The organism is Streptomyces sp. NPDC003635 (genome assembly GCF_053587635.1).
The window spans coordinates 1-56,511 of sequence record NZ_JBSFOK010000030.1; the positions used below are offsets into that span (position 1 = coordinate 1).

The following is a 56,511-nucleotide window of genomic DNA, read 5'->3' on the forward strand; positions in this document are numbered from 1 at the left end:
TGGCGGCGAACCGGCTTTCCCTGCCCTGCTCCGCAGGAGCTTCGTTTCCTCCCCCGGCTGAAGCCGGGGGTATCCACGAAGGAGAGACTCGATGAAGAAGTGTGATGCGAGAGTCCGGCCCCGGGCTGGCGTATCTGCCCCACCGGGAGGGCTTCACGCAACAGTCCGTCCGGCTGGAGTCGACAGTACGCCGGTCCTGTTCAGGGGCGGCAGGCTGGATGCCCCGACCGGATGTCGGCGCGCGACTGAAGGAGCTGGCCGGGAGACCGACGCTCCGGACGGGACTTCTCCTCGTGGCCCAGCTGAGAACACGTGACTACTCGAAGAACTTGAGGCTCCAGCCGGTGTTCGTGTTCGCGCCGGGGACGTTGGCGCGGCTGTAGGTGACGTTGCCCCACCAGGTGAACGTGCCGGTGTACCAGTACCGGTTCTCCCACGTGTACGGCGTCCCCTTGGGGACCGCGTGGAACAGGAGAGGCAAGCGCGGACCGGCGGGCGGGCTCGTGTTGATGTCGCCGTCGAGGAGCACGAAGCTGTGGTGACCGGGTCCGTCGACGTACAGGGTGGGGTCCCAGCCGGACATCATCGTGGCGCGATGCGAACCGAAGAGGCAGCCGTTGGACTTGTACCAGTCCCATACGTACGTCGGGTCCCCACCAGCCCGCAGCCGCAGGTCGGCCAGGCAGTACTGGTCGCTCCAGCTGCCGTTGGCCGAGTAGGCGATGTGCAGTTGGCCGTTCGGGTCCTTGATGGGTTCGGGCGCTTCGTTGATGAACGGGTTGCCGACCACCCGTTCCCAGGGCTCGCGCGGCTGCGAGATGACGTACCGCCCGCCGGTGGGCCTCGTGGGGCTGCTCATCCGGGCGATGTAGAGATTCTGCTCGACGTTGGTGTCACCGGCCCAGCCGGACCAGACGAACCAGCGCTGCCCGTTGAAGGTGAACAGGGTGCCGTCGATCGCCCACTTGTCGTCCGGCAGAGCGAGTTTCGTCGCGCCGGTGTACCCACTGTCCGGGCTGGCGGAGCTGATGACGTACATCCGGTGGGCCGGTCCGCGACCGGCCGTGAAGTAGATGTAGTACCGGCCGCCGTCGCGCACGATCTCCGGAGCCCAGACCTCACCGAGGCCGAGCGTGTCCGACCACACCCGGCGGGCGGGCGCGGAGGCGAGTGCGTCCGTGGAGGGGGCCTGCCGTACGGCGATGCCGTCACCGACGGACTGGACCGAGACGTAGGTTCCGCCGACCCGCAGCACGCTCGGGTCAGCGGCCCGCAGAGCCGTCTGGCCGGCCCCGGCGGGTTCGGCGGCCGTCAGAGACAGGGCGGCGGCGAGCACGCCGGTCAGCAGGAGAGCAGCAGCGCTCCTCAGAGTGCGAGTTGAGGTCATGGCCCCGTTCCATGGTCGGCCTCCGCTTCGACGCCGCGCCGACGCGAGGCAGCGGCGTGGGGGCTGCGTCCGGTCGGGACCGCGTCGGAGGAGTGGGGAGCGATCCTGGCCGTCGGAACTCGGCTGCAACTGTGATTTACATCGATGCAAATCCGCTGTCCCCAGCATCGCGACCAGAGGTGAACCTGTCAACGTCTCGTGCAGGGTGCGCCATCGGGCCGGCGGGAGCACCGGCTACCGCCTCTGCCCGGTTCGGCCAGGGCGTCGAAGGATTCTCGACCACACGCAGGTGTGCCCGCCCTCGACGAACTCGGCCTTACGGAGGAGCGGGCCCCCGAGGAGGGTGATGTGAGCCCATTCGCCTGCCTCACCCCTGATTGGGAGCGCTCTCACGATTTCGTGGGCTGTCGATATCCTGACTGAATCGCATCGCCGCCGGTTTGAACGTGCCCAGACGAGGGAGTGCCCGCCTTGCCCGAGCCGATCACGGGGTCCCGCCCCACTCTGGAAGCCGTCGCGGCGCGTGCCGGTGTCTCCCGGGCTACCGCGTCGCGGGTGGTCAACGGTGGTGCGGGGGTGCGCGCTCCCCTGGTCGAGAAGGTGCGCCAGGCGGTCGAGGAGCTGGGCTACGTGCCCAATCACGCGGCCCGGACCCTGGTCACCCGGCGCAACGGTGCGGTGGCTGTGATCATCGCCGAGCCGGAGTTCCGGGTCTTCTCCGACCCGTTCTTCGAGCAGCAGGTGCGCGGGATCAGCCGCGAGCTGACGGCGCACGACTTGCAGCTCGTACTGCTGTGGGTCGAGGGCCGTGGTGATCATGACCGGATCGTCCGCTATCTCGGCGGCGGCCATGTCGACGGGGCGCTCGCCTTCTCCGTGCACAACGACGACGAGCTGCCGGCCCTCATCGAGAAGTCCCGGATCCCCACCGTGTTCGGCGGACGGTCGGCCGTGGACCGCAGTCTGGTGTCGCCGTACGTCGACTGCGACAACCGCGGCGGGGCCCGTCAGGCGGTCCAGCACCTCCTCTCCCTGGGCCGGCGCAAGATCGCGCACATCGCGGGACCGCTCGACCTGACAGCGGCCCTGGACCGGGTCGACGGTTACCACGACGTCCTCATCGACGCGGACCCCACCTTGCTGTGCCAGGGCGACTTCACCGCGAAGGGCGGCGCCCGGGCGATGGCCGAACTGCTGGAGCGGCACCCGGATCTCGACGGGGTGTTCGCCGCCAACGACCTGACGGCGCTGGGAGCGCTGCGCACGCTGCGGGAGCGGGGGGCGCGCGTCCCTGACGACGTGGCGGTGGTGGGGTTCGACGACATGGCGTCGGTGGTGGAGCTGACCGACCCGGCGCTCACCACCGTCCACCAGGACATCGAGGGCATGGGCCGGCTGATGGTGAAGCTGTTGATGCGGCTGCTCGACGGGGCGGGGAGCCCTGCGCCCGCCTCCGTCATCACGCCGACGTCGCTGGTTCGGCGCGCATCGGCCTGACCCGCGCTCGGAGAGCCACGCGCACGAGCGCGGCGGGCGCCGGCTCGATCGCCGGTGCCCGCCGCGCCTCCGTGAAGGGCTGCTGCCCGATCAGCTGAAGGGGATCACGAGCACGGAGTTCTCCGTGCCTGTCTGGATCTTGGACGTGCCGTTGCCGATGGCGCTCCACACCTCCAGTCGGACTGTGCCGTTGGCCAGGTTGCCGAGGCTGCCGGTGGCTGACTTCAGGCCGCGTGTCTGGGCGTACTGCTCCCATCCGGCGACGGGGTCGGTGGCGAAGTAGTGATACGTCTCGGTGCGGTCGAAGGTGCCGTCGCCGGTGAGGTCGTAGCTGATCCTCACCTGCTGGCCCAGGCCGACCGTGGGGCCGGCGTCGACCTGGAACCGGAATGCGGTGGCCGCGCCCGGGGTGAGGGTGCCGTTGACGCCGCGGGCCTCGTAGACGAGCGGCTGGTACGGGGTGCCGTCGTGGTTGGTGCCGCCGGCGGAGGCGATGGTGTCGCTGCCTGCCGTGCCGCTGGTGGACGTGGTGAGCGTGCCGCCGGAACGCAGCTGGAAGGTGTTGCCGGTCGGCGGATCCGGATCCGGGTCGGGGTCGGGATCGCTGCCGGTTCCGGTGCCGGTCGCGGTCGAACGGGCGGGCACGGACAGGGTCTTGCCGTCCGAGAACGTCACCGTGCGCGCGCTGGAGCCGTAGTTGTGGGCGGCGTAGGTGCGGGTCGTGCCCTTGACGAAGACGGCGGCGGAGGGGATGTCGCCGGTCACGGTGGGGTCGGGCGCACCGAGGGCGGCGAGGGTCTCGATCCAGTGGTAGGTGTGCGCCTTGGACTCGCCCTCCTCCGGGGTGTAGGAGGCGTTGCCCGCGTCCCACTTGGACTTCGCCGCCGCCGGGTCCGCGAGCGACTGGAACTCCCACAGGATGTCGCGCCATTCGGCGGCGGGGCCGCCGTTCTCGCGCTCCATCTCCGCCAGGTTCCGCCGGATGGCGGCCTTCTCGCCACCGAGGTGCAGGGAACCGCCGGTCACCGGGAGGACGTTGATGCCGTGTATCTCCTCGGGGTTGGCCGTCCACCAGGTGGCGTAGGCCGCGCCGCTGCCCCAGACCATGCCGGCGGTGTCGTGGCCGAAGGAGGAGGGGAAGACCTGCTCGTCGGCGTCGAACCAGTACTGGGCGATGGCCTCGGCCTCGGTGGTGAGGAGGTAGCTGCCGAGGTCGCGCAGCGCCGCGTCACCGGTGGCCGAGCCCCACAATACGAGTGCCGCGCTGAGGTTGATCGACTCGGACGAGGACTCCTGGTTGTTGCCGGCGGCGAAGCCCTGGTGGCCCGAGGCCCAGCTGTGGCCGGCATACACGTCGAAGCCGCGCAGGAACGGGAAGGCGCTGTCGGTGCGGCTGGGGTTGGCGGTGTCGCGGATCAGGGTCTTGACCATGCCGCCCCAGGCGGAGTCGGCGGCCCAGGACGGGTCGTACTGGGCGACGATCGCGGCCGCGTAGACGTAGTAGCTGTAGTGGAAGTGGTGGTCGTTGAGCTCGCTGTCGCTGCCGTAGGAGGCGGGATAGCCGGTGAGGGTCTTCCACGCCTGGTCGTAGGAGAACTCGTTGGCGCCGCCCGCGGTGAACCACTGCTGGAGGCGTCCCTTGATGAGCCCGAGGAGCTTGTCGCGGATCGCGCCCTCGCCGATCTGGTCGGCCAGCGGGACCAGTTGGGCGAGTTTGCCGAGGGCCTTGCCGGTCCAGTAGGTGTCGGTGGCGCCGGAGAAGGGGTCCGCGGAGTTCGCGACGTCGTTGAGGTAGTTGCGCAGCCGGGCCGCGTCGACACCGCTCGTCTTGGGCAGGCCGGGCAGGACCGGGGAGGCCTTCTGCGTGGTGGTGAAGGAGGCGGACTCGCGCACCTTCATGGTGCCGCGCGGGGAGACGTAGGTGTACGGGGTGAGCGCGTCCGTGGTGTTGAGCCACTGGTGCCGGTAGAGGGCCTGGAGCGTGCCGCGTTCCGTGCCCTCCTTCGCCTCGGTGGTCAGGGTGTAGGTGGCGCGCACGGTCCCGCCGCTGTAGTTCCAGTCGACCTTGGAGCCGGTGACGAAGCTGAAGGCGTACTTGCGGAAGGTGGCGAGCGCGTCGGTGGAGGGCAGGACGGCGACAGAGAAGTAGTCCTTGCCGCCCAGGCCCGCGGTGACGGTGGAGCCGGAGACGTTCCAGTCGCTGCCGGTGGGTGCGAACAGGGCGTAGTGGTGTCCGGCGACCGTGATGCCGAGGACGTTGCCCTGGTCGGCGAAGACGGCGGGTGCGGAGGCCGTGGTGATCTGGGCGTTGCCGCCGGAGCCCTTGGCGTAGACGAAGGGCATGCCGTGGCCGATGGTCGTGCGCAGGGTGCGGGTGCCGTCGGACCAGTAGGGGGTGACGGTCCAGTCGGACCAGCTGTCGGCCTTGGTGTCGGGCGAGTTGAGGCCGGTGAGGCCGAGGGTGAGGTCGGCTTTGTGGGCGTACTCGTACTGGCGCCCATCGCCGACGATCGCGGCGGATGTCGGGTAGCCGATCTGCAGGCCGCCCGAGACGGCCTGGTAGGTGAGGGGGTGGCCGTACATCGGCGTCGAGTGGGGGTTGTCGCCGTACCGCTGGAAGGCCAGGGAGGACCACCAGTCGTTGGTGGGCACGGGCTTGCCCTGGGCGGCGGAGGTCACTTTGGGAGTGACCGGGGTGCCGGTGTTGGTGGTCGGGCCGGTCGTTCCGGCGGGGCGGGTGTCGGAGTAGCTGCCGGCGCCGACGGGGATCGTGGCGGCGGCGGCCGGGGTCGCGGCCGGACCGAGTCCGGCGGCGGCGAGGGCGGCGGCCAGGACCAGCACGGTGGCCGGTCTGTTGCGGGTGGATGGCATGAAGGGGTACCTCGAGTCATCACGACGGGTAGTGGGGTCTCACCGTGTGTGTCCGGAACGCTTCGAGAGCGCTCTCAGATGGCCGGAAACGTAAGGTCCAGGTAACGTCGGCGTCAATAGATTTGACACAGACGGCAGTTGGGCTCCGAGTTGCGCCCGTTATGCCTTCGAGTCTTGACTGATCACCCGATGAGCGGGCACGCTCCCCTCAGGATTTGAGAGCGCTCTCAGGTACCTTCACCTCTTCGCGGCCACGGAGGCTTCCCCCGCACAGCGCCCGAGCAGCCCGGAGAGCCACGGTCAGCCTCGGACGATCGCCCTGGGCCTGCAGCCGGCTCACCCGCCTGCGGAGATCCTCCTGGCGAGTCCGCCGACGGCGCGGACGTGAAGCCACTGTCACCGCGGACCTCTTGAAGACCGTCGGACAGGAGCAGGCCGAGCTCTTCGGGGAGTACGACAAGCCCCACCACGGACTCATCATCAAGCAGACCGACACCGAGGACGAGGCCGACTGCTGGAGTCGCTCCGGACCCGGCTCGCCGTCGGTGGTCTCACCGACGTCCAAGGCATCGGGGCCAGCCGGATCACTTCGTCACCCAGCAACAGGCCGCCATGTTCGAAGACTTGAACAGTCTGGCGATGGAGAGCTCAAGAGCCGGCTCGCCGACGCCCGGCGCCCGCCGCAAGGCAAGGATGGCGAGGTGCTCGGTGCCTCAGCCAGCATCGCCCCCGCACCCCTCCTCCGGCACCGCGGTGGATGAGGCGGTGCCGGTGCCGGGCGCCGGTTGCGGGTTCGGGCCGCTTCGGTAAAGAGATGGATCCCTTCTGGATCCCGTACAGGAAAGACGCTGGATGCCGACTGAGACCGGGCCCTACGGTCTCCGTCATGAGCAATCGATCCGATGCAACTGTCGCGCCTGTCAGGGCATTTGAACCGCCGTACTACGTCGCCGTCTTCTCCACGGTCCGCAGCCAGGACCAGAGCGGCTACAGCGAGACCAACGCCCGCTTGGAGGGACTGGTAAAGGACATCCCCGGTTATCTGGGAATGGACAGCGCGCAGACTCCCGGCGGGCTGGGCATCAGCGTCGCCTACTTCCGAGACGCCGACGCTCTCACCCAGTGGCGGACCCACAGCGAGCACCGGGCCGCACAACAGCGCGGTCGAGCCGAGTGGTACGAGAGCTACACGCTCCATGTGGCGAAGGTCGAACGGAGTCATGGTTTCCGGCGAGCGGCGGCGCCACAAGAAACCTCGACCGCCGGCTGACCCGTCTCGCGCCCGGGCGCTCTGGGGATGGGTGACTCGATCGTGCCGGCCCGGGTGGCCGGCCGCCGCGACCGGTCGCCCGACTGCGGCGGAGGGAGCCGCCTTCTCCCTCCGCTGACGCCTCCTCAGCTCGGCGTGAAAGCGTTGAAGCAGACAACTCGGCTGGCGTTGCAGATCTCCGCGTCCGTCGGTATGTCCACGGCTTCAGGGAATTCGTACGTCAGAAACGTCATGGTCCTGCCCGAGGCGAACTTCACCGTGGCTTCCTGGACCGGGGTCGCGTGCTTCGGCGTACCGCCCACGAAGGCGAACGGGCCCCTGCTGTTCTCGACGACGCTGACCGTAAGCCACATCTGGCGCGGCCCTCCCTGGTGCGAGAGCCCGTGCGGCATGCTTCTGCCCACGTGCACGTAACCCTGCGCCACGCGTTGCTCCGCGAGCCCGAAGCACTGCCGGTCCGCCGCCCGCTCGCGGATCGCCGTCAGGCAGTAGGTGTTGGCGTCCGGCAGCCACGCCACATCGCCGCTGCCTACAGGCTCGCGGCGCCGCAGGATGATGGCCTCGGATGGGGCGGGCACGGTCTTGTCCTCGGAGAAGGCATCCATACTCAGCACCGCCTCGATGAGTTTGGCATCACCCGGGGCGACCCTCGCCGCCCCCAACGGCGTGGCAGGGCCGGGTTCGGGTGGTTCCGGAGAGCGGGAAGCAGCGCGTGAGGACGCGGCCGGGGAGGGGGAACCCGGTGCGGAGCCGGCCGACGTGCACGCTGTCACGGCCAACAGCACGACGCCGACACCTGCAAGAAGCCCGCGTTTCATCGCCCACCCTTCTCGTGGCGCGATCATAGCCACCGCTCGGGTTGCGGTGACACAGGCCGCGTTCAACCTGGGCGCGACCTGGCAGGCAGGTGGGCTGTGTGGCCTGGTGAGCCGGGCCGGGTGGGTCGGCGCCCTGCTCCAGCCCGTGGCCTGTTCCAGCCGGTGGCCGACCGCGCGTGGTTCAGGCGGTGGCGTCCGGTCCGGAGGAGCGGGCCGTCTGCGCCTGCGCCGCCATCGTGACGGGTGGCGCCGTGTTCTGGTGCGAGGTCGAGACACCGGTGGGGGTCGCGGCCGTGAAGTAGTCCAGCGTCCCGGTGATGTTGAGGAGCCGGGTCAGTTTCGCGGGCCGGTCGTCCAGGTGCAGACGCGCTCCGGCCGCTGCCGCGCGGCGGCCGATCATCAAGAGGGCTGACAGTCCCATCGAATCGACGACGCCGACCGCGGCGCAGTGCAGGTGCAGGTCTTTCAGGCCCGGCCGCTCCGTGAGCTGGGCGGTGACCTCGTCCAGGAGGAGGTCGGCGGTGTCGTGGTCGAGATCGCCGGTGATCTCTATGCGGACCGTGTCCTGGGTGTCGATCGTGGTGAGCTCGAGTGCGGGGGGCAGGGTGGTCATGCGGGTGATCCAGTGGTGGGTTGGTCAGCGGTGAGGGCTTCGACTCCGCGCTGAAGCGTGCGGACCGCCCGGGGAAAGTCCTGGAGTTCGCGGGCGAAGAGTTTGAGGGCTGGAGGCAAGGACAGTACGGGCACCCCGCGTGCTCGGAGGATCTGGGCGGTCCAGGCGATGAACGACACAAAGAGGTCTTCGTCGCCGAGGTAGAGGGAGGTGAGGAGGAAGTCCACGATGTGTGCGAGGTCTTCCGCCGTGCGGTCGCGCTGCGTGTCGTCGTAGGCGCGCATGGCGGGGAAGGCGTCCTGCAGGGCGAGGAAGACGGTCCGCACCAGGGAGCCGCTGCTGCGGGCGACCAGTGTGTACTCCTGGTCGGCCAGGTGGGGCAGGTCATCGATCTGCTGGTGATCGGACTGCGGTTGCGGCAGCGGCCCCTCGGCGAGCCGGTCTGCCGCGCTCCGGGCGTCCGGAGCCCAGGCTTGTGCACCGAGCAGCTTCGCGTAGCGGCCGTCGGGTCCGAACGCGGCGCCGCCGACGAGGACAGGAACGCCGATGGCCTGGCACGCGGTGATCGCCGCGTGGGCGGTGGGCAGCCTGGTGGCGATCGAGCTGGACAGCGCGACCGCGTCGGCCTTGGTGATGTGCAGGTGGGCGATCAGATGGGGTGAGGGGACCTGCGCGCCGAGGTAGTCCACCTGCCAGCCACGCAGTTTCAGCACCTCGGCCACCAGCCGCGCGGGCAGCGCGTGCCATTCACCGTCCACGCAGGCCACCGTGATCCGGCCCCGGTAGGCGGTGGTGCGGGAGGCCGGGTGCCGGGCGAGCGCGGCGACGACGCGTTCATTGATGGCCGTGGCGGTGTGCTCCTGCGCGACGCTGATCCTGTTCGCGGCCCACTCCTCACCGACCCTGCCCTGGACCGCCGCGATCACGTCCAACAGGACGGACTCCGGGTCGGTGCCCTCATCCAGGGCGCGCAGGACGACGTCGGTGGCGGCGGTCTCGTCTCCGGCGGCCACGGCGGTCCAGAGCTGCTCGGACAGCTCTGGCAGGCTGGTGTGGCCTGGGAGGCGGGGTGGGCTGCTGGTGCTCATGCGGTGCGGTTACCCCGAGAAGGGGCGTTCACCGCGCTCAGGTGACGGGTGCGGGGTGCGGAGATGGCGACCACGGCCATGTCGTCGTGCCGTCGGTCGCCGAGCCACTGGGAGGCGAGCATCTGGACGTGCTCCACGATGCCCTCGGCGGGCATGCCGACGCAGCCGGCGAGGGCGCTCTGGAGGCGTTTCTCACCGAAGAAGGCGTCTCCCATCGGGCCGCCCTTGGCCTCGGTGATCCCGTCCGTGTACAGGATGCAGGACTCCCCAGGGGCGAGCGTGACAGTGGTGCTGTGGGCGCGGACCTCCGGCAGGGCTCCGACCAGGGTGCCGCTGGTGTCGGCTTCCTCGACGGTGCCGTTCGCCCGGACGATCAGCGGGATCGGGTGACCGGCGCTGGTCAGCCGTACGTGGACCTCGTCGCCCCGGCGGACGGCGGAGGCCAGGACCAACGTCGCGAAGCGGGTGTGGTGGGAGGTGAGCAGGGCGGTGTTGAGCAGCGTGAGCATGCGCTGGTGGTCGTCGGCCAGGGGCAGCAGGGCGTGCAGGGTGTTGCGGATCTTGCCCGTGAGGACGGCGGCCTCCAGGCCCTTGCCGCACACGTCGCCGAGCGTCACCAGGGAGGGCTCACCCTCCACCGTGGCGGGGTGCACGTCGTAGAAGTCCCCGCCGACGCGCTCGTGGTCGGCCGAGGGGCGGTAGCTGCCGGCGAAGTCCACTCCGGAGATCCGGTGCAGGGCCGGGGGCAGCAGCTCCCGCATGAGCACCTCGGTGATGGCCGTCTGCTCCGCGTACAGGCGGGCCGCCGACATCGCCGCTCCCGAACGCGCGGCGAACAGACGAGCGAAGACTTCTTCCTCTTCGGTGAAGGCGGCGCTGCCCTCCTTGCGCAGCAGGACCAGCGCACCGGCCGAGACACCATGCCCGGGCAGCGGCGTGATCACCATCGCTCCGACGGGACCGAAGCCTTCAGGGACCATCCAGGCCGGGGCGGCAGCGGGGTCGATCCACCGGGAAGGCACCGGCGGAAACCCGCGCAGGGCTTCAGCCAGACCAGGAACGGCATCGGGGTCCACCGCTTGCTGCGAGGAGCTGGGGGTGCCGCCGCGCAGGCAGGTCACCACAGGCAGCCGGTGACCGCGGGCCGGCGCGATGGCCAGCGCCGCATCAGCGAGGTTCTCGGCGGCCAACTGCGCGGTCACGTCCATGCAGCGCCCCAGGTTGAGGGAGGAGAGCAGGGTGCTCGACGCCTTCGCGAGGAACGCGGTCCGCTCCCGCTCCACGTGCAGCGCTTCACGGGCGAGTTGGTGATCGGTGTCGTCCACCAGCCACCACGCCACCGTGCCGTCGTCTCGCACGCTGGGGTGCGCCTCGAAACGACGTCCCTCGATCACACCGGACAACGGCGCGTTCGGCTCCTCCCCGGACCTGGGCCTGGGCAAGCGCATCGCCTGGTGAGCCGCGGTCAGCCAGGCCGGGACCACCCCGGCCAGAGGTATCCCGGGACGGGCTGCGGGGAGAAGCACCCGTGCTGCGTCGTTGCGCTGCACGAGGAGGCCCGCCGCATCAGTGACCAGGACCGGGTACGGGGCACGGCCCCATGGGAAGTCCGGCTCCGTGTCTGCGGCGCTCTGCGCTCGGGTGAAAACCAAGTATCGAGGACCCGCTGGGCGAATCCCTCACCTCACCACTTCAAAAGAGATCATTGCCTTCAGGCAACGATCGCGCACATGGACTCCTCTACGCAACCCCGCCCTACCTCAATCGTGCCATCTGCACACATGTGAAGACGATGTGCGCACCATCGGACAGTTAGCCGGATATGTACAAAGACGCACCGCCCGCGAGGCGGGCCCGCAGACGGCGAAGCCCGAGCCGACCGCTCGGATGGCCTCCAGGCTCGACGCAGCTTCACAAGGCCGATTCGCCCCTGCCCACTGATCGGCCTGCCGGGCGATCATGGCCCGGCTCGGCGGATCACCAACAGTACCTACTGCGGCGCGCGAGGCGTTCGCGCAAAGTCCTGGGGACGATTGCTGGTGCCGATGGCGTCAGCAGTGTGGTGCAGGACCTCGCGCCTCTCGCCCGCATCGCGATGCTCACGGCGTGGGGAGGCGACGCTGACCGTCACGAAAGCTGCGTACGCCGCCGCTGCAGCTGCTCGTAGGCCCCCGCACACGCTCGTACCGGCTGGAGAACCACCCGCCCCGCCGCGCGCACCATCACCGCGGCGATGACCCGCTGACGGCCGGACGGCCGCAGGACCACGCGCCTCACGTACAGCGCTGGCGTCTCACCCCGAGGGGCGAAGTGAGGACGCGCCGCTGGTGGCGCCGCCTGCGACCCGGCCCTGAAGTGCCGCGCGCATCGTGTGCAGTCGGCGGTTCTGGAGGTTGCTGTAGTAGATCATCCACCCGATGAACGTCACGCTGATCAAGGTCATGCCGATGGTCTGCCGCAGTCCCTGGGTGAGCGCGGTCAGCACGGTGATCGTGGTGAAAAGCGCGGCGAGGAAGATCAGCGCGGCCACGCGGTGCCGGGTGCGGTGCAACCGCTGGGCGACCAGATCGCGCATCGCGCTCTGCTCTTGCGGGTCCTGCGGTACATCACCCGTGCGCAGCTTCCGGTCCAGCGAGACGAGGTCGTTCGTCTTCCCGCCCGCGGCTCGCTTTTCCTTGCGGCGGGCGATCACAATGACGCAGATCCCACCGACCGACATGACCGCCGTGCGCAGCAGCACGGTCCCGAACGAGCGCCCTGGAAAGAGCAGCGCGACCAGCACGCTGGCGGCCAGGATGGACAGGGCGAGCTGCGCCCACAGGTGCCGCGCCAGGAAATCCCGGATCTGTTGCATGCTCCGCCTCCTTCAGCCGTCAGAGCCGCTTCCTGCGCCGGTGGCCGGCGAGCACCATGGCGCACGCGAAGGCCAGAAGAATCCAGGCGACCGCACAGTAAGCCCAACCCGTCGTCCCGCGTGCCGCTCCGAGCGAGCTCACGGCCGCCCACAGGGCGAGCACGGCACACAGACAGGTCCATGCGATGTCGGCGAGCCGGACTCGCAACTGGGCGCGTTGACGGGTCCCTCGCTGCAAGGTGCCGAGCCTGGGTTTCGCGGTCTTCTCCCGGGAGTCCACGAGCCGTCACTCCTTTCGTTCGCACGTGAAGTGTCGACTACCCGGGCTCTGCTGCCACACGCACACAAGTAGCCGCCCGCATACGGAAGTTCACCGTCCAGTTGACGGTTCCCGACGTGCCTCATCGGCACGGCTGCGGTGAGCAGCGGCACTTCGACTTCGACGCGGACAGCTCTTTCAGCTTTGCGCGGCAAACCTTCGACGCGGACACCTCTCGCAGCTCCGTAGGGCGGACCGTGGACCTCCGCCCTTGCCCGGCGCACACCTACACACCCGCCCCGTGAGCGCCCCACGTGCAGACGGCCACCGCGTGCCCGGACATCTTCGCCGCAGCCCCCGGATCTCGTCGCAAGAACATCGCCGAGCCGCCTCCGGGCACCTCGCCGACGTCCCCGACGAGCACCGGCAAACGGGCCGTGGGGCGGCGCACTGGGCAGGAGCCGACTCGGCAGCCCGTCCCGCCCCCCTGGCGCGGCTGCTGGCCCAGCCCTGCCCGTGCGCTGCCTACCGCCTCACGTCCGGGCCAGGTAGACGCAGGCCATGACGAGCGAGGCGAGCATGATGAGCGTCAGCCAGAAGTCCGGATGCCGCCATACGCCGTCGTCCGCGTGCTCGGAAGGAGCCTCGGCGATCGGGCCCTCCCTTGGCGGGGTCTCGTCGGGTGAGGCAATGGGACGCTTCATGGTTTCGCCCTTCGCAGGAATCCGCCGACAACGAAATCCGTCTGAATCCGGATATTCAGCACTTCGCCGTCGGCGCTCCGATCGGATGCGGGTCCTGACCCGGGCGATCACAAGGACAACATGCTCACCTTGATCTCCGATCACTGTGTTGACCGGCTCCGCGATGGCCCGGCCTGCTTGCCGGCACCGCTTCCGCGACTGGAGCGCGCATCAGTGGACCCACGCGGCTGTGGCCGCCCACGTGGCCGGTCCAGAATGAGGTCGTGTCCCAAGACGACGTAGACGACCAGAGCGGCATCGAATCGCGTTCATTCCGGATGCGCGTGACGGAGGTGGCTCGGCTGCTGGATGTGGACGTCGCCGTGAAGCCGAACGGCCGACGTCCCCGGCAGCTCGCTCACGCGGTGCGTAGGCCACTACTCGAACGTGCGTGTCTGCCCGAGGAGTTGTTCACTCCGTTGATGGCGGCAGCCGTCTACGACCCGGATCCCAGCTTCTGCCGTTGGTTCGCCGAGCCGGCGGTCTACGCGTTCGGGCGCCGCCGTGTGATGGCGGCGTCGGTCGACTGTCTGCGGACCGGCACGGATGCCGAGCGAGCCGGCGCCGTGCGGGCCTGGTACTGCGCCCATGTGCCTCTGCGCGCAGGTCGGTCTCCAGCGTACGGACCCGGTGGGGTACGTGATCCCGCTCTGGACGACTCACAAGACATCAAGGACGCATGGCTGGAGGCATCCATGCGGGTCTTCGCCGAGGCGACTGACCCGGGGATACGCAAGCGTGTCCTGCTGAGCCTGCCCGCCTCCCGAACGGCGTACCCGCAACGTCTGCACACACTTCTCGACAGCACACTCGCATCCGCGCGAACCCATCCCGACCCGCACATCCGCCGCTGGGCCGCCGCGTCAGACCACGACGCGGTCTGACGTCGCACCATCAGCACCAGTCAGCGCACCCGAACCAGCGTCCCGTTCGATCCCCTCCGCCCACATGAGCGGGCAGAGGTCCGAGAAGCCGGGTCACGGTTGCCCCGTACAGGTCGGCCTCAGCCTCCGCTGCTCTCCCGGACGACGATCCGATGGCCGACGACCTCGTCGCGGTACGGGGCGGATGAGTCCGGGGCGTCCACGCGGTCCAGGAGCAGGGTGACCGCGAGGCGGGCGATCTCCTGTTTGTCGGGGGCGACGGTGCTCAGGCTGGGCACGCTGAACCGGGAGGCCTCGATGTCGTCGAACCCGATCACATCGAGGTCGCCGGGCACACGCAGGCCGGCTTCGTGCAGGGCGCGCAGGGCGCCGAGTGCGAGGTTGTCGTTCAGGCACAGCAGCGCGTCCGGTGGGGACGTTTCCCGGGCCAGGCGGGCGGCCGCTTCGGCGCCGTCCCGCCAGTGGTAGGCCTCGACCGGCACCACCAGGTCGGCTTCGAAGGGCAGGCCGGCCGCGGCCAGGGCCTCACGGTAGCCGTCGGTGCGCAGCCGGTCGGTGCCCTGCCTGCCGCGCAGGGTGCCGCCGATGACCGCGATGCGGCGTCGGCCCCGGGCCAGCAGGTGTTCGGTGGCTTCGCGTGCGGCGCGCACGTTGTCTATGCCGACGTGGTCGGTGTGTCCTTCGGCGGGGTGCTCGCCGAGCAGGACGAGGGGGAGCCGGCGGTCGCGGGTGGCGAGGTCGCGGGGCAGCAGGGACAGGGGGCTGAGGATCACTCCGTCGCAGAACTGGGTGTCGAATCCGTGCAGTGCGGCCAGTTCGCGCTCGCGCTCTCCGCCCGTGTGGTCGATCAGGACGGTGCGGCCGTGGCGTCCGGCGGCCTCCATGACGTGGCGGGCCAGTTCGGAGAAGTAGGCGACGTCGAGTTCGGGCACGGCGAGGGTGATCATGCCGGTGCGGCCCTGGCGGAGCTGGCGGCCGGCGATGTTCACGCGGTAGCCCAGGGCGTCGATGGCCTCCTGGACGGCGGTGCGGGTCCGTTCCGAGACGTGTTCGTAGTTGTTGATCACGTTGGAGACGGTTTTGGGCGAGACGCCGGCGTACTGCGCCACGTCTTTGATCCTCGGTCTGGCCGCCACGCTGCCCTTCCTTCCGAACTCCGGCGATCATACCGATCACGGAGAGCGCTTTCCGGCCAACGGATCCCACGGAATCTGCGCCGAAGCTATTTACATCGATGTAATCGGCATGGTGCCATGTGGCCGCACGATCCGCACACCCTGCACCGACCTGCACTCTCGCTACGAGGAGCACCATGCCCGACTCGTACCTCCCGGACGAGCCACCCCGCCCCGAGTACCCCAGGCCCCAGTTCACCAGGGACGCCTGGCTGAATCTCAACGGCGAATGGCAGTTCGAGATCGACCGGTCCGACACCGGTCTGGAACGCGGCCTCACCGACCGCGACCTGGCCGACCGCATCCTCGTCCCCTTCTGCCCGGAGTCGGAGCTGTCCGGCATCGGCGAGACGGACTTCCTGGAGGCGGTCTGGTACCGGCGCACCGTGACCGTGCCCGCCGAGTGGAACGACGCCCGCGTCCTGCTGCACTTCGGCGCCGTCGACCACGACACCACCGTGTGGGCCAACGGCCAGGAAGTCGCCCGCCACCGCGGGGGCTTCACCCCCTTCACCGCCGACCTCGGCGACGCGGTCGCGGCCGGCCAGGAACTCACCGTCGTCGTGCGCGCGCGGGACAGCCGCCACAGCGTGCAGGCCCGCGGCAAGCAGGCCACCTGGTACGCCAACACCCACTGCCACTACACCCGCACCACGGGCATCTGGCAGACCGTGTGGCTCGAGCCCGTCCCCCGCACCGTCGCCCTCCGCCGCCCCCGCATCACCCCCGAACTGGCCACCGGCTCCTTCCTGGTCGAGCTGCCGCTGTCCGCGAACGTCGCCGGACACCGAGTGCGCGCCACGCTCAGCGACGGCGACGGAGCCGTCGTCACCGCCGAGGGACGCGCCGACCTCGATCTGTGTCCGCGGCTGACGCTCGCCGTCCCCGAAGAACGGCGGCGCACCTGGTCCCCGGACGACCCGCACCTGTACGACCTCGTTCTCGAAGTCCTCGGCCCGGACGGAGCGGTCGTCGACGCCGTCCGTTCCTACGCCGGATTGCGCTCGGTGTCCGTGCGCGGCAAGGAGCTGCTCCTCAACGGAGAGCGGGTCTTCCAGCGCCTCGTCCTGGACCAGGGCTACTACCCCGACGGCCTGATGACCGCCCCCAGCGACGCCGCGCTGGTGCGGGACATCGAGCTGGGGATCGCGGCCGGGTTCAACGGGGCCCGCCTGCACCAGAAGGTCTTCGAGGAGCGCTTCCTCTACCACGCCGACCGGCTCGGCTACCTGGTGTGGGGCGAGTTCGGCGACTGGGGCTGCGAGACCGGCGTCCGCGACGACAACCAGCGGCCCGACGCCTCGTACGTCACCCAGTGGCTGGAGGCGCTGGAGCGCGACCACTCCCACCCCTCGATCGTCGGCTGGTGCCCGCTGAACGAGACGTACCAGAACCTGCACGACCGCATCACCGTGCTGGACGACGTCACCCGCGGCATGTTCCTGGCCACCAAGCAGGCCGACCCGACCCGACCCGTCATCGACGCCTCCGGCTACGCGCACCGGGTGCCGGAGACGGACGTGTACGACTCGCACTGCTACGAGCAGGACCCGGCGGCGTTCGCCAAGATCATGGACGGGCTCGCCGAGAACCGACCGTACGTCAACACCGGCCCCGAGGGCCGTACCTGGTCCGTGCCCTATCGCGGACAGCCCTACTTCTGCAGCGAGTTCGGCGGGATCTGGTGGGACCCGGAGGCCGCCGCCGCGGCCGGTGACGACGCGGCGAGCTCCTGGGGTTACGGCGAACGGCCGCGCACCGAGGAGGAGTTCGTGGAACGCTTCCGCGGCCTGACTGGGGTACTGCTCGACGACCCCGGCATGTTCGGCTACTGCTACACCCAGCTCACCGACGTCTTCCAGGAGCGCAACGGCGTCTACCGCTTCGACCGCTCCGAGAAGGCCGACACGGCGGCTCTGCGCGAGGCCCAGCTGCGCACGGCGGCTTACGAGACCACTCCTTAGCCCCTGACCACCGCTCCCTGTGAGCGGGCACACCCTCCCCTGCCCAAGATTTACATCGATGTAAGTCAGTAAGTGTGGTGGGTGGCGGGCGCGCGGACTCCCCTCCCGCACCGCCACCCACCGGAAAGGACCCCCATTGACCGGCACACCCGCCCAGGTCGGTCGCCACGGACCGACCAGACGCCGCGTCCTGACGACAGCACTCGCCGCCGGCGCGGCCGTCCTCGGCGCCGGCACGCTCACCGGCTGCGGCTCCGCCCTCGCGGCCGACGACGGATCCACCGTCCGACTGTGGGACCTGTTCAGCGGCGCCGACGGCGGCCTGCTCAACGACATGGTGGCCAAGGCCCAGCCCGACATGCCCGGCACACACGTCGAGCGCACCGTCCTGGAGTGGGGCACGCCCTACTACACCAAACTCGCCATGGCCTCCGCCGGCGGCCGCGGACCCGACGTCGCCGTCTCCCACATGTCCCGTCTCGCCGGGTACGCGCCCACCGGGCTGCTGGACCCGTGGGACCTCGACGTCCTGGCGGAATACGGCATCGCCCCGGACGACTTCGCCGACGCCGTGTGGTCCCGCACCCAGTACGACGGCAAGACCTACGCCATCCCCCTGGACACCCACCCCTTCATCGTCTTCTACCACCCCGGACCGGCGAAGAAGGCAGGCCTGCTCACCGCCGACGGCACCCTCGACACCGACGCCTTCTCCTCCCCCGACCGCTTCCTCGCCGCCGGCAAGGAACTCGCCAAGGCCTCCGGCAAGCAGGGCATCGCGTTCGGCTACGTCACCGACACCGCCCAGTGCTGGCGGCTCTTCTACGGCCTGTACCACCAGACCGGCGGCCGCTTCGCACTGCCCGAAGGCGGCCCGGCCGAGGTCGACATCGACCGGATGGCCGAGGTCATCGCCTTCATGGCCAAGATCGTCGACGGTGCCGTCAACCCCCGCAGCCTCGACTACGCCTCCGCCATCGCCTCCTTCGTCAACAACCAGACGGCGATGATCCTCTCCGGCGAGTGGGAACTGGGCACCTTCCGCACCACCGACAAGAACGTCGGCGCCGCCCCCTTCCCCACCGTCTTCGGCACCCCGGCCGTCTACGCCGACTCGCACTCCTTCGTCCTGCCGCGCCGCGACCACCCCGACGAGGACCACCGACACCGCACCCACCGCGCCGTCGCCGCGCTGCTCAAGGCCGGACAGATCTGGGCCACCGCCGGCCACATCCCCGCCTACACACCGGTCACCGAGACCAGCGAATACGCCGCGCTCACCCCGCAGTCCCACTACGCGGGGGCCGCCGACCACGTCGTCCTCGACCCGGCCGCCTGGTTCGCCGGAGCGGGCTCGGACTTCCAGAACGCCATGTCCCAGGTCCTCCAGCAGGCCCTCCTGGGCGACATGAGCCCGGACCGCGCGGCCCGCGCGATGGTACGGCGCCTCAACACCTTCCTTTCCAAGCCCAGCCCGGCCTGATCCGGCCGCGAACCATCCGCGCAGGAGGCACAACGATGTCCTCTCCCCTCGCCCCGTCCCGCAGCGGGACGCTCCCGGCGCGCCGGATCCTCTCCCCCGGCCTGCTCTTTGCCCTGCCCTTCCTCGTGCTCTTCGCCCTCTTCATGCTCTGGCCCCTGGTCCAGGGCCTGTGGATGAGTTTCACCGACACCTCACTGTCGGCCCACGCACCGAGCTTTATCGGCCTCGACAACTTCTCCGAGGCCCTCCAGGACGCCGAGATGTGGCGGGCGCTCGGCCACACCGTGTGGTTCACCGTCCTGTCGACCGTCCCACTCGTCGTCGTCGCCCTCGCCATGGCGCTGCTGGTCCACACCGGACTGCCCGGCCAGTGGATGTGGCGCCTGGCCTTCTTCACGCCCTACCTGCTGCCCGTCGGCGTGGTCACGCTGGTGTGGGCCTGGCTCTTCCAGGGCGACCTCGGCCTGTACAACCAGCTCCTCAACGCGGTCGGACTCGACTCGGTGGCCTGGCTGAGCGACAAGTCGGTCGCCATGTGGGCGATCGTGCTCACCACCCTGTGGTGGACCGTCGGCTTCAACTTCCTGCTCTACCTGGCGGCCCTGCAGTCCGTGCCCGACCACCTCTACGAGGCCGCGGCACTCGACGGGGCGGGCGCCTGGCGACGCCTGTTCGCCATCACGCTGCCCCAGCTCAGCCGCATCACCGCCGTCGTCACCGTGCTGCAGATCCTCGCCTCCCTGAAGGTCTTCGACCAGATCTACCTGCTCACCAAGGGCGGCCCCGACAACTCCACCCGCCCGGTCATCGAGTACATGTACGACGTCGGCTTCACCGGCTACCGGCTCGGCTACGCCTCCGCGATCAGCTACGTCTTCTTCGCTCTCGTCATCCTCGCCTCCGCGGCCCAGTACGCCGCCCTCCGCCGCCGGGAGAAGTGACATGACCTCCACCACCGAGCTGCCCGTGCGCAGCCCCAAAACCGCACCCCGCTCACCGGTCATCCGGGAGGTGGCCGCCCGCAGACACCGCGCCGAAGCCCGCCGCACCCATCTCACCCTCGGCGACAGCCGCACCGCACGCACCCTCACCTTCGCGGTACTGGCCCTGCTGTCCCTGCTCTGGCTGCTGCCGGTCGGCTGGGGACTGCTCACCGCGTTCAAGTCCGAGCAGGACGCCAGCGACCCCGTCCACTGGCTGTGGCCGCAGCACGGCTTCACCTTCGACGGGTTCCGCAGTGTGTGGGAGCGCGGAGACCTGCCCCTGTGGATGTTCAACAGCTTCCTCATCGCGGCCGTCGTCACCGTGATCACGGTGGCCGTGTCCGCGATGGCCGGCTACGCCTTCTCCCGCACCCGCTTCGCCGGCCGCAAGGCACTGTTCACCCTCACCGTCGCGGCCGTCCTGGTGCCGCCGCAGATGCTGATCGTGCCGTGGTTCCAGCAGATGCTGACCCTGAACCTCGTCGACACCTACGCGGCGGTGATCCTGCCGCAGACCGTGGCACCGGTCATGGTGTTCATCCTGAAGAAGCACTTCGACTCCCTGCCAAGGGAGTTGGAGGAAGCGGCCCGCATCGACGGCGCCGGACACCTGCGCATCTTCTGGTCCGTGCTCCTGCCGCTGTCCCGCCCGATGCTGTCGGCTGTCGCGATCTTCGTGTTCATCGGGGCCTGGAACAACTTCCTGTGGCCCTTCGTCTCCACCTCGGACCCCGACCTGATGACCCTGCCCGTGGGCATCACGTCGGTCAAGGACGCCTACGGCGTCCAGTACGCCCAGTCGATGGCCTCGGCCGTCCTGGCCGCGCTGCCCCTGGTGGTCGTCTTCCTGTTCTTCCAGCGACACATCGTCAAGTCCGTCGCCACCACGGGACTCGGCGGCCAGTGAGACCGCGCACCGGCTGAAAGCACTCAGGCACCACCCCCACCCCACGGAGTCGCCGATGAGTACATCCCCCCGCACGGCCCGCACCGCAGCCCTGCTCGCCCTGCTGCTGGCCGTGATGTTCTCCCTCGTCTCCACGCCCGCGTCGACCGCGGCGCCCCAGGCCGCGGCCGCCACCAGCACCACCTTCCGCAACCCGCTCAACACCGGGCCCGACCCGTACCTGACGTACTTCAACGGCTCGTACTACATGACCACGACCCAGGGCGGCAGCATCCGCATGTGGCGCTCGCCGTCCCTGGCGACCCTCCTCGCCTCCGACCCGGTCACCGTCTGGACCGACACCGACAACTCCCGCAACAAGAACATCTGGGCGGCGGAGTTCTACCGCTTCAACAACCGCTGGTACCTCTACTACACGGCCGACGACGGCGTGGACGACCACCACCGCCTCTACGTCCTTGAATCCGACGGCGACTCCCCCACCGGCCCCTACCACTTCAAGTCCGCGCTCATCCCGCCCAACCACGCCAACGACTTCGCGATCGACCCCAGCGTCTTCACCCACAGCGGCAAGCTGTACCTCGCCTACAGCGGCATCAACGCCTACCAGCACAACGGGCTCAACATCGCCCCGATGTCGAACCCCTACACCGTCTCCGGCAACGCGGTCGCGATCGACGCGGCCGGCGGCTGCCCGGAGGTACGCGAGGGACCGGAGTTCCTCAACCGCAACGGCCGTACCTGGATGACCTATTCGGCGTGCGACACCGGTAAGCCCGACTACCAGCTGTGGATGCTGTCGCTGGCCGACGGCGCCGACCCGCTGGTGGCCGCCAACTGGCAGCAGCGCAACGGCGCGGTCTTCTCCCGCAATGACGCCGTCGGCGTCTACGGCCCCGGTCACCACGCCTTCTTCAAGTCCCCGGACGGCACCCAGGACTGGATGGTCTACCACGCCAAGACGACCTCCCAGTACACCTACACCGACCGCACCAGCCGCGCCCAGAAGATCAGTTGGAACGCCGACGGCAGCCCCAACCTCGGCACCCCGCTCGCCCTGGGCGCCACCCAGAACCTGCCCTCCGGCGACCCCGGCTCCGGCAACCACTGGATCAACGACGACGGACGATCCAGCGGCGACGGCACACTGACCTACACCGGCACCTGGAACTCCGGCACCGGATGCGGCACGCAGTGCTTCTGGAGCGACGATCACTGGAGCGACCGGCCCGGCAACGCCGCCACCTTCACCTTCACGGGCACCCGCATCGCGCTGCTGTCCGTACGCGACACCGGCAACGGCATCGCCGCCATCAGCATCGACGGCGGGGCGGAGACACGTGTCGACTTCTACGGCGCCCTCCGCACAGGTGAGACCGTGCAGTACGTCAGCCCGAAGCTGCCCCCCGGCCGGCACACCTTGCGCGTCAGGGTGACCGGCGAGCACAACGCCCAGGCCACGGCCTCCTTCGTGAGCGTGGACCGGGCCGAGGTCTACACCCACTGACACCACCGGAAAGCGGCGGTCGTCCCCAGCCGAAACCGGGGGACCGACCGCCGATCCGTCCACGCGATCTCCACCAGCGCACCGACCACTCCCCCGCCGGCAGGCACGACCGACCGGCAGCAGCCCATCCCCCTGAGCCGCTGCGCCGCTGACCGGGGAAGACCCTACCTTCACGGATTCCGTATCCTTGCGGCATGCGCATGCGCCCCACCCTGAGCTGGGCTCCTGCCGAGGACCTGCCGCCCGGCACCACGGATCTGGCGCCGGTCGTCGATGCCCTGAGCACCGGCGGAGTGCTGGTGCTGAGCGGAGCGGGCCTTTCCACGGAGTCGGGCATCCCCGACTACCGGGGCGAGGGCGGAAGCCTGGGCCGGCACACGCCGATGACGTACCAGGAATTCACCGCCAGTGCCCAGGCGCGCCGCCGGTACTGGGCGCGCAGCCATCTGGGCTGGCGCACCTTCGGTCGCGCCCGCCCCAACGCCGGTCACCGGGCCGTGGCCGCGTTCGAGCGGCACGGACTGCTCTCGGGTGTGATCACTCAGAACGTCGACGGCCTGCACCAGGCCGCGGGCAGCAGCGACGTCGTCGAGCTGCACGGCAGCCTGGAACGGATCGTCTGCCTGTCCTGCGGGGCCGTCAGTTCGCGCCGTGACCTCGCGCTGCGTCTGGAGGAGGCCAATGCGGGCTTCGAGCCGGTGGCGGCCGGCATCAATCCCGACGGTGACGCCGACCTCACCGACGCACAGGTCGGCGACTTCCGCGTGATGCCCTGCGTGAGCTGCGGCGGCATCCTCAAACCGGACGTCGTCTTCTTCGGTGAAAGCGTCCCCCCGCCGCGCGTCGAGCAGTGCCGTCAGCTGGTCCGGGAGGCGACATCGCTGCTGGTCCTGGGATCGTCGCTGACCGTGATGTCAGGCTTGCGGTTCGTCCGCCAGGCGTCCCAGGCCGCCACACCGGTGCTCATCATTAACCGGGACGCCACCCGGGGCGACCGCCACGCCCTCACCCGTGTCGAGCTCCCCCTGGGAGCAGCCCTGACCAGCGTGGCAGCTCACCTGAATCTCCCCGTCGACGACACCCCCTGACCTCCCTCACAAGGGTTCCCTCGTCAGCTGTCGAGCTCTGCGGAAGGTGCGTCCCCGTTCTGGACCTGTTGGGCTCGCTCGGCGAGCACCGCGGCCAGCTCGCGCACGACGTCCTCGTCGATGCCGGCCTTCTTCGTGGAAGCCGTCTCGGTCCACAGCAGCGTGGTGCCGACTCGCGTCTGGGTCACGGCTCCGGGCTCGCCGTTGAAGCCTGAGGTACCGAACCGGGCGTCGCGCTCGTCACCGATCGCGCCGATGTCGAACGCCTTGGCCCGCTGTCCCGCCCGCTTGCCGTAGTAGCCGTCCCAGAGCACGTCGTACGCGTCCCGGGCGGCCTGTTCGCTGTCGTACGCGATGACCAGAAAGGAGACGTAGGCGGCATTGTCGGGTTCCCGGAAGGTCGAGACCCCGTAGAAGCGGGAGTTCTCGCAGCCTGCGTTGTCCTTGATGGGGCAGGCCTGCGAACGGTAGAGCTGGTCCATCTCGATGGCCGTGGGCCGGGCGGACTCCTTCCAGCCGGTCATGGCCTCGCCATCCGGCAGGGCTTCCCGTACCTGTTCCTTCGTGAGCGCCATCGCTTTGCCGTTCTCGCTGTGGCTGTCCGAGCTGCCGCCGCAGCCGGCCAACAGCAGCGCCGCCGCGATCGCCACACACCCGCGGATATTCCTCATGCCCATGCCACCACCCCTCGAGCGATGATCTTACGCAGCCTGTCTTCGCGCGGGGGACTCCGGCCGTAGCAGCAGGCCTGACGCGTGCCGCACGTCTGCCCCGTGAGCCGTCGGTCAGGTGAGGTGGTCGGCGATCAGGGCGGCGAACTCGTTCGGGGTGGCCAGGCGGATACCGAGCTCCTCGGCCTTGGCTCGCTTGGAACCCGCGCCCTCTCCCGCGACGACGAGAGTGGTCTTCTTGGAGACGCTGGAGGAGGAGCGCCCCCCGGCTTGTTCGATGAGCTCGTTCATCTGGTTGCGGCTCAGCTTTTCCAGAGGGCCGGTCATCGCGCCGGTGACGACCACGGTCATCCCGGTCAGCGCTCCGACCGCACGCGGGGTCGTCTCGTCGGGACCATCTGTGCCGCCGTCGGCCGGGGCGGGCGGGGTGGCGCCGGGTTCGGTCATGTTCACTCCGGCGGCGGCGAGCTTGTCGATGAGCGGACCGAGTTCGGCGAGTTCGGCGACGATGGACGGCGCCTTCTCGATGCCGATGCCCTCGACCTGCTGCATCGCTTCGGCGTCCGCGGCGCGGAGGTGGTCCATGGTGGCGAAGTGCCGGGCAATACGGCGGGACATGGAGCGTCCGGTGCCCCGGACTCCGAGCGCGCACAGCACCCGCGACAGCGGTTGGCCCTTGGCGGCGGCGATGGCGGTGAGGAGGTTGTCGGTGCTGGTTGCGCCCATCCGCTCCAGGCCGAGAAGCTGCTCGCGGGTGAGGGTGAACAGGTCGGCGAGATCGGCGACGAGGCCGGCGCCGACGAGCTGGACGACGCGGGTGTGGCCGAGGCCTTCGATGTCGAGCTGGTCGCGGCCGGCCGCGTAGGACAGGGCGGCCACGAGGTGGCAGTTGCGGCCGTTCTCGCAGCGCCAGCGCTGCTCGCTGGTGTCGATGCCGGCCCCGCAGCGCGGGCACGTCTCGGGGAAGGCGATGGGCTGTTCGTCACCGGTGCGCAGGTGGGCGACAGGGGCTTCGACGCGGGGGATGACGTCGCCGGCCCGGTGGACCATGACGTGGTCGCCCAGGCGCAGGTCGCGGCGGGTGATGTCGGACGGGTTGTGCAAGGTGGCGTAGGTGATGGTGGCGCCGTCGATCTCGACCGGCTCGAGGACGGCCCGCGGGGCGATGATGCCGGTACGGCCGACGTTCCACTCCACCTCGAGCAGTCGGGTGATCTTCTCCACGGCGGGCAGCTTGTAGGCGATCGCCCAGCGCGGAGCCCGCGACCCCGATCCCGCACTTTGCTGGTCGGTCGCCAGATCGGCCTTGATGACGATCCCGTCGATCCCGAACGGCAGCTCGGCCCGCACCGCGGCGATCTCCTGCACCCGGGCCAGCACCTGCTCGACGGTGTCGGCGGTGATGCCGGGCACCGCGGTACTGGCGGTGGTATTGATGCCGAGGGTGGCGGCCTGCGTCATGAGCTCGCTGTGGGCGAGTTCGCCCAGCCGCGCGGCGTGCGCCGTCTCGGTGCTGGGCAGGGGCAGCAGACCGTAGCCGAAGAACGTCATCGGCACGGTGTAGGCCCGCTCCCTGGCGCGCAGGGTGCCCGCCGCCGCGCCGCGCGGGTTGGCGAACGGCTGCCCGCCGTGCGCGGTGCGCACCTCATTGGCGTGCTCGAACTGAGCAGTGGTCATCAGGACTTCGCCTCGGACCTCCACGGTGACCGGCTCGGCGAGTTCCTTAGGCAGTCCCTCGATGGTGCCTATCGCGTGTGAGACGTCCTCCCCGGCCGTCCCGTCCCCGCGAGTGATCAGCTGTCTCAGGCGACCGCCCGTGTAGCGGGCGGCGACCGCGAGCCCGTCCAGCTTCGGCTCCACGCTGAACCGCTCCACCTCGTGGCCGATGCGGCGGGCCAGGGATGCGGTCCAGGCGGTGAACTCCTGCGGCGAGAACACGTTGTCCAGACTCAGCATCGCCACCGTGTGCGGGACGTCGCCTTCCACGGCGCCGCCGGCTACCTTCCCGGTCGGCGAGTCGGGCAGCACCTGATCAGGATGCTCCGCCTCCCATGCGGCGATGCCTCGCGTCAACCGGTCGTAGGCATCGTCGTCCAGTGCCGACGTCCCGCCCCCGTAGTAGGCAGCCGACGCCTTCACCGCGTCCTCGACCGCCTGGGCGTAGGAGGCGGCACCCGTGATCACAGCTACTGGTGTTGTCATGCCCGTCATCCTGCCTGGCACCACTGACAACGCCTGCTCGGCCGCCACGCTCCAGCGGTCGGTGGCCCGGAGGCAATAGCGGGCCTACGACCCCCACGCCCCCGCAAACAGCCATGCCCTGGCCGGATACCTCATCGACCTCGACCGCATCGACGCTGCCGTGGCAGCCCTCCGCCAATACAAGGCCACTCCGCTGCAGTCCTCGCCCGCCGCCTGGAGCGTGGAGCCTCCGTTCTGACGCCGTCAGCCCAGCAAGCCAAGCCGTGCCGAAGAGCGAAAACGCACGGCCCTCACCTCGGCCGAGACTCGTCAGCGAAGTCGGCGCGCGCGCAGCACCACGTCGTCCGTGTGGTGCGCCCCGGCCCCGCCCTCGGGGGCCACGCGCGACCGTTGCTCATTCACTTCTGTCACCCAGTCGTCGTCGAGCAACTCGGCAACCATCGAGGGCCAGACGTAGTCCGCCGGGTCGAACCCGCTGTCGGGCGCCTGGTGTGTGTCCATCCCCGCGTGATGTACGAGCAGCAGGACGCCGCCCGGCGCGACGGCGGCGAGCAGCGCCCGCTCAGCCGCGGCGTCGGGGGTGCGCAGCAGCGCCGGGTACTGCGCGGAGACCAGGTCGAAGGAGGCCGGCGGGAGCGCGGCTTCGGTGAGCGTGGCATGGACCCACCGAATGGCGACACCAGCGTCCCGCGCGTGTCCGGCCGCCCGCTCCAGCGCGACTCCCGAAACCTCCAGCGCGGTCACGTCCCAGCCGCCGCGCGCGAGCCAGACCGCGTCCGCGCCCTCACCGCAGCCGACGTCGAGGACACGCCCAGGCGTGAGTCCGGCGACCTCGGCGACGAGGGCGCCGTTGGGGCGGCCGCTCCACAGCTGTTGGCGCTCGGTGTACCGGCTGTCCCATTCCGCGCGCACCGAAGGATCGCCGACGTATCCGTCGATGGGCGAAGGGGTCTCTGACACAGGCGATGCCGTTCCAAGGTTCTCGGTCACGGGCCCACCGTCGCCGATCCGGGCCCCGCTCTGCCAGCGCTGTTGCCGATCCAGCAAAACAGGTGCCCACGGCTAGCGTCTCAATGGCATGACGCCGGACCGGGACACCTTGATGACGCCAGCGCCGCTACCTCGGCAGGTCCACGCCCACCGGGGCTGTTCGGTTGAGGACGTCGCAGCCGACCGAAACTCTCTGCGAGGACCACGGGCCTGTGTGTAGTGCGGGCCAGGACTGAGGGATCTGTTGGAGCGCCTTCCGGGGAGCCCTTTCACAGGGCCCCTGGGAGGCTCCCTGCGCTCGCGAGGTGGGCACCTGAGGCGCCTTCAGTACGTGGAACTCCTCAGGCTCCCGTCGGGCGTTCGCGCCCCGACCCGCCTCGGGCCGCCCGCATGGAACGCATCACCAGCGGGACCTGCAACGGCACCCGCGCCCAAGCGGCGGCACGCAGCGCGGGTGAGCGGCGCTGCCAGTCCACTGCCATCTGCACGTTGGCGGGGAGCACCGCGAGGAACAGCCCCGCCGCCAGCCAACCACCGGCGCGCCGGGTGCGCGGCACAGCGAGCGCCGCCGCGACCGCGAGTTCGGCCGCGCCGCTCAGCTGGGTCCAGGTCCGCGGACGGCCGGGCAGCCCGCGCGGCACGATCGCGTCGAAGGGCTTCGGCACGGCGAAGTGCGCGACCCCCGCCACGGCCAGCAGCCCGGCAAGCTGGAGAGCGGACCGGTCGGCGGCGCGGTCGGTTGTACGGGCGGCGGTGGAGTCCACGATTACCTCACAGCGTCGGTCTGAAGCTGACGGACAGACTTCTTACTGGCCGGTAAGGAGGGTAGCGGACACGCGACGTCCCGAGCGGACCGCCCCCGGCGGCTGGGGCGCTGCCGGTGCCAACCACCAAGCAGCGAGTAGCGGGACACACGTTCCTGCGGGCAACTGGTGACCAAAGACGGGAAGGCCACCATCAGTCGGAACGGTTGAAAGCCGCGATCAGCGCGTGCGCCTCGGAGCGGTACGTGAGCTGGTCGTCGTGCGCGGCGGACAGCCCAGTGAGGCGATTCAACCCGCACTCGACCCTATGGCGCTCGCCATAGTCGACCGAGGCGGAGGACCCTGCTCGGCCCCCGGTGTCCGGCACAGGGGCACGCGCCGGATGCGGGGACGTCAGCCCCGGATCCGGCGCCGCAGGCTCACATCACGCGCACTTCGCACCGTCCAGGCACCGCCCGGAACGTTGCGGCAGGTCAGCGAGGCGAGAGGAGGCAGAACTCGTTGCCCTCGGGGTCGGCCAGCACCGTCCACGAAATCGCTGACTGGTCAAAATCAGGGTCGGTGGCGCCCAGCGCGCGCAGGCGGGCTGCCTCTGCGGCCGGGTCGTCATCGGGGTAGGGGCTGACGTCGAGGTGGACGCGGTTCCACACACTCTTGGGGTCGGGGGTGCGGACGAACTCGAGGAAGGGGCCCACACCTTGGGCGGAACGCATGGTCGCGTGGTCATCGGCGACCTCGTGCGGCGTCCAGTCCATCGCCTCGCCCCAGAACCGTGCCATCTCCCGTGGGTCGGTGCAGTCGACCACAATTGCGGCAATCGGGCCGGTGTCCCGGTAGCGCGCGCGGGGCTCCAGGACACAGAACTCATTGCCTTCCGGGTCGGCCATGACCGTCCAGGGAACATCCCCTTGCCCCACGTCGGCCGGCGTCGCGCCGAAATCCCGCAGACGCGCAATCAACTCCGCCTGATGGGCAGTTGAGGTGGTCGCCAGATCAACATGCACCCGGTTCTTGACCGTTTTGGGTTCCGGGCGGGCGATGATGTCGATGCAGACGGCCACGGGGTCGGGGTAGGTGAAGCCCACGGGTTCGAGGTTGGTCACCCCTGGCCCCTCGCTGTCCACACCCCAACCGAGCACCTCCGCCCAGAACTGGCCGAGCTTGGCGTCGTCATGAGCCTTCATGTTGATCTGCACGAGTCGTGTTGGCATGCGCAGATCCTAAAGGTTGGCGCAGGCCAGGCCACCGCATCAGCTCTGCGTTCGACCAGGTACCGACCATGGTCGCGCAGCCGGGCCTACAGATGACGGCCCTCAGCTGCCCAACCCTGAGCCGTAGATCGTGATCTGCTGGAGTGGGGCGGGAGGGGGCCTACGTCGGTCATCGACGACATCAGCTGGGCAGCAGAGGCGTCTGCTACTCATCGAGTCCTCCGAGACGGAGGGCATCCTTGATCTCGTGGAGTCTGGGAGCCGCCATCGGGGTCCACTCCGTGCTCTGTCCTCTGGCATTGAGGGCTTCTCCGACCTCTCTGAGCTTCGCGGGTGACAACACGCCCGCCCGCTCGATCAGGTCATCCCGCGCCATGGTGGTCAGCCATGTACAAGGAGTAAAGCCCGGACGCGGGAACGCGAACCGCAGCACGCCATCGAAGGGCACTCCTTCCACCGGTCCTACGGCCACTTCAACGCCGAGGCCGCCCATGTCGACGCCCGCTGGAGCGACGACCTGCATCGCCTGGAACCCCGATGACTCCTCGTCCGACAGCAACACGACCGGCCGTCGCTCGTCGAAGTCGACCCACCAGACTTCACCGCGTTGCATGTGTCCTCCTGGCATTGGCCGACGGGTGAACGCCGCGTGCCCCAAGTCGGATACGGAAGGGATGCGGCCCCGGCTTCGCACGTCGTGACCGAGGCGCGGTGAAGACGGGCTCGGCCACCGGTGATCATCGGCATGGGAAGACGGAGGATCATGCGATGGCCGCCGGTCCCAGCCTAGACCCCTGCCCGCCGACGAGGGATCGCCGTTCGAACCCGGGGAGGCGAGTCCGGACGGGATACAGCCCATGCCGGGCCGGGCCAGGTGGGATGCCGGCCGGGTGCGTGATGACGGCCGTGAGCACCTGCTGGAGCATCGACGAGGATGCGGTGCTGGTGGTCGGCGAGACGGGGGACGTGAAGAAGGGCGCGCACACCGTCGGGGTCCGGAACAGGTTCTGCGGCAGATCCAGGAGCGACCGGACGGCTCTATGAGGGGCGGCGGCCGGTGATGTCTCCGCCGGGGTCGTCGGGCAGCGCGATGCGGGCGGTGATGCTCTTGCCGACCGGCTCGCGCTGGACTTCGAAGCCTTGGCAGATGGCCATGACGATTTCGAGCCCGTGCTGGCCGACCCGGCCGGGGTCGGCGGCGCGGGCCACCGGCAGGACGGGGTCGCTGTCCCAGACGACGACTTCCACCAGGTCCCCGGCGAGGCGGAGTTGCATCAGTACGGGGCCGGGGGCGTACTTGCGGGCATTGGTGACCAGTTCACTGACGACGAGCTGGGTCAGGTCCATGGCGCGCGCTGACACCGGCAAGCCGTACTCGGTCTGGACTCGAGTGAGGAAGCTTGTCGCGAGGTGGCGGGCTTCGGCGATGCAGGAGCCGTCACCGTCCAGGGCGACGGCGGTCTCTATCGCGTCGGCGCCCGGCATGACGTTTACCTCGCTGCCGGGGGCTGGTCCCACGGCTCCACCTCCAGTCGCCCCTTGTTTCACGTGGCTGTGTGCGTGTGCCCCGCACTCAGCCACATATGCACGCTCCGGCTCGGAAGAAGGAAGGTCCGGGTGCATCTCGCCGTGGGATTGGGGCAGAGTGACTGCGCACGCGTAGTGCCAGGCTATGAGATTCCCAGCAGCGAGCGCAGTAGAGGTAGTTGTGACCGACACCCATGGAGCAGCACGACCCGGTCTGTTGATCGACCATCAGGCTGTCGACGACGTCCGGATTGTTGTCCTGCGAGGCGAGATCGACCACGGCAACCGGGACAGCCTGGAAAAGGCTCTGCTTCCACCGGAGGGGGCGCCGACGCCGCGGACGGTGGCTGACTTCCGCGGTGTGACGTTCATGGACTCCAGCGGCATCAACGTGCTCATCGCCGCCCACCGGGCCGCCGAAGACACTGACGGCTGGCTGCGCCTGGCGGGCGTACGGGAATCCGTCCAGCGCGTCCTGGCACTCGTCGGCATCGACGCCCTCATCCCCTGCCACTCCACCGTCGAAGAGGCCCTGATGGGCTGAGAAAGCCCGCACGGCGGGCCGGTTGCCGTCCGGACGCTCCTGTGAGTGCCGTGCGCCCTGAGTGATGCCGTCATGGCGTTGTGACATGAAGCCCCAGGATTGAGGGCACCCGCGGCGGCATGCAGGGAAATCAGATCTATGCCACGAGCAACGCACGCGGTCGACCTGTACGGGAAGGCGTCTCACAGCGCAGGGTCGAGGGAAGGCATCGACGCCTAGGACGACGTGGGGGCCGGTGGCATCGCAGGCTTCTGGCCTACCGCGGCATCGAACTGCTGCCCACTTCCTCGCCGGGAAGTGAGGGTGAGGAGTGTCTGCTGCTGGTGTACATCCGCAAGGTGGTCGGGCGGGTGACCTATCGAGCGTGCGATGAGTGCGCTGAGGGTGTGATCACCGATGTCGTCCTGGACGAACCCTTCCGTGACTGCGGGCTCGGCACCAGGGCGCTGTCGCATCTGCGTTCTCGGCATCCCGATGTCACGTGGTACACCACGCTCGACAAGCGCCTCACTCGCGATCTGCTGCGCCGGATGCGCATTCCCAAGTCGACGGTGGAAGGCACCTGCTCCCACCGCCGGTCCGACGTCGTTGTTGCCTCTGCCAATAGTTGAGAGGTACGCGTTATCGCGGAACGGGAGTACGAGAGCTCGGCGTCGGGACAGGGTGCTGGCGCAGACAAGAGCCCTGTGTGCCGGATGGTGCAGGGCGTACGACGCAAGCTCGCCACCGCCGTGCAGACGACCAGCGCAAAGGGAGGGCATGCGGCCGCCCCGGTGGACGACGGCATCCGCCGCAGCGCCGCGACGCCGAGGACCCGTACATGCGTTTGATCGCAGGCGGTACGGGCTACTCGCACCAGGAAGCCTGCGTCACCGCGAACGCAGCGCCGACGGGACCATGCGGAGACAGACGGCAAGGGGCTGGTCTGATGACCGTGACGACACAGCAGGGCGGCGGGGGCGGTTCCAGCGGCCTCTACGACGTTCTGGAACTAATTCTCGACCGAGGGCTGGTGATCGACGCGTTCATCCGGGTCTCCCTTGTCGGGATCGAAATCCTCAAGATCGACATACGGATCGTGGTCGCCAGTGTCGACACCTACCTGCGCTTCGCCGAGGCGTGCAACCGCCTCGATCTGGAAGCGGGGCCGCGCAAGCCGGCCGGGCTGACCGAGCTCACGGGGCAGCTGACGGAGTCCGGTGCCCGGGGCAAGACCAAGGGGGCTCTGTCCGGGGCCGCGGAGACGATCTCCGAAGCCTTCCAGCAGGCACGTGGCGAGGGCCGAGCACGGCAGGGCGACCGGGCCGGGCGCAGGAGAGGGGAATGAGTGATGAGCACCTACGTCTACGGAATCATCGGCTCCACGCATTCATCACTCCAAGAGGACTTGGACGGCATCGGCAACCCCCCGCAGCCGGTACGCGTGCTGCGCCAGGGTGAGCTGGCCGCGATCGTCAGCGACTCCCTCGAGGAGCTGCGGCCCAAGCGCCGTGACCTGCTCGCTCACCAGCGGGTACTGGCGGAAGCCGGAGCGCAGGGCGTGGTTCTGCCGATGCGGTTCGGCAGTGTCTCCCCGGACGACGACACGGTGACCGCTGTGCTCGCCGAACGTGCGGAGCACTTCCTGGAGCGGCTGCGCACGCTGGACGGAACAGCGGAGTACAACGTCAAGGCCAACCACAACGAGGAGGCCGTCCTCCGCCTGGTGATGGCGGACAGCGACGAGATCCGGTCCCTGGCGGAGGCGAACCGGGAGGCCGGCGGCGGGACGCCTGAGCAAAACGTCCGGCTGGGAGAGATGGTGGCTGCTGCCGTTCAGGCACGCGAGGCGACCGACGCGGAGCTGCTCCAGCAGGCGCTGGAGCCGACGGCCGAGGCGGTCAGCCCCGGGCCGCAGAGCACCGGTTGGCTGGCCAACCTCTCCTTCCTGGTGGACCGCGGTTCAGCGGAGCGTTTCCTGGCCGCGGTCGACGCACTCCGTCAGGAGCACCCTCACTTGGAGCTGCGAGTCAACGGCCCGCTGCCGCCCTACAGCTTCGTGGACACCCCCGCCTCACAGCAGGCCGAGGGCGGAACGGCGGAAGCATTCGGAGCCGGAGCAGCCCAGCCGGCGGACGGGTAAGAACCTCCGGAGCCCTCTGCCCGCGCCGCTTCGGTCCCGCACGAACTGATCGGGCAGCCAGCGGGGCAGGGGGGCAGAAAGCGCCGGGGGTCGTGACGGCCGTGGACCGTTGCGGCCCCTACGTACGGATAACCGCTCGCCCAGGCCGCGATGGTCAGCGCCTGCGCCCTCCTGCAACAAACCTTCCGCCGCAATGGTGCCCCCGGGGGGTGTCAGTCGGGGACGAGTTGATCGGCCAGACGGCGGGCCTGGGCCAGCAGCGCGCCATGCGTCGCCAGTGCATCCGGATCGTCCTGCACGGTGCCGGGCAGCCTCCCGCGGAGCTTGTCCAGGCTGTGGCGCAGGTCCTGCACCGCCTCCCTCAGGTCCCCGTCGGTAGACCGATCCGTACCGGTTCCGGCGAACCGGGTCTGGCTGTAGAGACCGATCGCGCGTGCGGTGTGGTGCAGGAAGTCGGCGTAGGGCCCGGTGATCTGCGGGCCGGGACGGGCTTCACTGTCGTTGTGGTTTACGGTCTCCAGCACGGTGCGGGTCACGCCTGCGGTGTGCACGGCGACATGGTCCAGCACAGCCAGCGCATCGTCGTATGCCTTGCCGGGCGGGGATACGGCACCCGTACCGCGCCCGCGGTGATTGCCCCGCATGCTTTCGCGGCTCCAGCCGATCGAGGAACGGGCCTGATCGACCAGGCGTCCCAGCCGCAGCGCGCGCTCATGCCACTCGCCGGCCACATGACCGCCCCACTCACCGTCGTCCAGCCCCGCAGCCACCGCTTCCAGGATTTCCTGCGCCTCGCGGGCGGCGTCCGTCAGGGCGGCGCGGGTGTCACGCAGGTACACGGGGGGTCGGATCACCGCGTTGACCGTGATGCCGACCACCGCTCCGAAGACCGCCTCCGCGATACGCGCGCCCGACGACGCCACGGAGACCTGTCCGCCGGTCAGGACGAACAGGGCGCCGGTGGCGGCGTAGACGCCCTGGCTGCCCAGGCGCTGCCACTGCGCCAGCAGCAGCACGGCCGGAAGCACGACGACCATCGTGACCATCGTGCTGTCCAACAGCAGCGCGACGCCCGTCGCTACCACCGTTCCCACAGCTATCGCCGCGAGCTGTTGCAGACCGTGCGCGAGCGACCGGTACACCGTCGACTCAACCAGCACCACGGCCACCCACGGAGCGACGAAGGCCATCGGCGCCTGCAACCACCACCCCGCCACGGCCCACGCCAGACACGCGGCCAGCGCTGCCTTGCCGGCCTGCACCGTCAGATCGCGTTCACGGCCCGGTTCCGTCCACGCCCGCCGCACCGCCCGCACGGCAGCCCCGCTGTGGCGCCGCACCGCCCCTGTCGCCCTGCCAATCCACTCCATGGCACAGCAAGTGCCACATCAGAAGCGTCCGATGCACCAGTGAATGCGCTGACAGCAGCCGGGCAGACCGACGCCACCGGCGGGAACCGCCGTGGTTCATACCCGCGGCCGAGTTGTGCGAGGGCATCCGGTCACCGCGGCCCCGATCGTCACACCATCAGTGGGAGGGGATCAGAGAACCAGTTCGCCTGCGACGTCGGATTGTTGAGATCGACGGTGTAGCCGGACAGACGCTTGTCCAGGCCCAGATGCCCGGTGTACCTTCCGCGGGACTCGCCGCTCCAGGTGACTGTGATGACGACGTCGTCACCTTGGACGAATCCGTCACAGTCGCCGTGGTTGCTGTTGTGGAACGCGTCTCCGAAAACACGTTCTCCGCTCTGGTCCAGGTTGAAGTACACGTCGGCGCCGTTTGTCTGGTGAGCGGCCCAATGTCCGCGAACGTCGACAGCCATCGGTAGCTCCTCCTCAGCGGATCGGATTGAGAGCCCCCTTGATGCGGAGTGGCGCCATCGGAAAGTCGCATGCCGTGCGTTGTTCGACGTGGCGCTTCCACTCCCCTTCATTTTCTCACCGCCAAACCTGCTCGTCGACTTCAAGATGGGGCCTCGCCGCCTTCGGCTGGGGCATCGTCACAGCCCTGCTGATGACCGCCTCCACGACCCCGAAGTGTGACATCGCCTACTCCCCCGCACACCCGAGTCGTGAGGGGTGTGTTGCCGGTTCGGCGCCATGGCTTGTCATACGTGCCGCCGCACGCGCGACACCGGGCGCGGAAGACCGCGGTGGCCGGACCCATGTGGTCGCTGGGTTCGGCCGGATACTGCGCGTTGTGGATCTGCGCGACGAGCCGCGGATGGTTGCAGATGCAGGAGCGGCCACCCCAGGCGCGAGCCTCCCCGGCCGGAGGGCTGTCGATGTAGTCGGTGCGATAGCCGTCGAGCGGGCGGTGCTTCTTCTTGATGTTCGCCGCGTTCTCGAAACGGCGCTGAGCGGCCTCGCTGGGGAAGATCAGCGGAAGTCCGGCCAGGAGCAGGAACGCCTCTCCGCGCACGCGTCGCGGGTCAGGGTCGAAGACGGCGACGGGAACGCCGTGCTCGTCGACGAGAGGAACCCCGCCGGCATACCGCGTGTCGCCCGTGCTGAAACCGACGGTTGCCACGATGCCTTGCTCGTCGGCGAGCTTGGCCAAGGCCCGGTCGACGCCGGGGCGGAAGACACGGGCCACTTGACAGGTCGTGCCAGGCGGTTGAGCGCGCGCGGCCTGTTCGGCGGCGGTGGCCTCGGCCAAGGCCTTGGCCCGGGTGAGGGCGTTCCGGGCGCGTATCTCCTCCCGCCTCTTGTCCTTCGCGGCCTGCTGCCGCGCCATGCGGGCTTCCTGGATGCGCCGCCGGCGCTTCTCTTCCTCCAAGTGAGCGGTCTCCGCGGCGATGTACTGCGGCGCCGTCCACACCGTGGCAAGGGTGCGCTGCGGGTACAGCAGCGGCGTCCGCGGAGCGTGCGTGACGATGCGGCCGCTGAATGCCCATGTGAGGAACTGGGGCAGGGAGGCGGGGACGGAACTCCAGCCGGACCCGGTGAACTTGACCAGCCCCTCGGCGATGGCGAGGTGCCGGGCACCCTCCGTCCGCTCCAGCCGCGCGGAAGGGCTGGTGCCGAGCCACGGCGGGCGCGGCCGGTCGCTGAACCATATGGCGGGGACAGCGTCGGCAGCCATCTTCTCGGTGCGTGCGGCGAGGTCGGCTTCGGTGATCGGTGCGAGTTGGGCTTCGAGCGCCATGGCCCAGGCACCGGCGGGGTCGGTGGCCAGCACGTCCGCTCGCCATGTGCCGTCGGGGCCGCGGGCTTCGAGCTCGGCGTGGGCACCGGCGTCTCGCGCGGCGTTCGCCAGTTCCAGCTTCAGCAGGTGGTGGGCGACGGACTCCAGGGCGAGCGCGCAGGCGGGGGCGCCGGGGGTGTGGGCGAAGAACCGTAACCCGGCGCGGGAGGTCTTCGCGCACATCGCGTGGCCGCACTCGGCGCAGGTCAGCGGTGCGGGCGGGCGGGTCTTCCACACCGCTTCCCAGCCTTGCCCGCATCCGAGGTCCGGAAGGTGGGCGAAGACGGTTCCCCAGTCGGCGTGCACGGCCCTGAACGCCACTCATGGCCTCCTGTTGGTCGGTGAGGTCCCAGTGTGGCGCTCGGCACTGACAGCGCATGAAATCGGGACAGGGCCGGCCGGGAGGCGGCTGGGCACGTCCGCCGCGTAATGGGGCCAGGAGACGCCGAGAAGACCGCTCCGCGTCCCACTGGCCGCGCCGGGGCCTTCTTCGGTTCACCGAACGCGGCCGGGGTGCCGGCGATGCCGACCACAGGCCGTTGACCTGGGAGGGAAACGTCCCCTCCAGGCCGGATGCCGCGGCGTCCCGTACCTCCCCGTCCTGCCGACATGCGTCGAGGGATCACCGGAGTCAGATTGGAAGTATCCGGTCCTGCGGACGAACGCCGTCAGGGCTATGACGAGGAGGCGCCTGACATGACAACCCACACGCAAGCCCCAGGCCGACGAGAGCACACTCACGGCAGCGGTCTGCTGGTGTTCGCCGCAGTCGTCATGATCTTCAGCGGCATCATGATGCTGCTCGGAGGCATAGCGGCCATAGCCGAGGACGACGTGTTCCTGGCTACACGCAATTATGTCTTCGAGTTCAGCCTGACCGGCTGGGGCTGGGTCCATCTCATCCTGGGCATCGTCATCATGCTCGCCGGTTTCGCCCTGTTCAAGGGCGCCGTTTGGGCCAGGATCGTCGGCGTGCTGCTGGCCGGACTCAGCATGATCGCCAACTTCCTGTGGCTTCCCCACCAGCCGTGGTGGGCACTGGTGTTCATCGCCCTGGACGCCCTCGTCATCTGGGCACTGTGCGTGGCTCCCGGGCCGTTGCGGGACTGAGGCCGGGACCGGCTCCACGTGACCCTTGACAACGCACCGCGGGAGCTGCCACGGCTGGTGCTCGTCGTCGGCGTGGCCGGGGCGGGCAAGTCGACGGTGGGGCGTCTCCTCGCTCAGCGCCTGGGCTGGGCGTACCGGGACGCGGACGAGTTCCACTCCGAGGCCAACCGCGCCAAGATGGCTGCCGGGCACGCCCTTACGGACAGTGACCGGGGGCCCTGGCTCACGGCGATCCGCACGTGGATGGACCAGGCGATCGCGGCCGATCGGCGAGCGGTGGTCACCTGTTCGGCGCTCAAACGGGACTACCGGGACAAGCTGCTGGCCGGGCGACCCGAGGTTCTGCTGGTGTACCTGCACGGCTCGCGCGACCTGCTGAGATCCCGACTGGCCGCGCGGCATGGCCACTTCTTCCCGGCCGACCTGTTGGACAGCCAGCTTCTTGCCCTCCAGGAACCGGAGCCCGACGAGCATCCGCTGGTGGTGGAGATCGACCAGTCTCCGGAAGCCGTCGTCGCGGCGGTGCTCTCCCGGATCCGCTCGCCATCCGGCGGCGGGACGGCCGCAGCCGGGCCGGACGCGGACCGGGCCCTGCACACTCAGGCGCCTGCCAGACCTCCCGCGTCCACCAGCGCCACGGGCGCGTCATGGCGGTTGGTCCACGGCGATCAGAGCGCGGTGATCGTCGAACTGGGCGGAGCCTTGCATGACTACGTGGCGCACGGCCGACCGCTGCTGGACGGCGTCCCCGCGGGGTCGGCCATCACAGGCGGACGGGGGCAACTGCTCGTGCCCTGGCCCAATCGCGTGGGCGAGGGACGCTACCGGTTCGGTGGCAGGAGTCTGCAACTGCCTCTGAACGAGGTGGAGAGGGGCAACGCGATCCACGGGCTGCTGCGCTGGGCCTTGTGGAAGCCGCTCGCCCGCACCGGTGACTCGGTGCTGCTGGGGACGACCCTGTGCCCGCAGCCGGGGTATCCGTTCCTTCTTGATGTCCAGGTCGAGTACCGGCTGGGCCCTGAAGGGCTCAGCACCTGCGTCCGCGCCACGAACACCGGTACGGAGCCCGCGCCGTACGGTGTGGGCCAGCACCCCTATCTGACGGTCGGCACCGACCTCGTGGACAGCGCCGTGCTGACCGTGCCCGCCCGGTATCTGCTGCGTACCGACCACCGGGGACTGCCCGTCGGCCGGGAGCCGGTCGACGGCACCCCGTACGACTTCCGCGTCGGCCGGCCCATCGGCGATCTCCGCCTCGACACGGCTTTCACCGGCCTCGACCGGGGCGCCGATGAGCGGGCGATCGTGCGGCTGGCGCATCCGGACGGCTCGTGCGGTGTCGATGTCCGGCTCGGTGAGGGCGTCCGGTGGGTGCAGGTGTATACCGGCGACACCCTGGGCGAACCCCAGCGGCGGCGCCGTGGGGTCGCCGTGGAGGCGATGTCCTGCCCGCCGGACGCCTTCCGCAGCGGCACGGACCTCACCGTGCTGGAGCCCGGCGCGACCCACGTGCTGCGGTGGGGACTGAGCCCCTGGAGGAATGCGTGACACCGCTGGTGGAGCCGACAGCGAGCGACATGAGCGCGCCCGCTTTCCGGGCGCTCTACGACCGCCTGCGGGGCCGGTCGGCGCAGGAGACGACGGGGGGCCGGTGCGGCGCGCTGCGGCACCTGACTCCGGAACGGGTAGCGGCGGCCGCCGCGGAAGTCCGCAGCGGCCGTACGGTGTCGCTGGCGGCCCCGATCGAGACCGTGCGGGGCCCCGACGCACCCGAACCTGCGGTGCATCGGATGACCGGTCCCAGCCCGGGCGATCTCGACTCGGAGGGGCTGCACTTCGCCACGGACCGTTTCGCCATGAACGTGCACGGCGACGCGGACAGCCATCTCGATGCCCTGTGCCACGTCGTGTTCGACGCAGAGCTCTACGGCGGGCTGCCCGCCTCCTGCGTGACGGCCGACGGCGCCGATCAGCTCTCCGTCGACCTGGTCCGCAACGGCCTTGCCGGCCGGGGTGTCCTGCTGGACATCCCGCGTCTGCGCGGCGTGCCCTGGCTGGAACCGGGTGACCATGTGACCTTGGCCGATCTGAGGGCTGCCGAAATCACCCAGGGTGTCCGCGTCGGCCCCGGGGACCTGTTGTTCGTCAGGGTGGGACATCGTCTGCGGCGCACGGAACTCGGCCCGTGGCACAGCGCCGAGGCGCGGGCGGGCCTGCACCCCGGGGCCGTGGAGTTCCTGGCCGAGCGGGAGGTCGCGGTCCTGGGCGGGGACGGCAACAACGACACGGCACCCAGCGCTGTGCCGGACGTCGCCTTCCCCGTACATGTCCTGGCCATCCATGCTCTGGGCATCCATCTCATGGACTATCTGCAGTTCGACGATCTGGTCCCTCACTGCGTGCGGGCCGGCCGCTGGAGTTTCCTGTGTGTGGTCGGTCCGCTGCGGCTGGCCGGAGCCACGGGGTCACCCGTGAACCCCATCGCGATCCTGTGACAACGTCGCGCGCAGCGGACAGGCCGCTCCGGTCGCCGCCCGGGCAGAACGCGGTTAGCTTCGAAAGGGTGGACTGCTGAGCCTCATTCCAGGGGGTGTTCAGGTGACGGACACCAGGCTGGGGCCACGATCCAAGGACGGTGGTCGCCGTGGGTGACGCCCCGCACTACGACGTCGTCATCATCGGCACCGGAGCCGGCGGCGGCACGCTCGCCCATCGCCTCGCCCCGTCGGGCAAACGCGTCCTTCTCATCGAGCGCGGCGGCTATCTGCCGCGTGAACGCGACAACTGGGACTCCACGGCCGTGTTCGTCAAGGGAAAGTACCGGGCGCCCGAGTTCTGGCTCGACAAGAACGGCACCGAGTTCCCGCCCGAGGTGAACTACTACGTCGGTGGAAACACCAAGTTCTTTGGAGCGGCCCTGTTCCGGCTGCGGCCCGAGGACTTCGGCGAGCTGCGTCATCACGGCGGTGTCTCTCCCGCCTGGCCGATCCGGTACGAGGATCTGGAGCCCTACTACACGCAGGCGGAGCACCTCTACCGCGTCCACGGACGGCACGGTGAGGATCCCGGCGAAGGCCCGGTGAGTGCGCAGTACGCCCATCCGCCCGTGGAACACGAGCCGCGGATCCAGCAGTTGAGCGACGACCTGGAAAAGCGTGGCCTGCATCCGTTCCACCTGCCGATCGGCGTCAACCTGAGCCAGGAGAACGGGGGGCGGCCCACACACTCCAGCGTCTGCATCCGCTGCAACCGGGTCGACGGCTTTCCGTGTCTGGTGCGCGGCAAGTCCGACGCGGAGGTGATCTGTGTCGAACCCGCCCTGGAGCACCCCAATGTCGAGCTGGTCACGCACACGCGGGTGGTGCGACTGGAGACCGATGAGCGCGGGCGAAGGGTCAGCGCGGTGGTGGGCCGGCTGCCCGACGGCGCCGAAGTCCGGTTCACCGCGGATGTGGTGGTCGTCTCCTGCGGCGCGGTCAACTCCGCGGCGCTGCTGCTGGCCTCGGCGAACGAACACCACCCCAGGGGCCTGGCCAACCGCTCCGATGTGGTGGGCCGGTTCTACATGCGCCACAACAACCTGGCCCTGATGGCGGTGTCGAAGGAGCCCAACAGCACACAGTTCCAAAAGACCCTGGCCCTGAACGACTGGTACCTCGGCGCGGACGACTGGGACTATCCGCTGGGCGGCATCCAGATGCTCGGCAAGTCGGACGCCGAGCAGATCCACGGCGAGGCTCCCCGGTGGGCCGGTGCGGTGGCACCCGACATGCCGTTCGAGGTACTGGCCCATCACGCCGTCGACTTCTGGCTGTGCGGTGAGGACCTGCCGCTGGCGGACAACCGGGTCACCCTCGACGGTGACGCTCGTATCCGGCTCACCCTCGATGAGACCAACAACGTCGAAGGCCTGAACCGCCTGCGGCACAAACTCCAGGGAATGTTGGGCCACTTGGGCATGCACGAGCACCATCTGCTGTCCCACAGCATCTACTTGCACAAGGGCATGCCCATCGGAGCGACAGCCCACCAGGCGGGCACCGTGCGCTTCGGCACCGACCCGGCCGACTCGGCGCTGGATGTGAACTGCAAGGCACATGACCTGGACAACCTGTACGTCGTCGACACGAGCTTCTTCCCGAGCATCGGTGCGGTCAACCCGTCCTTGACGGCCATCGCCAATGCCCTGCGGGTGGGCGATCACCTCGTGGCCCGGCTCGGCTGACAGCGGCGGGCGGACCTTGATCCGTCCGGACGAACGTTGTCGGCCCAACGGCCCAAAGCTATGCCGGAGGAGATGCCGTCCGCTCTGTCGGCTGATTGCGTGACCCTGCCCGGCCGAGCCGATTCGGCCTCAGGGCACCCCCGCAGCGAGGAGGCAGTACGGCATGGATTCCACTGTGGGCGCGTCGCAGGGCGTGATCCCGGCGCGCTTGCTGCACGGTCAGAAGGCGTTGGTCACCGGCGCCAACTCGGGCATCGGCAAGGCCACGGCCATCGGCCTGGGCCGGGCCGGAGCCGACGTGGTCGTGAACTACGTGGCGGGGCGTGAGGCCGCTGAGGAAGTGGCCGAGGAGATCGCCTCGTTCGGGGTGCGCTCGGCGGCGTACGAGGCCGATGTCTCCCAGGAGGACCAGGTCGTCGCCATGACGGACCGGATGGTCAAGGAGTTCGGCACGATCGACGTGCTCGTGGCCAACGCCGGCCTGCAGCGCGACTCCCCGTTCACCGAGATGACACTCGCGCAGTGGCAGAAGGTCCTGGACGTCAATCTCACCGGCCAGTTCCTGTGCGCCCGGGAGGCGGCCAAGGAGTTCCGGCGCCGGGGCGTGGTGCCCGAGGTGTCCCGGTCCGCAGGGAAGATCATCTGCATGAGTTCGGTGCACCAGATCATCCCCTGGGCGGGGCACGTGAACTACGCGTCCTCCAAGGGCGGCGTGCACATGTTGATGCAGACCCTGGCCCAGGAACTCGCGCCGGAGAAGATCCGCGTGAACGCGGTCGCCCCGGGCGCCATCAAGACGCCGATCAACCGCGCCGCCTGGGAGACCCCCAAGGCGCGGAAGGACCTGCTCGGACTCATCCCCTACGACCGGATCGGCGACCCCGACGACATCGCGAACGCCGTCGTGGCCCTCGCCTCCGACCTCATGGACTACGTGGTGGGAACCACCCTCTACGTCGACGGCGGCATGACCCTGTTCCCCGGCTTCGCCACCGGCGGATGACCCTCTGTCGGCCCTTCACCCGAACGAACGGCGAAGCCGCGCATGCCCACCTCGCTCCACCTACTGGCGGACGCCCCGGCCCAGCTCCTGCCGGCCCGGGAACTCATGGCCTTCACGCTGGCCTCCCACATCATCCTCGTCCCCCTCGGCGTGGCCTTTCCCATGATCACGCTGGTCATGCACTACCGCGGACTGCGCCGCGGGGACGCCACGGCACTGCTCCTGGCACGACGCTGGTCGGCTGTCATGGCGGTGCAGTTCGCGCTCGGCATCGTCACCGGCACGGTCCTCTCCTTCGAGTTCGGGCTGCTCTGGCCCGGACTGATGGGACGCTGGGGTGACGTCTTCGGCGTCGGATTCGGCGTCGAGGCCTGGGCCTTCTTCCTGGAGGCCGTCCTCATCGCCATCTACCTCTACGGATGGCGGCGGCTGAAGCCGCGGACGCATTTCCTCCTCGCCCTGCCGCTGCCGTTTGCCGCCCTGCTGGGAGCGTTCGGCATCCTGGCCGCCAATTCCTGGATGAACACGCCGCGGGGCTTCTCCCTCGACTCCGAGGGCAACCCGGTCGACGTGAACGTCTGGAAGGCGATCTTCACACCGATGTTCGGGCCGCAGTACTGGCACTTCGTCGTGGCCATGGTGCTGACCGCGGGCTTCATGGTGGCCGGTGTCTACGCCATGGGCTGGCTGCGCGGCCGCCGGGACCACTACCACCGGCTCGGCTTCATGGTGCCGTTCACCATCGCCGCCGTCGCCGCTCCGGTGCAGTTCGTCCTGGGTGACTCCATCGCCCGCTCGGTGTTCCACAAGCAGCCGGTGAAGTTCGCCGCGATGGAGATCGTCTGGGAGACCGACACCCGCGTGCCGGAGTATCTCTTCGGTCGGCTGAACGAGAACGGCACCGTCTCGGGCGGCATCAGGATCCCACTGCTGGATTCGATCCTGGCCGGGTTCAGCCCGAACACCAAGGTGGTGGGGCTGACCTCCGTCCCGGCCGACCAGCGCCCCACCGCCGTCCAGGCGACCATCGCCCACTGGGCCTTCGACATCATGGTCCTGATCGGGTCGGTCCTGGTGCTGCTCGCCCTGTGGTATGGGTTCGTCTGGCTGCGCCACCGCCGCCTGCCCGCCTCACCGTGGTTCTACCGAGCCGCGGCGTGTGCCGGTGTCGCCTCCGTCCTCGCGGTCGAATGCGGTTGGATCGCCACCGAGGTGGGACGCCAGCCCTGGATCGTCTACCAGAACATGCGAGTCGCCGAGGCCGTCACCTCGACCCGCTCCACCACCCTGTGGATCATGCTCGGGGTGGTGATGGCGGTCTACGTCGTCCTCTTCGGCTCCTTCCTCGTCGTCCTGCTGAAGATGCGGACGCGCTGGCGGCTCGCCGATGCGCAGCAGGCCCGGGCGGGCACCCTCACGCCGGAGGCGGACATCCCCTACGGGCCGCGCGGTTCCCTTCCCGCAGGCGACGTACCCGCGGCCGGCCCCGGAGCCGGGGGTGAGGGCCGGTGACCGCCGACCTCATCGCCGTAGTGCTGTTGCTGGCCGTGACGGCGTACGCCTGCGCGGGCGGCACGGACTACGGGGCCGGGTTCTGGGACCTGACGGCCGGCGGGACGGAGCGCGGCAGGCGTCCACGCAGGCTCATCGACCACGCCATGGCTCCCGTCTGGGAGGTGAACAACGTCTGGCTGATCTTCGTCCTGGTCATCATGTGGACCGGATTCCCCCTCCTGTTCCAGACCGTGTTCTCCGCGATGTGGCTCCCACTGGCCCTGGCCGTCATCGGCATGGTCCTGCGGGGCGCCGGTTTCGCGCTGCGCAAACCCACCCGGCGGCTGGCCGGACGGCGCTTGTACGGTGCCGTGTTCGCGATGGCCTCCCTCCTGACGCCGTTCTTCCTGGGTGCCGCGGTCGGCGGAGTCGCCTCGGAGCGGGTGGCACCCGGTACCGAGGCCTCGGCGGACGTCTGGACCAGCGCGACCTCGATCGTCTTCGGCCTGGTCGCCGTCGCGACCACGGCGTTTCTCGGGGCCGTGTTCCTCGTCGGCGACGCCCGCCGGTTCGACGCGCCGGACCTGGTCGGCTACTTCCGGCGGCGGGCGCTGGGCAGTCTGGCCGTGCTCAGTGTCCTGGCCGTGGCCACCGTATGGGTCACCCATGAGGATGCCCCATACGTCTGGCACGGCCTCACCCGCGGCCTGGGGCTGTTCTTCGCCCTGGCGGCCGGGGTGGCCGCGCTCGCCACCGCCTGGCTGCTGTTGCGCTCGCCCGGCATGTGGCTGCGCGTCACGGCGGTGGGAGTCGTCGCGTCCGCCGTCATCGCGTGGGGCATGGCCCAGCGGCCCTACCTGCTGCCCACCTCGCTGACCGTGGCCGAGGCCGCGGGTTCCTCCGCCACGCTGACCTGGCTGGCGATCGTCACCCTGGTGGCGCTGGTGGTCGTCGTGCCGGCCGTCGTCCTCCTGTACTGGCTGGACGCCCACGGGGAGCTGCAGGAGCTCACGGACGCCGAGTTGCGCCGTCCCGGCCCCGCGCCCGGTGACGGCGCGGCGCCCGACAGCTGATCACCACCTTTGTGTCCTCGTCCTGAACTCGCCTCGCGCCCGGACCCCGCGCAGGGAAGCAGCGACCGCCGACGAGATCCTCGCCCGACCACCAGGTCGTTCCCGTCACCGAGATGCGCGAGAGCACGCCGCAGGAAGGGGACACGGTCGTTCTCCTCGGGCCCGCACCGGCCGCTCCCCCGCGGTGACGGACGCCGCGGCCGCTGCGGCTGCGCGGGTCAGGCGTGGGCCCGCCGGTCCTCGCGGAGCAGCGCGTCCAAGGTGATCGCCGCGTCGATCAGCGCCAAGTGGGTGAAGGCCTGGGGGAAGTTGCCCAGCTGGCGCCCCGTCAGGTCGATCTCCTCGGAGTACAGCCCCAGGTGGTTGGCGTAGGTGAGCATCTTCTCCAGTACCAGCCGGGCCATGTCGAGGCGTCCGGCCCGAGCCAGGGCGTCGACATACATGAACGTGCACAGCGAGAAGGTGCCCTCGGAGCCGCGCAGCCCGTCGGGGGACGCCTCGGGGTTGTAGCGGTAGACCAGGCTGTCGCTGACCAGCTCGCGTTCCATCGCGTTGAGGGTGGACTTCCACATCGGGTCGTCCGGCATGATGAACCCGACCGTCGGCATGCGCAGCAGGGCGGAGTCCAGCACGTCATCGCCGTAGTGCTGCACGAAGGCCTGTTTGGTGCGGTCCCATCCCCGGTCGAGCACCTGCTCGTAGATCGCGTCCCGCGCCTCGACCCAGCGCCCGCCGGCCGCGGGACGACCGTCGTCCTGAGCCATCCGCAAAGCGCGGTCGAAGGCCACCCAGGACATCACGCGTCCGTAGGTGAAGTCCTTGCGGCCGCCGCGGGTCTCCCAGAGCCCTTCGCCGGGCTGGTCCCAGTGGTCGACCAGCCAGCCGAGCAGGGTGTGCAGAGCCTTCCAGCCTCCGTGGTCGAGATGCATGCCGTGCTCGTGCGCGAAGTAGATGCTGTCCATCGCCTCGCCGTAGATGTCCAACTGGAGTTGGTTCGCCGCGCCGTTGCCGATCCGGACCGGGGCGGAGCCGCGATAGCCCTCCCAGTGATCCAGGGTCTCCTCGACCAGGTCGGTGGAGCCGTCGACCCGGTACATGATGTTCAGTGGTCCGGAACCGTTGTCCTGGCCCACCTTCTCCTTGACCCGTTCGTGCAGCCAGTTGATGAACGCGGAGGCCTCCTCCCGAAACCCCAGGCCCAGCAGGGCGTACACCGAGAACGACGCGTCCCGGATCCAGGTGAACCGGTAGTCCCAGTTGCGCTCCCCGCCCAGCTGCTCGGGAAGTCCCGTCGTGGGAGCGGCGACCAGCGCGCCGGACGGCGCGTACGTCATGAGCTTCAGCGCGATGGCCGAGCGTTCCACGGCCTCCCGCCAGCGGCCGGTGTAGGTGGACTGTCCCAGCCACGAGCGCCAGTAACGGACCGTCTGGTGAAAGAGACTGTCGAACTCCTCCACGCGGATCTCCTGCGGCGGACCCTCCGGCGCGGATTCCATGATCAGTCCGCGCTGCTGACCCGCCTGCAGAGTCAGGGAGAAACGCACGTCGTTGTCGTCGGCCGAGAGGATGTTCAGCAGCCGTTGGTCCTGCGGCTCTCGGACAGGGTGGACGGCCAGGCTCAGGTCCTCGGACGTGAAAACGGCCCCGTGCTCGGTCAGGTGCAGCTCGTGCGGCTTACGGCCGTAGTCGAACCGCGGGGCGATCTCTCCTTGGAACGTCATGCTGCCGCGTACGCAGCGCAGCATGCGCACCAGACGGTGCCGGTCGGTCGCCGTCGTTCCGGTCACCGGCATGAAGTCGACGACCTCCCCCGCCCCGGCCTCGGTCATGAAGCGGGTCACCAGAACGGCGGTGTCGGGATGGTAGAGCTGTCGGGTGGTGTACGTGTCCGCGGCCGGCCGCACAGTGAAGTGGCCGCCCTTGGTCCGGTCGAGGAGCGCGCCGAAGACGCTGGGCGAGTCGAAGCGCGGACAGCAGAACCAGTCGATCGTCGCATCGATCGTCACCAGGGCCGCAGTCTGCAGATCACCGATCAGCCCGTGGTCCTCGATCAGGGGATAGTCGTCCATCGCGGACCTCTTTCAGCCCTGGCCGGCCACGCGCAGAGCTGCCTCGCGCGGCCGATCACACGAACGGGGCGACACCCGATCAGCTTAGGTCGCCGAGGCCGGTCCGTCCTGGCAAGGCCATCGCACCAGGTGACGGCGGTGCCTGCCGCTGCGTCGGCGCGGAAATCGGCCTAGCGTGAGGTGACGGTGGGCGAGACGACGGAACCGGCTCTGCGACGTAGCGCGAGCACCCGGCCTTTGGTGAAGGGGCGTGACGTGGACGTCATGACTTCCTGGGCTGCCAGATTCCGGCTGCGGCAGTACATCAAGGCAAGCCTGTGGATCCTGCCGCTGCTCGGCCTTGTCCTGGGCGTCCTCCTCGCCGAGCTCGCCCTCGCCGCCGACGAGGCGGAGTGGATGCCGGGTGGCTGGCACTACTCCGCCACGACCGCGAGCGGGGTGCTCACCGCCATCGTGGGCGCGATGGTGGCGTTGCTCGGTTTCGTCGTCACCATCGGCGTACTGGTGGTGCAGCAGGCCACGGGCATGCTCTCGCCCCGGTACATGCGGCTGTGGTACCGCGACCGGCTGCAAAAGGCGGTACTGGCGACCTTCACGGGGACGTTCGCGTTCGCCTTCTCGCTGCTGCGCAGCGTCGAATCCCACTCGGTCCCCGATCTCGGGGTCACCCTGGCGGGCGCGGCAGTGGCCGTGAGCCTGGTGCTCCTACTCATCTACCTCAACCGGTTCACCCACAGTCTGCGGCCCGTGGCCATCGCCGAGCTCGTCGCGGGCATGGGAGAGTCCGTCTTCACCAGCAGCGCGGCTGCCATCCGGGACGCGGCTCCCCACCAGGCCCCGCCCGCCCTGCCCCCGGAAGGGGCACGCATGCGCATCCGTACCGAGCGGGGAGGCGCCGTCCAGGCCTTCCATGTGCCCGGTCTTGTCGCGGAGGCGGCGCGACACGACTGCGTCTTCGTCGTCACCCGGCTGGTGGGAGACTTCGTTCCGCCCGGCACCGTGCTGGTGGAGGTCCACGGGGGCACCTCCGAACCGGACCCGGCGACGGTGAACGGGCTCATCGCACTCGGGGCCGAACGCACCATCGAACAAGACCCCGCTTTCGCGCTGCGGGTCCTCGTCGACATCGCGATCCGGGCACTGTCCCCGGCCGTGAACGACCCCACGACCGCCGTCCAGGTGACCAACTACATCGAGAGGCTTCTGCACACGGTGGGCAGGACACCTCTGCCGGGCCGTTACGCGCTGGCCGACGGCCAGGGCACAGCCCGGCTCGTGCTACCGGGGCGCAACTGGGACAACTACCTTCAGCTGGCCGTCTGCGAGATCCTCGACTACGGACGTTCGTCGGTCCAGGTCTGCCGCAGGCTCCGGGCCTTGCTCGACGGCCTGCTCGAGGCCTTGCCGCCGCAGCAACACCTTGCCGTGCGCAGACAGTCGACGCTGCTGCAGGAGTCGGTCGAACGGGCCTTCACCGACCCGGCCCGCCGGGCCGTCGCACAACAGGCCGACTCGCAGGGCATCGGCGGGCAGTCCTCCCCTTGACTGGCCGGCTGTCCCGGTCACGGCCTGATTCCGCATCCCGGCGGGCTCATGCGGTCTTTCATCGAGTCTCTCCTTTGCGACGGGCCCACAGCCCTTGCAACCAACCGCGGGCCACCTACGGGCGGCACTTCACGTGAGCTCGAAGATGCTCCTGACGGTCAGCCAGAGACCCACCGCCAGCGACAGCACGGCCACGGCCAGGTCCTGGTGCACCGTGATCGTGCGGAACAGAGCCTGGAGTGCGGCGTCGGCCCGCTCGGGCCGGAAGGCCGCGTACAACTCGATCAACAGAACGCTGGAAGAGGCCAGAAGGCCGTAGAGCAAGAGGGTCAACCACGTGCGCACCTCCGAAAGGTCGGCGTTCAACGCGGTCGCACCCCCTGCCGCGACGAGACCCCACGGCTGCAACACAACCGCCATGCCCGCGGCCGACCACAGGGAGGCGTTGCGGAGCTTGCCCAGCCAGGCGCCACAAGGCGGCGGTCGACGGGGCGGTGTGCTTTCTGGGTGGTGATCCGTTGGTGAACAGCAGTACGCCGACGATGACCAGCATGAGGCATGCAAACCCGGCCACCAGGAAGGCCAGCCCCTTGCGGAGACCCCGGTCGGCGGACAACAAAAGGATCAAGGCCATGACCGGCAGAGTCGCCGGTGGTTGAGACGCCGACACCGGCAGCATCGCGCACGGAGGTGGCCGGCGCTTGTGCGGAGTCGCATCACGCAGGCAGGCGCAGGCCGTTCGTGGCAGGGCCTGTCGGCTTGCCGCGCCGAAGCGGCCGGAGCGGCGAAAGATAGGCCCCCATCGGAGTGCCCGTGGATGATGCACGGATCATCAGGGTGAAGAGACGCAGGGCGGGTCAGGGCTGCCTGTGCGGGTGTGAGCGCGTAGGGGATGCCAGGCCCGAGCCGATCAGGACCATGACATCCCGCAGACGCCGCACCGGGAAGGTCCCGTCAGCAGTAGAGGTTGCCGCCAGGAGTCGTGCCGAGGATCTGCGTGAACCGCTGATAGTTGTTCACGCGGCTCTGGACCTGCGCAGGGTTCTTGCCGTCGCATTCCAGGGAGCCGTTGATGCTGCGGATCGTCTGGCCGAAACCAGCGCTGTTGACCATGGCGTTGTGGGGGGTCATGGTGCCGGGTCCGGTCTGGGTGTTCCAGTACCACAGAGCCGTCTTCCACGCGACGGCCGAGTCGTTCTGCACCAGCCACGGGTTGCCCAGCAGGTCGATGCCGAGCGCGTCGCCCGCCGCCTTGTAGTTGAAGTTCCAGCTCAGCTGAATCGGACCGCGTCCGTAGTAGGCGGCCTGGCCGGCCGGGCAGCCGTACGGGCGGCTCCAGTCGCAATAGTGCGGGTAGTTGGCGGTGTTCTGCTCCACCACATGCACCAGACCGCCGGTCTCGTGGCTGACGTTGGCGAGGAAGGCCGCGGCCTCCTGCCTCTTCACGGTATCGCTGCCCGTGTTCGCGAACCCGGGGTAGGCACTCAGGGCGGCGGTGAGCCCGCTGTAGCTGTAGAAGGAATTCCGGTTGGGGAACATCTGGTTGAACTGCGCCTCCGTCACGACGAAGCGCGCGTTCGGCGTGCCCGGCCCGCTGTCACAGGCGTACGGCTCCCAGTACCAGGTACTGATGACCGGGTCGTAACCCGGGTTGGCGTGCTCGGCGATGTACGCCTTGCCGTCGGTATAGCGGACGACGTCACCGGCGTTGTACGACCTGCCGGCCACCCAGCTGGGGTAGCTGGAGCAGGCCGCGGCGGCGGCGTTCGTGGCCGGGAGCAGCACCGGGGCGGTACCGGCGAGGGCGAGGGCTGCCAGGACTGCGGAGACACGACGTCTCGACACGTAATCAACTCCTCTGCAGGGCACGGCCGTACGCCGGAGCAGGACGCAGCGGAGCCCACTCCGCACGCGCTTGTGGACCGGACAGGGCGTGGGGCGGCCGTGGTGGGGGGCTGTCTGCGGAACACTCAACCGCGTTGGTCTGTACCAGTCAAGGGTGTAGACCAATTAAGGCCTAGACCAGTTAGGGAATCGGCCGCAAGTGCGGCGCGAGCGGGCTGCGGAGTCTGTTTCAACTCACGCAGGCCGACTGATCAAGCAGCCCTTTCGTTTCTCGCGCGGGTCGCCGCCGCGTCAGTCAGACGCTTCGCGAAGGGCTTCATGGAGTCACTACAGCGGCCCAGGCAGGGAACGCCAACGCCATTCCGCAAAGGGCGAATTGGTCGGCGCGCCCCGCGCCCCCAGTCGCTGGGGGCGGCTGCGCCGCTTCCATGACCTGCGCCATGGCCCGACGGGAGGAGCGGTGCGGCCGAGGCCCCGAAGCGCGGTGACCGCCACTGGCGTGACCACCTCCGTCGGCGGGGTCAGCGCGTACCGGCAGAGAAGTGGTGTGGGAGGACATCGCCATGGCCTACGAGGCCGCCATGAGCAAATACGCCCTCGTCGAGCCGGACGAACTGGACAAGATCCACTTCGATCAGGTTCGGGCCACCCACGTCAGTGACTCCACCGCGACACCTGCAGGTCAAGGCGCGGGAACTGGTGAAGGCAAAAGCCGAGGGCGAAGAGGTTGCCCTCATCGAGGAGGCACGACAGGCGACGGACCTTCTCCCCTGGATGACGTCCTGGAGACCAGCCTCGAACAAGCCGAAGGCCGCGACGGCACGAGGGGTGCCGCGCGGCGGAAGATACCCGAACGCAAGACCGGGCGCCCAGGCCTTGGACCAGCTGTTCGAAGCACTCCGGGGGCGGGGCGCCGCAAGAAGAGCGCCGAGAGCGCGACCCTACCGCAAATGAAGATCACTCCTGCGGTATCGCGCCGCCTGGCCTTCGTATGCTGGGAAGCGTCCTACAACAGACGGCCGTAACGGGCAGACGGCGGCCGGCCCGCGCAGGCTGTGGGCGTACTTCTCCCCCGGGCCTGCATCGGGCCGAACGGCCGGTCAGCGGCCCAGTGCGTTCTCCAGCTCCTTCTTGCTCATCGAGGACCTTCCCTGGATGTCACGCTTCTTGGCCTCCTGGTACAGCTGGTCCTTGGTCGGTCCCTGCGAGCCGCTGTGTGAGCGCTGCCCACCGCGTTGGGACGCCGACTTCGAGTCCCGGGTCGAGGTCTTGCTCGCGGACTTCGACTCGCCTGACCTGGCCCGTTCCTTGTTGACCGTGCGTGCGGCGATCTCCTTGGCCCGCTTCGTGGACTCTCCGCGATCCTGCGCACTCTCCTTGACGTGTTCGTACTGGCGCTCCCGCTTGGAGCTGGATCCAGCCGGCATGGCGCCTCTCCTTCCTCGCACCGATCTCACACGGACTGTGGTCAGGCATCCCCGTTGAAGCCCACCGGGCCACGATGGGCACTCAGGCCGTGATCACGGGTGCTCCGATCGTTGGTCCGGGGGCACCCCTCCTCCTTCGCCACCGCCCTTGTCACCTTTGTCCGTGCCGTGGGCCTCGCCACCCCTCGCCTGCGCCTGCCTGGCCTTGAGTTCGGCGACGTTCTGGGGTGTCGCAGCGCCTTTGCCGCTGCGTCGCTGTTCAGGCTGCTGTGGATTCGACATCTGGGGACACCTCCCTCACCTCGTATCCCATTCAGTGCCACGAGTGCCCTCGACCACCCATCCGAAGCACACACGCCACACCCGGCCCTTCGCAGACCTGGAGATCTTCGACGACGGCTCGGCCGGGTGAGGGAAACCCGGGCGCGGTAGCCGCCGGCGTCGGACTCATTGCGGTGTACTGCCGTGGGAGGAGGACCGATGGCCGGGCGAAGACGTGGAGTAGCGGCGTGTGCCGTGCTGGCAGTCGGCGTCCTCGGCGGCTGCGGCACCGTGACGGAACGGCGCGACGACGTTCACACCGCCGCCACCACGTTCGAGAAGGCTATCGATGACGGGGCATACGACAGGGTGTGCGCTCTTCTCGCGCCCGCGACCGTGGAGGAGCTCGAGGAGTCGGCAGGCAGCCCCTGTGCGACCGCGGTGAGCCAGGATTCTCCTCCCCCGGGGGGTCCCGTACAGCGGACAGACCTGTACGGAAATCAGGCACGAGTGGTGCTCTCCTCGGACACTCTGTTCCTTTCCCGCTTCGCCGCAGGCTGGAAGGTCGTCGCAGCCGACTGCGCACCCCAGCCGAACGAGCCGTACCGGTGCCGGATCAAGGGCGGGTGAGACTGTGAGGATCATGTTCGCCGTGATCGTCGCGATCATCACGGTAGGGCTCGCCTACATGACGGTCCTGGGACTGATGCACCAATGAACCATCACGCGTCCCGGAACACCCCGCCCGCAGCCCGGGGCCCGCGGGGCTTCCTGCGAGACAACGGGCTCGGTCTCTTCTTCACCGTCGCGTTCCTGCTGGCTCTGGTCGGCCAGGCGATCGCGGGTCACGCCGACTTCAACAACCAACTGGCCGCCGACCAGCTTCAGCAGATCTCTCTCGGCGAGTACGTGACCACATCCGACTTCGCAGTCGACGTCGCCGAGAACTGGCAGTCGGAATACCTGCAGTTCTTCCTCTACGTGGGCGTCACCGTATGGCTGCTGCAACGCGGATCCCCTGAGTCCAAGGAACTGCACAAGGGCGGCACCGAGTCCGACGAGGACCAACTGGTCGGCGCATACGCCAAGGAGGGCTCGCCCAAGTGGGCCAAGGTCGGCGGATGGCGTCGCGCGGTGTACTCGCATTCGCTCCTGCTGACCATGGGGACGATCTTCCTGCTCTCCTGGGTGGTTCAGTCCATCACAGGCGTGGCCGCCTACAACGAACAGCGGCTGCGGCAACTCCAGGCCCCGCTGAGCTGGGCCGACTACATCAGCGCGGCCGACTTCTGGAACCGCACCCTGCAGAACTGGCAGTCCGAACTGCTCGCCGTCGCCTCGATGGCCGTGCTGTCGATCTACCTGCGCCAACGCGGCTCCCCGGAGTCGAAGCCGGTGGGAGCGGCCCATGGCGCCACCGGCGTGGAAGGCTGAGAAAGCGGGAGAAGGGGTCCGGTTCGTGCGCGCTCCGGCCGCCGGGCCCCATGAGGCAGCAAGTCCCCCGTTCGAGGCTCCTGGGAGCACCACCACAGTGGGAAAGTACGTAGGACGTGGATTACTGCCCGTGGAGGCGGGCGATGCGTGATCAGCTTGGGGTGTGGAGACCATCATTGCCAGCGGCATAGCCGTCCTGGGAACGCTGCTTGGTTCGGGGATCACCCTGGCGTTCCAGCAGCGCACCGCCGACAGGAGCCACCAGTTCACCCGCCGCGAGAAGCTCCGGCAGGAACGACTCGATGCCTACTCCTCCTACGCCGGGGCGTTGCTCAACTACCGCCGCTGCCTCGTTCACCTCTGGTTCTGCGAGCACGAACAGCCGCCACCGGAAGACCCCGACACAGTGCGGATCCGCGCCTACGACCTACGCTCCAACGCCCAAGAGGCACTGTTCCGCGTTCAGATGCTCACCGATGACGAGACGCTGAGCCGATCCGCTGAGGACGTACTCGCAGACGTTACGGCGCTGACCAAGCCAGACAGCAGGACGGAACTTGACGATGTCAGGGTGCGGACCCGTGACGACATCAGCCGACTCGTCAGAGCAGCCAAGGAACACCTCTGAGGTGCCCTCGCCCGGTTCGTTAATCCCTACGCCGACAGTGACCGCACCACAAGCGCGCCAGATCGAGCGGGGGACGGCGGGTAGTCACGATAAGGCAGCCGAGCTCCCAAGGGGGCCCAGCAATCGGCCGTACAAACAGGTCAGCACCTGCAACAGGCTTTTCGACGCCCCCAGCTTCCCAAGCTGCTGTTACGCAGCTATGCAGACCAGGGGCGTTCTGTCAGCGTCAGCCAGTAGTGTGCGACGATCACCTGTGGCACGCCTGGAGGGTTCATGGAAGCTACTGCTCTCGTCACTCCCGACCGGCTGTGGTCGGCGCAGGAGGTCTTGGTGCGCCCAAGTCCTGTCCCGGCGAGGGCAGGGGTTTACGGGTGGCACTTCAAGCAGTCGCCCCACCTGGGCCTGCCCGCTGGACGCCTCCTCTACGTCGGAATAGCCCCGCGGTATATGGCGAACCGAACCAGCACGCAGAACCTGCGCAAGCGGGTGCGCTATCACTTCCGGGGCAACGCGGCTGGCTCGACTCTGCGGCTCACTCTCGGGTGTCTACTCGGATTTGAGCTGCGCCGCGTGGGCAGCGGTAAGCGGATGACCTTCGGCAAGTCCGGCGAAGCCAGCTTGAGCCAGTGGATGGCGGACAACGCGCGAGTGTGCTGGATCGAGCAGAGCGAACCGTGGGACATGGAGGCGCAGCTCATCTCTCAGCTTGACCTGCCGTTGAATCTCGATCAGAACCGCCACAACGCATTTCACAATCGACTGAAGGAGCTACGGGCCCAAGCACGCCATCGAGCCCAAGAGTTGCCCATCAGCGTGTAGGCCGCCCAATGGGTCGCCGCGCTGTCTATCTGGGCCGTCCGAGGCGGCACGACAATGGTCAAGGACTCAACGACGACCACCATGCGCGCGAGCCCATTGCCCCTGACCAAAAAAGCCGGCGGTGTCCTCGCCCAGCCCTGCGGTCCGGCAGCGATCCGGGTCGCGCGTCCAGGAGCGCGGGATAAACAACTCACGGTCCACCGCCGCGTGCCCGCGCCCTCCCGCGTAGACGAGGTAGACGGCGACCTGGGCGTTTTCGACCCGGCCCGCGGTACCGGTGTATTGACGCTGGACCCCAACGGTCTGGGTGCCCTTCCTCAGGTCGCCGGTCTCGTCGACCACGAGGACTGCCTGGTCGTCGTGCAACTGCTCCACCACGTAGTCGCGGACGTGGTCACGCACCGCGTCGGCGTCCCAGGAGGCCCGGCACTGCAGATGCTGCATGCCGTGCGGGGTCGCGTCCCCAGCCCACTCGGCGATGCTCCAGCAGTTCTTGCGCGGCAGGTCCGACAGCAGCCCGAGCACCAGCCGCCCGGCCCGGCGCCAGGAATCAACCCCCGGGCGAAACCCGTCGGCTATGCGGCCATAAGGGCCTCGAACGCCTCCTGCCAGCGGGCAGGGTCTACTCTGTGCCCTGCGGCCACCGCATGATCGTTTGTCTACACACGCCGATGATCAACGGTGGCCGCACCTATTTGCGAGCATGAGGAGCACTGTGCAGGTCGCCGGAGTCGACATCTACGTGAATCACCCTGTGCTGCACCTGGGAGCGACCGACTGGGTTCCACTCTCCCTCGCTCTGGAGGCTGCCCCCGCAGCCAGCTGCGACACCCACGTGGCTGTTCGGGTGCGAGCGCAGAGGGGACTCATCAAAGTGCGCCTCTTCACACAGCCCCAAGTGCCGCAGGCCGAAGAGCCCGACCCGGCATTCACCACGGTCTTCGACGGCTCCCTGCTGCTGCCTGAC

The 56,511-nt window shown here is 69.1% G+C and carries 50 protein-coding genes and 2 pseudogenes (1 of these 52 only partly in view); 27 read left to right on the forward strand and 25 right to left on the reverse strand.

The window, feature by feature from the left end; genetic code table 11:
• Window positions 1-316: 316 nt before the first annotated feature.
• Entirely contained in the window at window positions 317-1,387 is a 1,071-nt protein-coding gene (locus tag ACWDRW_RS25505) for a glycoside hydrolase family 43 protein (protein ID WP_451726366.1), read from the reverse strand.
• 471 nt (window positions 1,388-1,858) lie between these two features.
• Here ACWDRW_RS25505 and ACWDRW_RS25510 point away from each other — a divergent pair, with 471 nt between their 5' ends.
• Complete coding sequence (locus ACWDRW_RS25510) at window positions 1,859-2,884, forward strand: LacI family DNA-binding transcriptional regulator (protein ID WP_451726367.1); 1,026 nt, start codon at window positions 1,859-1,861, stop codon at window positions 2,882-2,884.
• Between the two features lie 90 nt (window positions 2,885-2,974).
• Here ACWDRW_RS25510 and ACWDRW_RS25515 read toward each other — a convergent pair whose 3' ends face one another.
• The gene (locus ACWDRW_RS25515) at window positions 2,975-5,755 is read right to left on the reverse strand and encodes a glycosyl hydrolase (protein ID WP_451726368.1); all 2,781 of its coding nucleotides are present in this window, start codon (window positions 5,753-5,755) and stop codon (window positions 2,975-2,977) included.
• An 886-nt stretch (window positions 5,756-6,641) separates the two neighbouring features.
• Here ACWDRW_RS25515 and ACWDRW_RS25520 point away from each other — a divergent pair.
• On the forward strand, window positions 6,642-7,025 hold the full coding sequence (locus ACWDRW_RS25520; RefSeq protein ID WP_451726369.1) for an antibiotic biosynthesis monooxygenase family protein: 384 nt from the start codon (window positions 6,642-6,644) through the stop codon (window positions 7,023-7,025).
• Between the two features lie 125 nt (window positions 7,026-7,150).
• Here the strand turns inward: ACWDRW_RS25520 and ACWDRW_RS25525 are convergent, their stop codons facing one another.
• The 7 genes from ACWDRW_RS25525 to ACWDRW_RS25555 all read right to left on the reverse strand — a co-directional run bounded on the left by ACWDRW_RS25525 (window position 7,151) and on the right by ACWDRW_RS25555 (window position 13,361).
• A complete protein-coding gene (locus ACWDRW_RS25525; protein WP_451726370.1) occupies window positions 7,151-7,630 on the reverse strand; it encodes a hypothetical protein in 480 nt (159 codons plus the stop codon).
• Window positions 7,631-8,024: 394 nt separating this feature from the next.
• Window positions 8,025-8,456 carry an STAS domain-containing protein gene (locus ACWDRW_RS25530; RefSeq protein WP_451726371.1) on the reverse strand — a complete coding sequence of 144 codons (432 nt, stop codon included), beginning with the start codon at window positions 8,454-8,456 and terminating at the stop codon, window positions 8,025-8,027.
• Entirely contained in the window at window positions 8,453-9,544 is a 1,092-nt protein-coding gene (locus tag ACWDRW_RS25535; RefSeq protein WP_451726372.1) for a cobalamin B12-binding domain-containing protein, read from the reverse strand. The genes ACWDRW_RS25530 and ACWDRW_RS25535 overlap by 4 nt, the downstream gene beginning before the upstream one ends.
• Window positions 9,541-11,094 carry a PP2C family protein-serine/threonine phosphatase gene (locus tag ACWDRW_RS25540; RefSeq protein ID WP_451726373.1) on the reverse strand — a complete coding sequence of 518 codons (1,554 nt, stop codon included), beginning with the start codon at window positions 11,092-11,094 and terminating at the stop codon, window positions 9,541-9,543. Before ACWDRW_RS25540 ends, ACWDRW_RS25535 begins: the two co-directional genes overlap by 4 nt.
• 743 nt (window positions 11,095-11,837) lie before the next feature.
• Window positions 11,838-12,398 (reverse strand): hypothetical protein, encoded by a 561-nt coding sequence (locus ACWDRW_RS25545; RefSeq protein WP_451726374.1) that lies wholly within the window; start codon window positions 12,396-12,398, stop codon window positions 11,838-11,840.
• A 19-nt stretch (window positions 12,399-12,417) separates the two neighbouring features.
• Window positions 12,418-12,678 (reverse strand): hypothetical protein, encoded by a 261-nt coding sequence (locus ACWDRW_RS25550; protein WP_451726375.1) that lies wholly within the window; start codon window positions 12,676-12,678, stop codon window positions 12,418-12,420.
• A gap of 512 nt (window positions 12,679-13,190) precedes the next feature.
• A complete protein-coding gene (locus tag ACWDRW_RS25555; RefSeq protein WP_451726376.1) occupies window positions 13,191-13,361 on the reverse strand; it encodes a DUF6480 family protein in 171 nt (56 codons plus the stop codon).
• A 461-nt stretch (window positions 13,362-13,822) separates the two neighbouring features.
• Between ACWDRW_RS25555 and ACWDRW_RS25560 the strand changes: the two genes are divergently transcribed.
• Window positions 13,823-14,284 (forward strand): hypothetical protein, encoded by a 462-nt coding sequence (locus ACWDRW_RS25560; protein WP_451726377.1) that lies wholly within the window; start codon window positions 13,823-13,825, stop codon window positions 14,282-14,284.
• 119 nt (window positions 14,285-14,403) lie between these two features.
• Here ACWDRW_RS25560 and ACWDRW_RS25565 read toward each other — a convergent pair whose 3' ends face one another.
• Window positions 14,404-15,393 carry a LacI family DNA-binding transcriptional regulator gene (locus tag ACWDRW_RS25565; RefSeq protein ID WP_451726378.1) on the reverse strand — a complete coding sequence of 330 codons (990 nt, stop codon included), beginning with the start codon at window positions 15,391-15,393 and terminating at the stop codon, window positions 14,404-14,406.
• 203 nt (window positions 15,394-15,596) lie between these two features.
• Here ACWDRW_RS25565 and ACWDRW_RS25570 point away from each other — a divergent pair, with 203 nt between their 5' ends.
• The 6 genes from ACWDRW_RS25570 (at window position 15,597) to ACWDRW_RS25595 (ending at window position 23,391) form a co-directional block, all read left to right on the forward strand.
• On the forward strand, window positions 15,597-17,423 hold the full coding sequence (locus ACWDRW_RS25570) for a glycoside hydrolase family 2 protein (RefSeq protein ID WP_451726379.1): 1,827 nt from the start codon (window positions 15,597-15,599) through the stop codon (window positions 17,421-17,423).
• 136 nt (window positions 17,424-17,559) lie between these two features.
• Entirely contained in the window at window positions 17,560-18,906 is a 1,347-nt protein-coding gene (locus ACWDRW_RS25575; protein ID WP_451726380.1) for an extracellular solute-binding protein, read from the forward strand.
• 35 nt (window positions 18,907-18,941) lie between these two features.
• Complete coding sequence (locus tag ACWDRW_RS25580) at window positions 18,942-19,847, forward strand: carbohydrate ABC transporter permease (RefSeq protein WP_451726381.1); 906 nt, start codon at window positions 18,942-18,944, stop codon at window positions 19,845-19,847.
• 1 nt (window position 19,848) lies between these two features.
• A complete protein-coding gene (locus ACWDRW_RS25585) occupies window positions 19,849-20,796 on the forward strand; it encodes a carbohydrate ABC transporter permease (RefSeq protein ID WP_451726382.1) in 948 nt (315 codons plus the stop codon).
• Between the two features lie 55 nt (window positions 20,797-20,851).
• Window positions 20,852-22,303 (forward strand): family 43 glycosylhydrolase, encoded by a 1,452-nt coding sequence (locus tag ACWDRW_RS25590; protein WP_451726383.1) that lies wholly within the window; start codon window positions 20,852-20,854, stop codon window positions 22,301-22,303.
• Window positions 22,304-22,497: 194 nt separating this feature from the next.
• Window positions 22,498-23,391, forward strand: coding sequence for an NAD-dependent protein deacetylase (locus ACWDRW_RS25595; RefSeq protein ID WP_451726384.1), 894 nt, complete (start codon window positions 22,498-22,500; stop codon window positions 23,389-23,391).
• A 23-nt stretch (window positions 23,392-23,414) separates the two neighbouring features.
• Here ACWDRW_RS25595 and ACWDRW_RS25600 read toward each other — a convergent pair whose 3' ends face one another.
• The 6 genes from ACWDRW_RS25600 to ACWDRW_RS25625 all read right to left on the reverse strand — a co-directional run bounded on the left by ACWDRW_RS25600 (window position 23,415) and on the right by ACWDRW_RS25625 (window position 29,842).
• Window positions 23,415-24,062 (reverse strand): hypothetical protein, encoded by a 648-nt coding sequence (locus ACWDRW_RS25600; protein ID WP_451726385.1) that lies wholly within the window; start codon window positions 24,060-24,062, stop codon window positions 23,415-23,417.
• Window positions 24,063-24,176: 114 nt separating this feature from the next.
• Window positions 24,177-26,264, reverse strand: a complete 2,088-nt coding sequence (ligA, locus tag ACWDRW_RS25605) for an NAD-dependent DNA ligase LigA (RefSeq protein WP_451726386.1) — start codon at window positions 26,262-26,264, stop codon at window positions 24,177-24,179.
• 309 nt (window positions 26,265-26,573) lie between these two features.
• Window positions 26,574-27,224 carry a class I SAM-dependent methyltransferase gene (locus ACWDRW_RS25610; RefSeq protein ID WP_451726387.1) on the reverse strand — a complete coding sequence of 217 codons (651 nt, stop codon included), beginning with the start codon at window positions 27,222-27,224 and terminating at the stop codon, window positions 26,574-26,576.
• 371 nt (window positions 27,225-27,595) lie between these two features.
• The gene (locus ACWDRW_RS25615) at window positions 27,596-28,018 is read right to left on the reverse strand and encodes a DoxX family protein (protein WP_451726388.1); all 423 of its coding nucleotides are present in this window, start codon (window positions 28,016-28,018) and stop codon (window positions 27,596-27,598) included.
• Between the two features lie 473 nt (window positions 28,019-28,491).
• Window positions 28,492-29,229, reverse strand: a complete 738-nt coding sequence (locus tag ACWDRW_RS25620; RefSeq protein ID WP_451726389.1) for a VOC family protein — start codon at window positions 29,227-29,229, stop codon at window positions 28,492-28,494.
• Between the two features lie 205 nt (window positions 29,230-29,434).
• Window positions 29,435-29,842 (reverse strand): type II toxin-antitoxin system PemK/MazF family toxin, encoded by a 408-nt coding sequence (locus ACWDRW_RS25625; RefSeq protein WP_451726390.1) that lies wholly within the window; start codon window positions 29,840-29,842, stop codon window positions 29,435-29,437.
• Between the two features lie 214 nt (window positions 29,843-30,056).
• Here ACWDRW_RS25625 and ACWDRW_RS25630 point away from each other — a divergent pair.
• Window positions 30,057-30,243: pseudogene (locus ACWDRW_RS25630) on the forward strand (IS701 family transposase); the annotation flags it as partial.
• A gap of 24 nt (window positions 30,244-30,267) precedes the next feature.
• On the opposite strand, the gene ACWDRW_RS25635 reads toward ACWDRW_RS25630, so the two are convergent.
• Window positions 30,268-30,714 (reverse strand): ATP-binding protein, encoded by a 447-nt coding sequence (locus tag ACWDRW_RS25635; RefSeq protein WP_451726445.1) that lies wholly within the window; start codon window positions 30,712-30,714, stop codon window positions 30,268-30,270.
• Window positions 30,715-30,937: 223 nt separating this feature from the next.
• Between ACWDRW_RS25635 and ACWDRW_RS25640 the strand changes: the two genes are divergently transcribed.
• The 4 genes from ACWDRW_RS25640 (at window position 30,938) to ACWDRW_RS25655 (ending at window position 33,422) form a co-directional block, all read left to right on the forward strand.
• On the forward strand, window positions 30,938-31,300 hold the full coding sequence (locus ACWDRW_RS25640) for an STAS domain-containing protein (RefSeq protein WP_451726391.1): 363 nt from the start codon (window positions 30,938-30,940) through the stop codon (window positions 31,298-31,300).
• Window positions 31,301-31,623: 323 nt separating this feature from the next.
• On the forward strand, window positions 31,624-31,911 hold the full coding sequence (locus ACWDRW_RS25645; RefSeq protein ID WP_451726392.1) for an N-acetyltransferase: 288 nt from the start codon (window positions 31,624-31,626) through the stop codon (window positions 31,909-31,911).
• Window positions 31,912-32,228: 317 nt separating this feature from the next.
• The gene (locus ACWDRW_RS25650; RefSeq protein ID WP_451726393.1) at window positions 32,229-32,627 is read left to right on the forward strand and encodes a gas vesicle structural protein GvpA; all 399 of its coding nucleotides are present in this window, start codon (window positions 32,229-32,231) and stop codon (window positions 32,625-32,627) included.
• A gap of 3 nt (window positions 32,628-32,630) precedes the next feature.
• The gene (locus ACWDRW_RS25655) at window positions 32,631-33,422 is read left to right on the forward strand and encodes a GvpL/GvpF family gas vesicle protein (protein ID WP_451726394.1); all 792 of its coding nucleotides are present in this window, start codon (window positions 32,631-32,633) and stop codon (window positions 33,420-33,422) included.
• Window positions 33,423-33,634: 212 nt separating this feature from the next.
• Here the strand turns inward: ACWDRW_RS25655 and ACWDRW_RS25660 are convergent, their stop codons facing one another.
• From ACWDRW_RS25660 to ACWDRW_RS25670, 3 genes are all read right to left on the reverse strand, one after another.
• Complete coding sequence (locus ACWDRW_RS25660; RefSeq protein WP_451726395.1) at window positions 33,635-34,792, reverse strand: FUSC family protein; 1,158 nt, start codon at window positions 34,790-34,792, stop codon at window positions 33,635-33,637.
• Window positions 34,793-34,941: 149 nt separating this feature from the next.
• Complete coding sequence (locus ACWDRW_RS25665; protein ID WP_451726396.1) at window positions 34,942-35,247, reverse strand: hypothetical protein; 306 nt, start codon at window positions 35,245-35,247, stop codon at window positions 34,942-34,944.
• A gap of 140 nt (window positions 35,248-35,387) precedes the next feature.
• On the reverse strand, window positions 35,388-36,932 hold the full coding sequence (locus ACWDRW_RS25670) for a competence protein CoiA family protein (RefSeq protein ID WP_451726397.1): 1,545 nt from the start codon (window positions 36,930-36,932) through the stop codon (window positions 35,388-35,390).
• Between the two features lie 375 nt (window positions 36,933-37,307).
• Here ACWDRW_RS25670 and ACWDRW_RS25675 point away from each other — a divergent pair, with 375 nt between their 5' ends.
• The 7 genes from ACWDRW_RS25675 to ACWDRW_RS25705 all read left to right on the forward strand — a co-directional run bounded on the left by ACWDRW_RS25675 (window position 37,308) and on the right by ACWDRW_RS25705 (window position 45,516).
• A complete protein-coding gene (locus ACWDRW_RS25675; RefSeq protein ID WP_451726398.1) occupies window positions 37,308-37,721 on the forward strand; it encodes a DUF7144 family membrane protein in 414 nt (137 codons plus the stop codon).
• 18 nt (window positions 37,722-37,739) lie between these two features.
• Window positions 37,740-39,269 carry a gluconokinase, GntK/IdnK-type gene (locus ACWDRW_RS25680; RefSeq protein WP_451726399.1) on the forward strand — a complete coding sequence of 510 codons (1,530 nt, stop codon included), beginning with the start codon at window positions 37,740-37,742 and terminating at the stop codon, window positions 39,267-39,269.
• Window positions 39,270-39,298: 29 nt separating this feature from the next.
• Entirely contained in the window at window positions 39,299-40,216 is a 918-nt protein-coding gene (locus tag ACWDRW_RS25685) for a cyclase family protein (protein ID WP_451726446.1), read from the forward strand.
• A gap of 149 nt (window positions 40,217-40,365) precedes the next feature.
• Window positions 40,366-41,946, forward strand: coding sequence for a GMC oxidoreductase (locus ACWDRW_RS25690; RefSeq protein WP_451726400.1), 1,581 nt, complete (start codon window positions 40,366-40,368; stop codon window positions 41,944-41,946).
• A gap of 163 nt (window positions 41,947-42,109) precedes the next feature.
• Window positions 42,110-42,949 carry an SDR family oxidoreductase gene (locus ACWDRW_RS25695; RefSeq protein ID WP_451726401.1) on the forward strand — a complete coding sequence of 280 codons (840 nt, stop codon included), beginning with the start codon at window positions 42,110-42,112 and terminating at the stop codon, window positions 42,947-42,949.
• Between the two features lie 42 nt (window positions 42,950-42,991).
• Window positions 42,992-44,461 carry a cytochrome ubiquinol oxidase subunit I gene (locus ACWDRW_RS25700; protein ID WP_451726402.1) on the forward strand — a complete coding sequence of 490 codons (1,470 nt, stop codon included), beginning with the start codon at window positions 42,992-42,994 and terminating at the stop codon, window positions 44,459-44,461.
• Entirely contained in the window at window positions 44,458-45,516 is a 1,059-nt protein-coding gene (locus ACWDRW_RS25705) for a cytochrome d ubiquinol oxidase subunit II (RefSeq protein ID WP_451726403.1), read from the forward strand. Before ACWDRW_RS25700 ends, ACWDRW_RS25705 begins: the two co-directional genes overlap by 4 nt.
• A 218-nt stretch (window positions 45,517-45,734) precedes the next feature.
• Here the strand turns inward: ACWDRW_RS25705 and ACWDRW_RS25710 are convergent, their stop codons facing one another.
• The gene (locus tag ACWDRW_RS25710; protein WP_451726404.1) at window positions 45,735-47,585 is read right to left on the reverse strand and encodes a glycoside hydrolase family 15 protein; all 1,851 of its coding nucleotides are present in this window, start codon (window positions 47,583-47,585) and stop codon (window positions 45,735-45,737) included.
• Between the two features lie 264 nt (window positions 47,586-47,849).
• On the opposite strand from ACWDRW_RS25710, the gene ACWDRW_RS25715 reads away from it, so the two are divergent.
• A complete protein-coding gene (locus tag ACWDRW_RS25715) occupies window positions 47,850-49,130 on the forward strand; it encodes a DUF2254 domain-containing protein (protein WP_451726447.1) in 1,281 nt (426 codons plus the stop codon).
• Window positions 49,131-49,259: 129 nt separating this feature from the next.
• Here the strand turns inward: ACWDRW_RS25715 and ACWDRW_RS25720 are convergent, their stop codons facing one another.
• The 3 genes from ACWDRW_RS25720 to ACWDRW_RS25730 all read right to left on the reverse strand — a co-directional run bounded on the left by ACWDRW_RS25720 (window position 49,260) and on the right by ACWDRW_RS25730 (window position 52,402).
• The gene (locus ACWDRW_RS25720; RefSeq protein WP_451726405.1) at window positions 49,260-49,694 is read right to left on the reverse strand and encodes a GAP family protein; all 435 of its coding nucleotides are present in this window, start codon (window positions 49,692-49,694) and stop codon (window positions 49,260-49,262) included.
• Window positions 49,695-50,084: 390 nt separating this feature from the next.
• Window positions 50,085-50,975, reverse strand: coding sequence for a glycoside hydrolase family 19 protein (locus ACWDRW_RS25725; protein WP_451726406.1), 891 nt, complete (start codon window positions 50,973-50,975; stop codon window positions 50,085-50,087).
• Between the two features lie 1,100 nt (window positions 50,976-52,075).
• Window positions 52,076-52,402, reverse strand: a complete 327-nt coding sequence (locus ACWDRW_RS25730; RefSeq protein ID WP_451726407.1) for a plasmid stabilization protein — start codon at window positions 52,400-52,402, stop codon at window positions 52,076-52,078.
• A 516-nt stretch (window positions 52,403-52,918) separates the two neighbouring features.
• Here ACWDRW_RS25730 and ACWDRW_RS25735 point away from each other — a divergent pair.
• From ACWDRW_RS25735 to ACWDRW_RS25750, 4 genes are all read left to right on the forward strand, one after another.
• The gene (locus tag ACWDRW_RS25735) at window positions 52,919-53,293 is read left to right on the forward strand and encodes a hypothetical protein (protein WP_451726408.1); all 375 of its coding nucleotides are present in this window, start codon (window positions 52,919-52,921) and stop codon (window positions 53,291-53,293) included.
• A gap of 84 nt (window positions 53,294-53,377) precedes the next feature.
• Window positions 53,378-54,097 carry a DUF6766 family protein gene (locus tag ACWDRW_RS25740; protein ID WP_451726409.1) on the forward strand — a complete coding sequence of 240 codons (720 nt, stop codon included), beginning with the start codon at window positions 53,378-53,380 and terminating at the stop codon, window positions 54,095-54,097.
• 163 nt (window positions 54,098-54,260) lie between these two features.
• On the forward strand, window positions 54,261-54,725 hold the full coding sequence (locus ACWDRW_RS25745) for a hypothetical protein (RefSeq protein WP_451726410.1): 465 nt from the start codon (window positions 54,261-54,263) through the stop codon (window positions 54,723-54,725).
• A 447-nt stretch (window positions 54,726-55,172) separates the two neighbouring features.
• The gene (locus ACWDRW_RS25750) at window positions 55,173-55,544 is read left to right on the forward strand and encodes a GIY-YIG nuclease family protein (protein WP_451726411.1); all 372 of its coding nucleotides are present in this window, start codon (window positions 55,173-55,175) and stop codon (window positions 55,542-55,544) included.
• A gap of 123 nt (window positions 55,545-55,667) precedes the next feature.
• Here the strand turns inward: ACWDRW_RS25750 and ACWDRW_RS25755 are convergent.
• Window positions 55,668-56,188 (reverse strand): annotated as a pseudogene (locus tag ACWDRW_RS25755) (IS701 family transposase); the annotation flags it as partial.
• 254 nt (window positions 56,189-56,442) lie between these two features.
• On the opposite strand from ACWDRW_RS25755, the gene ACWDRW_RS25760 reads away from it, so the two are divergent.
• Window positions 56,443-56,511 carry the 5' portion of a hypothetical protein gene (locus tag ACWDRW_RS25760; RefSeq protein WP_451726412.1) on the forward strand. It continues 150 nt past the right edge of the window, so only the first 69 of its 219 coding nucleotides appear in the window; it begins with the start codon at window positions 56,443-56,445; the stop codon falls past the right edge of the window.

What these genes read in the sequence shown, in the direction of transcription:
- ACWDRW_RS25660 (WP_451726395.1), bottom strand. Translation starts at nt 34,792, where the DNA reads ATGGAGTGGATTGGCAGGGCGACAGGGGCGGTGCGGCGCCACAGCGGG.
- ACWDRW_RS25740 (WP_451726409.1), top strand. Translation starts at nt 53,378, where the DNA reads ATGAACCATCACGCGTCCCGGAACACCCCGCCCGCAGCCCGGGGCCCG.
- ACWDRW_RS25570 (WP_451726379.1), top strand. Translation starts at nt 15,597, where the DNA reads ATGCCCGACTCGTACCTCCCGGACGAGCCACCCCGCCCCGAGTACCCC.
- ACWDRW_RS25530 (WP_451726371.1), bottom strand. Translation starts at nt 8,456, where the DNA reads ATGACCACCCTGCCCCCCGCACTCGAGCTCACCACGATCGACACCCAG.
- ACWDRW_RS25675 (WP_451726398.1), top strand. Translation starts at nt 37,308, where the DNA reads ATGACAACCCACACGCAAGCCCCAGGCCGACGAGAGCACACTCACGGC.
- ACWDRW_RS25585 (WP_451726382.1), top strand. Translation starts at nt 19,849, where the DNA reads ATGACCTCCACCACCGAGCTGCCCGTGCGCAGCCCCAAAACCGCACCC.
- ACWDRW_RS25560 (WP_451726377.1), top strand. Translation starts at nt 13,823, where the DNA reads ATGGCGGCAGCCGTCTACGACCCGGATCCCAGCTTCTGCCGTTGGTTC.
- ACWDRW_RS25665 (WP_451726396.1), bottom strand. Translation starts at nt 35,247, where the DNA reads ATGGCTGTCGACGTTCGCGGACATTGGGCCGCTCACCAGACAAACGGC.
- ACWDRW_RS25655 (WP_451726394.1), top strand. Translation starts at nt 32,631, where the DNA reads ATGAGCACCTACGTCTACGGAATCATCGGCTCCACGCATTCATCACTC.
- ACWDRW_RS25525 (WP_451726370.1), bottom strand. Translation starts at nt 7,630, where the DNA reads ATGGATGCCTTCTCCGAGGACAAGACCGTGCCCGCCCCATCCGAGGCC.
- ACWDRW_RS25730 (WP_451726407.1), bottom strand. Translation starts at nt 52,402, where the DNA reads ATGCCGGCTGGATCCAGCTCCAAGCGGGAGCGCCAGTACGAACACGTC.
- ACWDRW_RS25750 (WP_451726411.1), top strand. Translation starts at nt 55,173, where the DNA reads ATGGCGAACCGAACCAGCACGCAGAACCTGCGCAAGCGGGTGCGCTAT.
- ACWDRW_RS25505 (WP_451726366.1), bottom strand. Translation starts at nt 1,387, where the DNA reads ATGACCTCAACTCGCACTCTGAGGAGCGCTGCTGCTCTCCTGCTGACC.
- ACWDRW_RS25695 (WP_451726401.1), top strand. Translation starts at nt 42,110, where the DNA reads ATGGATTCCACTGTGGGCGCGTCGCAGGGCGTGATCCCGGCGCGCTTG.
- ACWDRW_RS25625 (WP_451726390.1), bottom strand. Translation starts at nt 29,842, where the DNA reads ATGCAACGCGGTGAAGTCTGGTGGGTCGACTTCGACGAGCGACGGCCG.
- ACWDRW_RS25620 (WP_451726389.1), bottom strand. Translation starts at nt 29,229, where the DNA reads ATGCCAACACGACTCGTGCAGATCAACATGAAGGCTCATGACGACGCC.
- ACWDRW_RS25520 (WP_451726369.1), top strand. Translation starts at nt 6,642, where the DNA reads ATGAGCAATCGATCCGATGCAACTGTCGCGCCTGTCAGGGCATTTGAA.
- ACWDRW_RS25590 (WP_451726383.1), top strand. Translation starts at nt 20,852, where the DNA reads ATGAGTACATCCCCCCGCACGGCCCGCACCGCAGCCCTGCTCGCCCTG.
- ACWDRW_RS25700 (WP_451726402.1), top strand. Translation starts at nt 42,992, where the DNA reads ATGCCCACCTCGCTCCACCTACTGGCGGACGCCCCGGCCCAGCTCCTG.
- ligA (WP_451726386.1), bottom strand. Translation starts at nt 26,264, where the DNA reads ATGACAACACCAGTAGCTGTGATCACGGGTGCCGCCTCCTACGCCCAG.
- ACWDRW_RS25715 (WP_451726447.1), top strand. Translation starts at nt 47,850, where the DNA reads ATGACTTCCTGGGCTGCCAGATTCCGGCTGCGGCAGTACATCAAGGCA.
- ACWDRW_RS25595 (WP_451726384.1), top strand. Translation starts at nt 22,498, where the DNA reads ATGCGCATGCGCCCCACCCTGAGCTGGGCTCCTGCCGAGGACCTGCCG.
- ACWDRW_RS25600 (WP_451726385.1), bottom strand. Translation starts at nt 24,062, where the DNA reads ATGAGGAATATCCGCGGGTGTGTGGCGATCGCGGCGGCGCTGCTGTTG.
- ACWDRW_RS25545 (WP_451726374.1), bottom strand. Translation starts at nt 12,398, where the DNA reads ATGCAACAGATCCGGGATTTCCTGGCGCGGCACCTGTGGGCGCAGCTC.
- ACWDRW_RS25555 (WP_451726376.1), bottom strand. Translation starts at nt 13,361, where the DNA reads ATGAAGCGTCCCATTGCCTCACCCGACGAGACCCCGCCAAGGGAGGGC.
- ACWDRW_RS25635 (WP_451726445.1), bottom strand. Translation starts at nt 30,714, where the DNA reads ATGCCGGGCGCCGACGCGATAGAGACCGCCGTCGCCCTGGACGGTGAC.
- ACWDRW_RS25535 (WP_451726372.1), bottom strand. Translation starts at nt 9,544, where the DNA reads ATGAGCACCAGCAGCCCACCCCGCCTCCCAGGCCACACCAGCCTGCCA.
- ACWDRW_RS25710 (WP_451726404.1), bottom strand. Translation starts at nt 47,585, where the DNA reads ATGGACGACTATCCCCTGATCGAGGACCACGGGCTGATCGGTGATCTG.
- ACWDRW_RS25685 (WP_451726446.1), top strand. Translation starts at nt 39,299, where the DNA reads ATGAGCGCGCCCGCTTTCCGGGCGCTCTACGACCGCCTGCGGGGCCGG.
- ACWDRW_RS25650 (WP_451726393.1), top strand. Translation starts at nt 32,229, where the DNA reads ATGACCGTGACGACACAGCAGGGCGGCGGGGGCGGTTCCAGCGGCCTC.
- ACWDRW_RS25580 (WP_451726381.1), top strand. Translation starts at nt 18,942, where the DNA reads ATGTCCTCTCCCCTCGCCCCGTCCCGCAGCGGGACGCTCCCGGCGCGC.
- ACWDRW_RS25515 (WP_451726368.1), bottom strand. Translation starts at nt 5,755, where the DNA reads ATGCCATCCACCCGCAACAGACCGGCCACCGTGCTGGTCCTGGCCGCC.